This window comes from Mesorhizobium sp. AR07 (assembly GCF_024746815.1).
Classification (GTDB): domain Bacteria; phylum Pseudomonadota; class Alphaproteobacteria; order Rhizobiales; family Rhizobiaceae; genus Mesorhizobium.
Map to the genome: position 1 here is coordinate 4,013,309 of NZ_CP080525.1, position 55,864 is coordinate 4,069,172.

The window sequence follows — 55,864 nt, forward strand, 5'->3', positions numbered from 1 at the left end:
CGGTGCGCTTTTCCGGCCTGGTCAACGGCGTGCTGCGCACGCTGGCGCGGGCCAAGGAAACGGAATTGCCTGCCGCCCTTGCCGCCACCGACGAGGCGCCAAAATGGTTTTCCGACCGCCTGAAGGCCGCCTATGGCAACGAGAAGGCCGGGCGGATTCTCGCCGCGCATCGGCACGAAGCGCCGGTCGATTTCTCGGTCAAGGCCGATCCCGAACTGTGGGCCGAAAAGCTCGGCGGCATTGTCCTGCCGACCGGTACGGTGCGGATCGAGAAGCTTGCCAATGCCGTCACCGAATTGCCCGGCTTCACCGAGGGTGCCTGGTGGGTTCAGGACGCCGCGGCCAGCCTGCCGGCGCGGCTGTTCGGCGATGTCAGGGGCTTGCGCGTCGCCGATCTCTGCGCCGCCCCCGGTGGCAAGACGGCGCAGCTGATCCTTGCTGGCGCCGTGGTCACCGCCGTCGACACGTCGAAGAACCGGCTGGCGCGGCTGGCGCAGAATCTCGACCGTCTCGGCCTGGCGGCCGACATCGTCCAGGCCGACCTCACCCAATACGAGCCGAAGGAATTGTTCGACGCCGTGCTCCTCGACGCGCCCTGCTCGTCGACCGGCACGGTGCGGCGGCATCCCGACGTGCCATGGACCAAGACGGCGGCCGATGTCGAAAAGCTCGCCGACCTGCAGCGCAGGCTGCTCGCCCGCGCCGTCACGCTGGTAAAACCCGGCGGCAGGATCGTCTTTTCCAACTGCTCGCTCGACCCGCTCGAGGGCGAGGACCTGCATCGTGCTTTTCTCAAGGGGGCGGCGGTCGTTGACGATCCCCTGCAGCAAGGTGAGATCGCCGGAATCGATCCTTTCCTGACACCGCAGGGCACGCTGCGCACCACGCCCGCTGACCTCAACCTTGGCACGCCGGAACGCTCCGGCCTGGATGGCTTCTTCGCCGCCCGCATGCGTCGAGCCTAAGGTGTGTTGAGATTCAGGTCAGGCCGAGCCGAAAACGATGGCTTTCGAGAACCGGAGCGGAGCGGACATTCGAGTCCGTGAGCACCGGAAGCGCAGAAAGCCATCGTTTGCAGGCCGGCATCACCTGGATATCGACACACCTTAGAGCATGTCGTCCAAGCTCCAGTGATTGCTCCAACGGGCATCGATTTCGTCGTCGACATTCTGGTAGCGGATGTCGGTCGACAACCGGATTCGCCCGCTCGTGCTCTGGTTGGTCGTCGAGGCATGGATCATGTAGGGCGAGTGAAGAACGACGTCGCCCGCCTCGAAATCCGCGATCAGCCAGCGCGTGTCGAACCGTTCCGCCATATCAGGCAAATCCTTCGACACCCAGCCACCTTCGGTCATGTTGCGGTTGTAGGCACTGATGCGCTCCTCGGCATCCAGGCCAGCATTGTCCCTGTTGAACCGGGCTTCCATATCGACGCCGATCGCGTGCGATCCTTCGAGATAGACGAGACCGCCCATATCAACCGGCGTGTCGCCAAGCGGTATCCACGCCGTCACGACGCGGCTGGTGCCGCCGCGCAGATAGACAAGATCGTAATGCGCCGGCGTCGCCGCGGTTGTTCCGGGCAAGGTGAACCGCATGATCTTGCGCTTGTGCAGATAGGATAACCCACGCACGAACTTGTCCATGAGATGGGACAGGCGCGGTTGCGCGCAAAAACCTTCGAAGGCGGTTGACCGGACCAGCGACATCAGCCGGCGATCGGCGAGCTGGCGATCGAATCCACCTTCGGAAGCAATGCCCAGCGACGGATCGCTGCCGGGCTTCAGAAGTCCGCTATCCACCAGCCGCGAAAGCACCCAGCTCCGAAAGTCGATCACGTCGTCGGGCGGCAGCAGGCCTTTGAGCCAGACATAGCCTTGCATCCCGTAGAGACGGCGAATGGTCTCGATGCCGACGGAGGGATCGGTCGGGGTGAGATATCCCAACCGGTTCGGTGCCGTCGACAGCACTTTGCCGTTGGTCTTCTGCGATACTAGCTTTGCGGGCGAAATAGACATTTCAATCATCCATGGCTTCCGGCCTGGGCGGACAATGCCTTATTGTCGTGGCCAGTGCCCATGAACAGAAGAAGCAACCTGGACTTTTCGCTCATGCCTGATCAGCAACTGGCATTGTACCAATCGCCGCCCGCAGCCATGGGCGGCCTGTCGGTGACAGGGGCCGGCCGCCAGCGTGTCAAGCAGGCCATTGTAGGGCGAAGACTGCCGGACTTCGCGGTGGTGCTGGTGGAGGGAGGGCAGGGCTGGCTGGAAACAAGGGCCGCGGGCAAGCAGGCAATCGTAGCGCCCAGCCTGTTCTGGCTATTCCCGGGCAAGGTGCATTCTTATGGACCGGACCAGTCGGGATGGACCGAGCGCTGGGCACTCTTCGAAGGTGCCTTGACGCGCGATTTCACGCGCATGCGGCTGATCGTCGAAGAAGCGCCGATCGTTCGTTTATCGAACCTCGGCGACATGCAACGACTGTTTGATCGACTGTATGCTGAGCTGTCCCTGGATACAGCGCTAAGTCAGGCGGAAGCCGCCGCCACATTGCATCGATTGGTGGTGCGGGCCACCCGGCAAGCGGTTGGCTGGGGCAGCGGCAAAGCCTATCCCGATTTTCAGCACGCCATCGATGACCTGCGCCATCGCGCGGTCGAACCGCTCGACTTCAAAGCTTTCGCCGAGAAATTCAGCATGTCGCCGGCGACCCTGCGCCGCAAGTTTGCATTGCACACCGGACTTTCGCCCAAGGCATTCCAACTGCGTATCCGGCTCGACCTCGCCAAGCAATTGCTGGTGGCCACCGATTCACCCGTTGAAACGGTGGCCGCGGCGGTTGGCATACACGATGCCTTCTACTTTTCCCGGCTCTTTCGGGATCGCGAGAAGTGTTCGCCCAGCGAGTTCCGACGCCGCCACACGAGGAAATGAGCGGCAAGGCAACCGGCGATATGATCCCGGAAGGCTTGACTTTTTTGGGGTCGATGATGCCACGCCGGGGTGAACGCCTTCACTTCGGCGGAATCCGCCTTCGCATAAGTTCTTGAATCATATACAGTTGCGCCGGGGTTAGAGGACGATCAGGAGGGTATTTGGCACTCGTTGCCAGCAGCACGACGCGTCTATGGACGCTTGTCGCGAAGGAGTTCTGGCGCAAGACGCGCCGGCGCCTCCGTGCCGGGCCAGTCTATCGCTGGCGCTATTCCGGCCGCACGCCGGAACGTGTGCTGATCGCACCGCCGGACCTGCGCCTGGCCGACCCGCAGATTGCGCTCGAGATCTACTACGGCCGCTATCCCCTGTCGGGGCATCTGGTCGAGACCTGCGGCAAGTCGCCTTTCCAGATCAATGTGCCCAACCATGGCTGGCAAAAGACGCTGCACGGCTTTCGCTGGCTGCGTCACATGCGCGCCGCCGGCACCGAGCTCGCCGCCGCCAACGCCCGCGCCCTGGTCTCCGACTGGATCGCCATCCATGGCAGCCATATTTCCGGCATCGCCTGGGAGCCCGGCACGACAGCCAAGCGCATCATCGCCTGGCTGCAGCACTCCTCCGTCGTGCTGCAGGGCGCGGAGTTCCCCTTCTACCGCGCCTTCCTGAAATCGCTTGCGATGCAGATCCGCTATCTCAGGTCGATGGCGCGCGAAATGCCGGATGGCAAGGACAGGCTGCGCGCCCGCATCGCGCTGGCCTTCGCCGCTCTTTCACTGCCGGCGCCGGCATCGGCTCTGCGCGGTGCGACCCGCAACCTCGCCGAGGAACTCGACCGCCAGATCCTTGCCGACGGCGGCCATATTTCGCGCAATCCGATGGCCGTCCTGGAGATCCTCGCTGATCTCCTGCCGCTGCGCCAGACCTATGCCAACCAGGCCGAAACGCCGCCGCAGGCCCTGATCGGCGCCATCGACCGCATGCTGCCGGCGCTGCGATTCTTCCGCCATCAGGATGGCAGCCTCGCCCGCTTCAACGGCATGGGCGCCACCATCCACGACCGCATCGCCACCATCCTGCGTCACGACGATACCGCCGGCGCGCCGCTGCTGCATGCGCCGCATTCCGGCTATGAGCGCCTGTCGATGGGCGGCGCGACGGTCATCGCCGATACCGGCCTGCCGCCGCCGCTCGACGTGTCCAACGCCGCGCACGCCGGCTGCCTCGCCTTCGAACTGTCGTCCGGCCGCCAGCACTACATCGTCAATGCCGGCATCGACACCTATGGCGCCGCCGAGTTCCGGCCGCTGGCGCGCGCCACCGCCGCGCACTCGACAGCCACCATCAACGACACCTCGTCGGCACGCTTCAGCCATTCGCTGCGCGTCAACGACCTGCTCGGCTCGCCGCTGATCGGCGGCCCGCAGCAGGTGCAGTGCAAGCGCATCGACCAGAAGGGTGTGCAGGGTTTCATGGCCCGCCATGACGGCTATGTCCCGCGCTTCGGTTTCCTGCACGAGCGCGAGCTGAAACTGTCGTCGAACGGCAATGTGCTGGCCGGCAGGGACCGCTTCCAACGGCCCGGCAATGCCGCGATCCGCAACAACGGCCGCGACTTCGTCACCATCCGCTTCCACGTCCACCCCGATGTCAACCTGCTGCAGGACGAGCACGACCGCCTGGTCCTGGCCGGCGATCAGGCCGACACCTGGGTGTTCACATCAAGCGAAGTGGTGCCTGAGGTCGAGGAATCGATCTATTTCGCCGGTCTCGGCGGCCCGCGCCGCAGCCGGCAGATCGTGCTTGCCTTCAAGGCCTCGGAAGTCGCCGAAGTCCACTGGCAGCTGACGCGCACCAGCGTCGCCGGTTATCCCGAGAACAACTGAGCTGACGCGCGATAACAGTCGGCTTGCTCAAGCCTGTTGCGAAATGCCGAAGGCGTCGTAGGTGCTCAGCGATGGCGGGCCGGCGAAGGCGAAGCGGATTTTGTCGACCATCGCCGCCGCCTGGCCGCTGCGGTCATAGCGCTCCGCGTCCTCGGCCCTGCTCCAGACGGTGATTGCCATGAATGTGTCGGGGGCTTGATGCTGCTGCAACAGCACGGCGCTGATGTTGCCGTTTGCAGCGCGGATGGCGGGGATCGCCTCGGTTTCGTAGATCGCCCGCAATTGCTCCGTCGTATCCGGCAACGCTTTGAACTGGCCAATACGGACAAATGCCATCGGTTTTCCTCCATCACCAGCAGATGAGCCTATATCCAAGGCTGGCAAATTGCGTATGAAACCGTTGAATGACGCGCGACGCTTGATTTCCGGGCCTCATGTGCTACGGCGCGGGCATCCATCACACCAGAGCGGAATGCGTTCAAGTTGAAACGCGAAATTCCGCTCTGGCTTTTTGTTTTGTCGCATGATGTTTATCCGAAAAGTCTGCAACTTTTCGGCATCATGCTTAGCCGTGAAAGGCCGCCAGCCCATGGCCGTCGCCGCCAAGAATATTCCCGCACCTGACCTCGTTCCCGTGCGCCGCGCCCTGCTCTCCGTTTTCGACAAGACCGGCCTGATCGATTTTGCCAGGGCGCTGGCGGCGGCGGGCGTCGAGCTGGTCTCGACCGGCGGCACGGCAAAGGCGATCGCCGAGGCAGGCCTAGCGGTGCGCGACGTCTCCGAGCTCACCGGTTTTCCCGAAATCATGGACGGCCGCGTCAAGACCTTGCACCCGTCGGTGCATGGCGCGCTGCTCGGCGTGCGCGACGACCCGGAGCATGCGGCTGCGATGCGCAAATACGGCATCGAGCCGATCGATCTCGTCGTCTCCAATCTCTATCCGTTCGAGGAGGTCCGCCGCTCCGGCGCCGACTATGCCGCGATTGTCGAGAACATCGACATTGGCGGCCCGGCGATGATCCGCGCCTCGGCCAAGAACCACGCCTATGTCGCCATCGTCACCGATCCCGGCGACTACGCCTCGGTGCTGAACGCACTGGAGATGAACATCGGCTCGCTGTCGCTGGATTTCCGCAAGAAGCTGGCGGCCAAGGCGTTTGCCCGGACCGCCACCTATGACGCGGCGATCTCCGGCTGGTTCGCCGAGGCGCTCGAGATCGAGCATCCGACATGGCGCGCCTTTGGCGGCAGGCTGGTCGAGGTGATGCGCTATGGCGAGAATCCGCACCAGAGCGCCGGCTTCTATGTCAACGGCGACAAGCGGCCGGGCGTCGCCACGGCGCGCCAGCTGCAGGGCAAGCAGCTGTCCTACAACAACATCAACGACACCGACGCCGCCTTCGAACTGGCCGGCGAATTCGATCCGGCGCGCTCCGCCGCCGTCGCCATCATCAAGCACGCCAACCCGTGCGGCGTCGCTGAAGGCGCCTCGCTGAAGGCCGCCTACGTCAAGGCGCTCGCCTGCGATCCGGTCTCGGCCTTCGGCGGCATCGTCGCTGTGAACCGCACCCTCGACGCCGAGGCGGCGGAAGAGATCGTGAAAACCTTCACCGAAGTGATCATCGCGCCCGATGCGACCGAGGAGGCTGCGGCGATCGTCGCGGCCAAGAAGAACCTGCGCCTGCTGGTCACCGGCGGCTTGCCGGACCCGCGCACGCCTGGCACGACGGTCAAATCCGTCGCCGGCGGCATGCTCGTCCAGGGCAGGGACAATGCCGTGGTCGACGACCTCGAGCTGAAGGTGGTGACCAGGCGCGCGCCGACGCCGGCCGAAATGGCCGACCTGAAATTCGCCTTCCGCGTCGCCAAGCACGTCAAGTCCAATGCCATCGTCTACGTCAGGGATGGCGCTACCGTCGGCATCGGCGCAGGTCAGATGAGCCGGGTCGATTCCTCGCGCATCGCCGCAAGGAAGGCGCTCGACGCGGCCGAGGCCGCGGGCCTTGCCGAACCGCTGACCAAGGGCTCGGTCGTCGCTTCCGACGCCTTCTTCCCCTTCGCCGACGGATTGCTGTCAGCCATCGAAGCCGGCGCCACCGCCGTCATCCAGCCGGGCGGCTCGATGCGCGACGACGACGTCATCGCCGCCGCCGACGAACACGGCATCGCCATGGTGTTTACCGGCGTGAGGCATTTCAGACATTGAGCTGATTTTCTGAAGGTCGGCGCTGCCCCTCATCCGCCTGCCGGCACCTTCTCCCCGTATAGCGAAGGGGAGAAGGGAAACGCTCCAACGCTGGCGACCCCCTCTCCCCGTTCTTCACGGGGAGAGGGTAAGGGTGAGGGGCAGCGCCGACGCCGGACTATTCCGCCGGCCGGTCCGCCGGATAGGGCGTCTTGATCAGGATCGCCATGCCGATGGCCAGGAACAGGATGATCACCGCCATGCCGAGCCGAGCCGAGCCGCTGACGGCGGTGATCGTCGCCACCAGGAACGGCGCCAGGAAGCTGGTTGCACGCCCGGCCAGAGCATAGATGCCGAAATAGCGGCCGGATTCTGCCGCCGTGACGCTGCGTGCCATGTAGGAGCGCGACGACGCCTGCACCGGCCCGAAGGCCAGGCCGATCAGCAGGCCGTAGGCGATGTAGGCCTTTTCGGCCGCCGTGCTGAACAGGCCGCCCGAATCGGCAGTCGAGAACTGTATCAGGCCGAGCAGCGTGAAGCCCGGACCAGTCGAGACGACGCCGATCGTGGCGATCGACAGCATGACCAGCGCAATCACCACCACCGCCTTGGAGCCGAGTGCGGTATCAAGGCGCGCCGCGACCCAGCAGCCGAGGATGGCGACGACATTGAGGATGATGCCGAACAGGCCGATCTCGGTGATCGACCAGTGGAACATCGCCGCCGCGAAGGTGCCGCCCAACGCCAGCAGCGCATTGACGCCGTCCTGGTAGATCATGCGGGCGACGAGGAAGCGGAAGATGCCGCCGCGCTGGCGCACCTCGGCCAGCGTCGACTTCAGCTCCGACAAGCCTTCGCGCACCGCCGGTCCGATCGGTATGCCCTTGATGGCGTCCGGCGTGAAGAAGAACATCGGCAGGATGAACAGGAAGTACCAGCCGGCTGACAACGGCCCGGTAGCCCGCGCATCCTCGCCGAGCTTCGGATCAAGCCCGAACAGCGGGTCGATGCCAATGATCGTCTTGCCGGTCTCGAGCGAGCCGGCCAGGCAGGTGACGACGAAGATCAGCGCGATCATGCCGCCGAGATAACCGAGACCCCAGGCGATGTTGGAGATGCGGCCGATTTCGCTCTTCGGCACCAGGCGCGGCATCATCGAATCGTTGAACACGGTCGAGAATTCAGCCGCCACCGAAGCCAGCGAGAACAGCGCCACGATCAGGAACAGGTTGGAGCCGGGGGCAGCAAACCAGAGCAGGCAAAGGCTGGTGATCTTGATCGCGGCGAAGAAGGCGATCCACGGCTTGCGCGGTCCGGTCTGGTCGGCGATCGAGCCGAGGATCGGCGACAGCACGGCGATGACCAGTCCGGCCGCGGCGATGCCGTAGCCCCAGACCGCCTGGCCGGTGGTCGGATCGCTCGCCATGCGCGAAACGAAATAGGGGCCGAAGATGAAGGTGGTGACGACGGTGAAGAACGGTTGCGCCGCCCAGTCGAAGAACATCCACCCCCAGATGCCGCGCCCGGACGCGCGCTGCACTGCTACTTCGGCCATATCCCCTCCTCAGCATCCGCTCCGCGCATCACGCGCCATGTCTGCATGTTTTTTCATGATGGTGCAAACGAACAAGCATAGCGCCGCCCTCATTGCCCTTGGGTTCCTCGCCCGCTCTGGCGGGGCGGTCGCCTATAGGGTTGCGAAGAAGGACCCCCACCCTAACCCTCCCCACAAGGGGGAGGGAACGCTGCCGCGCGCCTTTATCCATCATGCCTGGCGTCGAACTTGGCCAATTTGCCGAGATCGGCGTCTACGAAAGTCTCCCTCCCCCTTGTGGGGAGGGGTTAGGGGTGGGGGTATTCGTAGGGCGAAAACCTCGGCTTCCGATATGCGATTGCCCTGCCAGCTCTGGCGGGGGCGAGGAACCCACGCTTGCGGAGCCTCACATCCCCGTCAGATCGCTCATCAATCCGGACGCAACCGACAGCCGCGACACGGTGATGTCGCCGCCTTCGGTCAGTGCCTGCAGCCGCTCGCGGATGCGCGCCACCCGCTCGCCGCCGGCTTCCAGCCAGGCCGCCACCGGATCCGGTGCCGTCGCGTGGCCGGTGAGTGCGGCAACGGCAATGCCGCGCCGTGCCGCGCCGATCGTGTCGGTGGCACGCGAAAGCGCCAGCTGATCGTAGTAGTCCGAGGGCGTGATCGAGCGCGCCGCGTCCTCGACGCGCGGAATGCGGAAGGCATCGCTGACCGCGAAGAACGCCTTGGCCGCAGCGACGATGTCGGCACCGGCGGTGCGGGCCGTGAGAGCAATGTCGGGGATGAGTTCCGCCACCTCGCTCAGCGCCAGTTGCTCGGCCAGCCTTTCCGGCGCGCCGCTCTTGAACAGTCCGTGCCGCTTCTCCTCGATCCGCTCGCGCGAAAAGGCCGGCAGCAGCGAAACGAGCTTGGGTTCCAGTGCCTTGCGTGCTTCCTGCAGTTCGGCGATGCGCAGGCCGAGCGGTGCCGTGCCGGCGTCGTTCTTCAGATACCAACCGCTGGTGACATAGATCAGTCGGCTGACCATCTGGTAGAGATCGAGCTGCACCTGGCCGTCGACAAGATTGTCGAGCGCGTCGATCTCGCGATAGAGCGCCGGCAGCGCAAAACCGTCGCGTACGACGGCGAAGGTGCGCACCACGTCGCCGGCGGTGCGCCCCGTGGCTTCCTGCAGCCGGTTGACGAAGGACGGGCCGCCGCGATTGACCAGGTCGTTGGCGACGACGCGGGCAATGATCTCGCGGCGCAGCCGGTGGCCGTGGATTTCGGCGGCGTATTTCTTCGCCATCCGGTCCGGGAAATAGCCCATCAAGTCGCGGTCGAAATGCGCGTCGTCAGGCACGTCGCTGGCGACGATGTCGGAAAACAGCACGATCTTGGCATAGGCGAGCAGCACGCCGAGCTCGGCCCTGGTCAGCGGTTCGCCGCGCGCTTCGCGCTCGGCAAGCGCTGCCGGCGACGGCAGTGTTTCGACCACGCGATCGAGCAGGCCGCGTGCCTCCAGTGCCGTCATGAAGCGGCTTTGATGCGCGATGTCGGCAAGGCCACGCTTGCGGGCGATCGAAAGCGCCAGCGTCTGCTGGTAGTTGTTGGACAGCACGAGCGAGCCGACCTCGTCGGTCATTTCGGCCAGCAGCTTGTTGCGCGCCGCACGCGTCAGCGATCCCTTGCGCATGGCCGACGCCAGCGCGATCTTGATGTTGACCTCGACGTCGGAGCAGTTGACGCCGCCCGAATTGTCGATGGCGTCGGAATTGCAGCGGCCGCCATTCATGCCGAACTCGATGCGCGCCCGCTGCGTGACGCCGAGATTGGCGCCCTCGCCAATCACCTTGGCGCGCACGTCGAGCGCGGTGATGCGGATGGCATCATTGGCGCGGTCGCCGACCTCGGCGTTGGTTTCGCTGGATGCCCTCAGATATGTACCGATGCCGCCGAACCACAGAAGATCGACCGGCGCCTTGAGGATCGCGGTCATGATCTCGACCGGCGTGGCGGTCGTCTTGGCCAGGCCGATCGCCGCTGCGGCTGCCGCCGGCAAGGTGATCGACTTCTGGTTGCGCGACACGATGATGCCGCCTTCCGACAGTTTCGTCTTGTCGTAGTCCTGCCAGCTCGAACGCGGCAGGGCAAACATGCGCTCGCGCTCGGCCATCGACGCCGCCATGTCCGGATCGGGATCGATGAAGATGTCGCGATGGTCGAAGGCGGCGATCAGGCGGGTCTTCGGCGACAACAGCATGCCGTTGCCGAACACGTCGCCCGACATGTCGCCGACACCAGCGACGGTGAAGGGCGAGGTCTGGATGTCGCGGTTGATCTCGCGGAAATGCCGCTTGACCGCTTCCCAGGCGCCCTTGGCGGTGATGCCCATCTTCTTGTGGTCGTAGCCGGCGGAACCGCCGCTGGCGAAGGCATCGTCGAGCCAGAAGCCATGCTTCTCGCTGATGGCATTGGCCGTGTCGGAGAAGGTCGCCGTACCCTTGTCGGCGGCAACGACGAAATACGGATCGTCCGGGTCGCGGCGCACGACTCCGACCGGCGGGATGACCCCGTCGAGGCCGATATTGTCGGTGATCGACAGCAGGCTGGAGACGAAGTTCTTGTAGGCCGAGGTGCCGGCCTCGAAGATCGCGTCACGGCTGCCGCCCACCGGCAGACGCTTGGGGAAGAAGCCGCCCTTGGCGCCAACCGGCACGATGACGGCGTTCTTGACCTGCTGCGCCTTGACTAGGCCGAGCACCTCGGTGCGGTAGTCCTGGGCGCGGTCCGACCAGCGCAGGCCGCCACGCGCCACCGGGCCGAAGCGCAGATGCAGCCCCTCGACCTCGGAGCCGTAGACGAAGATCTCCCGCCACGGCCGCGGCGCCGGCAATCCCTCGACCGCATGCGAATCGAGCTTGATCGCCAGTGACTGGCCTTTCTCTTTCGTATCGGCAACGAAATGATTGGTGCGCAGCGAGGCTTCGATCAGATTGAGGTAGCGGCGGATGATGGTGTCGTCGTCGATGTTCGGCACATCTTCCAGCGCATCCCTGATCTTGGCCTTGAGGTGCTTTGCCGCCACCACGCCTTCGGTCTCGGCTGTCGGGCCGAGCCGGGCGATGAACAGCGCGTGCAGGCCACGCGCGATATCGGGATAGCGGTTGAGCGCGGCGGCGATGAAATCCTGGCTTTGCGGAATGCCGACCTGCTGCAGATAGCGGCCATAGGCGCGCAGGATGGTGATCTCGCCCGACCACAGGCCGGCGGTCTGGGCAAGGCCGTTATAGCCGTCATTGTCGACGTCGCCGCGCCAGACGGACAGGAACGCGTCCTCGAACAGCGCACCGCCATCGCCAAGGTCGATCGGCTTGCCGTAGCTGTTCTCCAGCTCCATGTCGTGGATGAAGACCAGGCCGGACTGGTCGCCGCCGACCTCGAAAGTGCGCTCGCTGATGACGCGGAAGCCGATGTTCTCCAGCACCGGCACGCGCCGCGACAGTGCCACCGGGCTGCCGTGGTGATAGATCTTCAACGCCGCCTGGTGTGGCTTCTGCTCGGCATGGCGATAATAGTCGATAGCGATCGGATTGCTGGCGCTGATCTTGGCGATGCGCCCGGCATCGGCCAGCGCCACCGCCGCGCTGAACGAATCGCGGTAGCTTTCCGGGAGCCGGCCGGCGATGGCCTTCAATGCCTGGTCGCCGCCATTGGCGTCCGCCGCATCGGAAAGGGCATCCTCCCAGGTGCGCACGATGTCGCGGATCGCCGCCTCGATCGTCGCTTGCTCGACCTTCGGCGTCTTGCCACCGGAACGGCCGATGATGAAGTGCACGCGCGCCAGCCCGCCTTCGGGGAAGGCCGGGTAATAGGCCGACAGCCGGCCTTCGAACACCGTCTTGAGATAGCTGCCGATCTTCTCGCGCACCACGCTGTCGTAGCGGTCGCGCGGCACGAAGACGAGGATCGAGACGAAGCGGTCGAACTGGTCGGCGCGCACCAGCGCCCGAACGCGCGGCCGCTCGACCAGGCCGAGAATGGCGGCGGCGTGCTTCCTCAGGATCGGCACCGGCACCTGGAACAATTCGTCGCGCGGATAGCTCTCCAGCACGTTGATCAGCGCCTTGCCGGAGTGGTCGTGCCGGTCGAAGCCGGACTTGGCGATGATGGTTTCGGCCTTTGACCTGAGATACGGGATCTTCATCACCGAGCGGGTGTAGGCGGTCGAGGTGAACAGGCCGACGATGCGCAGTTCGCCTGCCAGCGTGCCCTTGGACGTGTAGGTCTTGACGCCGATGTAATCGAGATAGATGCGACGATGCACCGAAGACTTGGCATTGGCCTTGGTGACGATCAGCGGTTCCGGCCCATGCAGGAAGGCGCGGATTTCCGGCGTTGTCGTCACCGCTTCGGTGCCGCGCCTGAGCACCAGCACGTCGGGATCGGACAGGATGCCGAGGCCGGGCTTGTCGGCGCGCTCCAGCGTGCCGCTTTCCTCGCCGCCGGTGTATTTGAACTCGCGCATGCCGAGGAAGGTGAAATTGTCGTCGCGCAGCCACTCCAGGAAGGCGATCGCCTCGGCAACGCTCTTCTTGTCGAGCGGCACCGCCGAATAGCGGAACTCCGAGATCGCCTGGTCGAGCCGAGCCAGCATCGGCCTCCAGTCGTGCACGGCGGCATGAACCTGGCCGAGCATCTTGCGCAGCCGCTCTGCCAACGCGTTCGCCTGCTCGGCGGTCAGCCGCGGGATGTGGACATGGATGACGCTCAGCCGGTCGTGATTGCCGTCGTCCTTGGCGAAATTGCCGTCGCCGAGGATTTCTTCCACACCGCCTTTGCCGTGGCGAACCGTAATGACCGGGTGAGTGACCAGGGTCGGTTCGCCGGCAGTCTCGGTGACCTCGCCGAGGATGGAATCGAACAGGAACGGCATGTTGTCGTTGACGACCGTGATCACCGTCACCGGACGGCCCTCGCGGGCAACGCCCGAACCGGCATCGACGGCGACGACGCACTCGCCCTTTTTGTGGCCGGCGACCGCCTGGCCGGCGAGATCGGCGGCGCGTTCGAGGTCGGCCGCTTCATAGGTGGCGATGTCTTCCGCCGGCGCGCGGGCGAGCAGATAGTCGGCAAGCCTGGCTGGCCTTTCCTCCGCCTTCGCCGCTGCCGTGGCTTTTTTCTTCGGCTTGCTCGCGGATTTCACGCTGGCCATGACGCTATTTCCTCCCGTCGAATGCTTTTACGACTATCGTAGCAGATGACCGCTGTTTGGCGACAAAGGTTTGACGGCTTGCCAAGAATTATCGGAGCTCTGCGGCAATCCGTCGCCCACCGAGGAGGAATGACCCATGACCGGCAAAATCACCGCGCTTGACCTTGGCTTAGAAGAGCCGAGCGAGGCGACAAAAGCCTATTTCGCCAAATGCGAGGAGAAGCTCGGCCTCGTTCCCAACGTGCTGCGCGCCTATGCCTTCGACGACAAGAAGCTGCGCGCCTTCACCGACATGTACACCGACCTGATGCTGGGTGAATCAGGCCTGTCGAAGCTGGAGCGCGAGATGATCGCGGTCGCCGTCTCCTCGATCAACCAATGCTATTATTGCCTGACCGCGCATGGCGCGGCGGTGCGCCAGTTGTCCGGCGATCCGGCGCTCGGCGAGATGATGGTGATGAACTTCCGCGCCGCCGACCTTTCGCCAAAGCAGGCCGCAATGCTCGAATTCGCCGTCAAGCTCACCGAAGGGCCGGCAAAGATCGTCGAGGCCGACCGGGCCGCGCTGCGCCAGGCCGGCTTCACCGACCGCGACATCTGGGACATCGCCTCGACCGCCGCCTTCTTCAACATGTCGAACCGGGTGGCGGCGGCAATCGACATGCGGCCGAACGACGAATACCACGCGATGGCGCGGTGAGGCGCGGCGGCTGGAATCCAAACCGCCCATTATATTAGCTGTTTCGCATTCTCGTTGCTTGTTTGCCGGTTTGGTCCGATGATCGGCAGGCGGCATGACCGCATGCCGGTTCGATGCCGCTGACCAAGGGAGGAGAACATGGCGAAATTTCTCTACGTCTATCACGGCTCCGGCAAGATGCCGACGACCGAGGCCGACCGCAAAGCAATGGTCGACGCCTGGGCAGGCTGGTTTGGAAAGCTGGGCGCGGCCGTTGTCGACCGCGGCAATCCGGTCGGCATGTCGAAGACCGTCCTGCCCAGTGGCAAGATCGAGAACAATGGCGGCAGCAACCCGACCGGCGGCTATTCGATCATCGAAGCCAAAGACATCGACGACGCCGCCAGCAAAGCCAAGGGCTGTCCAATCCTGATGGAGCCCAACTGCAACGTCGAGATCGCGCCGGTCATCAATATGATGGGCTGACGCGTCGGCTCAGGATCGCGCCGCGATCGCCGCCGCGGCACCTGCCATCGTCGTGGCGCTGACACGGTTGGCGATCTTCATGGCGCGCTTGCTCTTCAGGAGCTTGCGCGCCTGCGAGGCGGCGAGCACCCAGGCGAGATCGATGGCGACCAGAACCACCGCCATGGTCGCCGTCAGTTCGACCCAGCCGACAATGCTGACCGAGGCGAGATCGATGATGGTCGGCAACAGCGCCAGGTAGAACATCATGATCTTGGGGTTGCCGAGCGTCACCGCCATGCCGGCAAAGAACAGTTTTGCGGGCGAATCCTCGCGCGGCATCTCGCCCTCTTTCGCGTCGACCGGCGCGGTCCACATCTTGAAAGCAAGATAAGCAAGATAGGCGACGCCGGCCCATTTCACGACCACGAAGGCGAAGTGAAAACTCTGCGCCACGACAGCCAGCCCGAACACCGCCAGCGACAGCCAGATGGCCTCGCCGATCCACATGGCGAGCAGGAACGGGAACACGTCGCGAAAGCCTTTCGAGATGACGCGGGCGACGAGTGCGGCGATCGACGGCCCGGGCGAGCCGGCGGCAACGAACAACGCGGCGGCGAAGATCAGCAGCGAGGTGATGTGCATCTGAGGGTGTCCCTGCTTAGGGTTCGATCGGCCACATTAACCGAACTGATTCCACAGTGATAGCGGAGGCCAGGGCCGGATAAATTTTTGAGGTCAGCGCCGCCCCTCACCTGTCTGCCGGCATCCTCTCCCCGTGAACGGGGCGAGAGACGCTCTCATATTGATTTCGCCAATCACCCACGTTGCAAGAAGGGAGCCGGCATTACGGCCAGCGTCTTTCGCCCCGTTTACGGGGAGAAATGCCCGGCAGGGCAATGAGGGGCAGCGCGACGCCCCCAGTAGGCCCATGTCGTCTCGTATCGAGCATGCATTGCCAGCCGAAGGGGAGGCTTGCCTGTCTGGCATCTCGCGGCTAGAAGAGCCGCCGCGAAACAATTGTGAGCTTCACTTTGCCTCAGTAACCGCCGGTCTCGTCAACTCCCCCGACACACTGCATGGCGCGGCATTCGCGGTGCCTGGTTTTATTTTCATGTGTTCCTCTGGGCGGCGGTTCGAGACCGGTTTGGCACTGCTGAACCGCTGTCGCGCGCTTTGCCCGTGACGCCTGATTTTTCCATTGCCGCAGTTTCTCGCCACGCCGTGCCCGCATGGGCATCTCAACATCGCCGGCCTGATGAACTTCCCGACGGGAAGGACGTATCGCCATGTCTGGCTCCTTGCGTATCCGCTGGGCGATCGCGCCCAGGACCGCACCTCGACCGCTCATCAACTGCAACCGCTGCGGCACCGTGAAGGCCTATTGCAGCAGCGGAAAATTCCGCGTCAACGCCAACGGCAAGCGCATCGACGTCTGGCTGATCTACCGCTGCATCGACTGCGACAATTCCTGGAATTTCGACATATTGGAGCGCTGCAACCGCCGCGACATCGAACCGGCACGGCTGGCAGCGCTCGAAAGCAACGATCCGGCGCTGGCCCGGCGCCATGCTTTCGATGTCGTTGCGTTGCGCAGCCGCGTGGGACGTATCGAGGAATTTCCCGATGTCGCCGTCCACAAGCAGAGGCTTGGCGGCAACAGGGAAAGCGCAACCGGGTTGGAGCTCCAGCTTGGGTTGGAAATGCCGACATCCTTGCGGCTCGACCGGCTGCTCGCCAACGAGCTCGGCATCTCGCGATCGAGGCTTCAGGCGCTGGAAGAGCGGCAGCTGCTTATCGTGGACCCAGACGGGGCCAAAGCCTTGCGCAAACCGGCCCGCGAGGGAGTGACGATCCGCGTCGATCTGGCTGACGAACCCGATCGGCAGGCCATCATCTCGGCTGCCGGCGGATAAATGAAGAGAGGGGCGAAGCCCATATGTGCTCCGCCCCTCTCAACTGTCGGAAAATAGAGAAGATTACGCCGCGCCGACCGCCTTGGCCGACTTCTCGAAACGCTTGCGCTCGTTCGGGTCGAGATAGAGCTTGCGCAGGCGGATCGTCTTCGGCGTCACCTCGACCAGTTCGTCGTCCTGGATCCAGGCCAGAGCCTTCTCCAGCGTCATGCGGATCGGCGGGGTGAGCTTCACCGCCTCATCCTTGCCGGCGGCGCGGATGTTGGTCAGCTTCTTGCCCTTCAGCACGTTGACTTCGAGGTCGTTGTCCCTGCTGTGGATGCCGATGATCATGCCCTGATAGACCTTGACGCCGGGATCGATGACCATTGGGCCGCGGTCTTCCAGGTTCCACATGGCGTAGGCCACCGCCTCGCCCTGCTCGTTGGAGATCAGCACGCCATTGGTACGGCCCGGCAATTCGCCCTTGTAGGGCTCATAGGCATGGAACAGCCGGTTCATCACGGCGGTGCCGCGCGTGTCGGTCAACAGTTCCGACTGATAGCCGATCAGGCCGCGCGTCGGCGCGTGGAAGACGATGCGCTGGCGGTTGCCGCCCGACGGGCGCAGCTCGACCATCTCGGCCTTGCGCTCCGACATCTTCTGCACGACGATGCCGGCGTGCTCCTCGTCGACGTCGATAACGACTTCCTCGACCGGCTCCAGCAATTCGCCGTTTTCGCCCTTCTGCATGACGACGCGCGGACGCGACACGGCGATCTCGAAACCCTCGCGGCGCATCGTCTCGATCAGCACGGCCAGCTGCAATTCGCCGCGGCCGGAGACGAAGAACGAATCCTTGTCGGGCGATTCCTCGATCTTCAGCGCGACATTGCCTTCGGCTTCGCGCAGCAAACGGTCGCGGATGACGCGGCTGGTCACCTTGTCGCCTTCGGTGCCGGCCAGCGGTGAATCGTTGACGAGGAAGGACATGGTCACGGTCGGCGGATCGATCGGCTGCGCATGCAGCGGCTCGGTCACGGACGGGTCGCAGAACGTGTCGGCGACGGTGCCCTTCGACAGGCCGGCAATGGCGACGATATCACCCGCCTGGGCTTCCTCGATCGGCTGGCGCTCGAGCCCGCGGAAGGCGAGAATCTTGGAAATACGGCCGGTTTCGACCAGCGTACCATCATGGTGCAGCACCTTGACCGGCTGGTTGGACTTCAGCGTGCCGGACTCGATGCGGCCGGTGATGATGCGGCCGAGGAAGGGATTGGCTTCCAGGATGGTGCCGATCATGCGGAACGGGCCGGGATGCACGGTCGGCGCCGGCACATGCTTGATGACCAGGTCGAACAGCGGCGCCAGGCCCTGGTCCTTGGGGCCTTCCGGATTTTCCGAGACCCAGCCATCGCGACCCGAGCCGTAGAGGATCGGGAAGTCGAGCTGCTCGTCGGTGGCGTCGAGTGCCGCGAACAGGTCGAACACCTCATTGACCACCTCGACATGGCGCGCGTCCGGACGGTCGATCTTGTTGATGACGACGATCGGCTTCAGGCCGACCTTGAGGGCCTTGCCGACGACGAACTTGGTCTGCGGCATCGGCCCCTCGGCGGCATCGACCAGCACGATGGCCGAATCCACCATCGACAGGATGCGCTCGACCTCGCCGCCGAAATCGGCGTGGCCGGGCGTGTCGACGATGTTGATGCGGGTGTCCTTCCAGTCGACCGAGGTCGCCTTGGCCAGGATGGTGATGCCGCGTTCCTTTTCGAGGTCGTTGGAATCCATGGCGCGCTCGGCGACGCGCTGATTGTCGCGGAAGGAGCCGGATTGCCGCAGCAATTGATCGACAAGGGTGGTTTTTCCATGGTCGACGTGCGCGATGATCGCGATATTACGGATTTTCATGTTCTGGTCTCGGAAGCGTTGCAGGCAGCAGGCCAAAAGGCGCTGCCTCTTTCGGTTGCGCGGCTCATACAGGGTTTTTCGCAGTTGCGAAAGAGGAGGCGCGACACCAAATACTCATCAAATCTTAAGCATCTGCGTGTGAGATGATTTTGTTAACCAAGGCGGGAACCTTTCGGGGCCCGGGCAGTTCGAACGTCATGACCGATAAACTCAACCGATTCTGGCCGCTCATCGCGTCCGTTGCCTTTGCCGTCCTGCTGGCGGCCAACGCCGCGCAGTCGGCTGCGACGCAGAAGGAGGCACGGCCTGCCTTGTCGTCCGATGCGCCATCGGCTGAACAGGTCTTCGCCGACGCGCCCGACGGCGTCGACCCGATGGTGACCGGCCCGGTCAGCACCGCCTTCAAGCAAAGGCAGGACGCCGCCAACTGCGACACCGCCGTCTGGCCGAATATCCCGATGGTCTGCTACCCGGACTGATCGCGCTTACCCTCCCCCTTGTGGGGAGGGTCGATCCGCGAAGCGGAGCGGGGTGGGGGTCTCCCCACGCCGGCGCCTCACCCCCACCCCGTCTCGCCAGCTTCGCTTTGCGAAGCCGCCTCGCCGACCCTCCCCACAAGGGGGAGGGTGAACGGGCCTCAGCCCCTTACGCCGGCCGCACCGGGTCGAGCGTGACCTTGTAGAGTTCATTGTCGTCGCGATCCATCAGCCGCACCGTCATTTGCTCGCTGGCGCCGCTGATATCGACCAAACCGAAGAATTGCAGGCCGGCCGACGGCGGCAGGTTCTGGCCTTGCTCGGCGGTCGGCGCCTTGATGAATTTCAGCTCCGGACCGAAGGTCATGTCGAAATCGTTCGGGCCGAACGTACCGGCATGGATCGGACCCGAGACGAATTCCCAGAACGGATTGAAATCCTGGAACTGCGCCTTGTCGGGATTGTAGTGGTGCGCGGCGGTGTAATGCACGTCGGCGGTCAGCCAGACGGTGTTGCTGACGCCGGCATTCTTGATGAAGCGCAGCAGATCGGCGATCTCGAGCTCGCGCCCCTTGGCCGGGCCGTTGTCGCCGTTGCTGACCGCTTCCGCGCCCGCCTTCTTGGCCGCGTCGTCCCAGACGACGAGGCCGAGCGGCATATCGGCGGCGATGATCTTCCAGGTCGCCTTGGAGTTGGCCAGCTCCCGCTTCAGCCATTTCGTCTGCTGTTCGCCGAGCATGCGCGATTGCGGCGTCATCTCGTCCTGCATGTCCGGACCATTGGGGCCGCGATAGGACCGCATGTCGAGGAAGAACACGTCGAGCAGCGGCCCGTAGGCGATTTTCCGATAGACGCGGCCGGGCTCGGACGGTTCGTAACGGATCGTCGTCATCTCATGGAAGGCGCGCGCCGCGCGGGCCGCCAGCACATGGATGGATTTTTCCGTGTAGCGGTTGTCGGCGCTCAGATCCTTCGAATCCGACCAGTTGTTCAGCACCTCGTGGTCGTCCCACTGGTAGAAGGTCGGGCAGATGGCGCTCAAGCCGAGCACGTGTCTGTCCATCATGTTGTATTTCCACTGGTCGCGGTATTCGTCCAGCGTTTCGGCGACCTTGCGCTTGCCGTCGATCAGCACGACGTTCTTCCACTTGCCGCCACCGGGCAGGTCGACCTCGTCCTTCATGGCGCCGTCGGCATAGATGGTGTCGCCCGAATGCAGGAAGAAATCGGGCGTGTGCTTGCCGATCGTGGCGTAGGTCTTCATGCCGGTCTCGTCGATGCCCCAGCCCTGGCCGGCGGTGTCACCCGACCAGGCGAACTTGATGTCGCGCCTGGAAGCGGGCGCGGTGCGGAAGCGGCCGGTGATCGGCTCGGAAACGGCGTTGATGTCGGCCAGATCGGCTGCCGTCATGCGATAGAAGATATCCTGGTCGGAGGCGAGATCGGTGAGCAGCCGCTTGACCGTATAGTCGCTGGCCGGCGAGGTATCGAGCGGCGCCAGACGGACAGCGTTGGCGAAATTCTCCGTCGACGACACTTCGAACATGACGCGCGACGGACGGTCGGTACGCGTCCACACCATGCCGCTGGTGGCGTCGACATCGCCTGACTGGACGCCATGGGTGAAGGCCGGCCGCTGACTGGCGCGGGAGTAATAGGGCAGCGCCAAGCCTGAGGCGCCGAGGAGACCGGCTGCACTGGCGGAGGTGACGAAGGCGCGGCGGGTCACGGAAAGCTTGTTCATGGCTGTCTCCTGGGTGGCTTGAACGGTGCCACCAAGGTCCAGCGTCAATGTTTCAGGCGCATCTCGAAACCATGAAGTTTTGATAACAACCACCCTCTTCCTTCTCCCCTTGAGGGAGAAGGAAGATCGGCGCGATAGCGCCGAGACGGTTGAGGGGTGCTGGACGGAATGAGGCGTTTGCGTTCCCTGGAACACCCCTCATCCGACCGAGCTTCGCTCGGTCACCTTCTCCCGCAAGAGGAGAAGGAGAGCAGCGCCTCTTCTTACGCCGCCTGAGGCTCCGGATCGAACGCCGGCCGGCTGGTGTTGATCAGCAGCGAGATGCAGGCAGCGGCGATTGCCGTCATGCCGGCGATCAGGAAGGCCAGCTCATAATTGCCCTGCAGCTCGCGCATGGTGCCGCCGAAGGCCGCGGCGGTGGCTGCGCCGATCTGATGGCCGGCGACGATCCAGCCGAACACTATCGGGCCGCTGCGGTCGCCGAATGCCTCGTTGGCGAGCCGCAGCGTCGGCGGCACGGTGGCGATCCAGTCGAGACCGTAGAGCACGGCGAAGATGATCAGGCTGGTCGCCGAGAAGCCTGAATAGGGCAGATAGATCAGCGACAGGCCGCGGATGCCGTAGTAGACGCCGAGCAGCTTGCGCGGGTCGTAGCGGTCGGTGAGCCAGCCCGACAGCGTCGTGCCGATCAGGTCGAAGATGCCCATCATCGACAGCAGGCCGGCGGCCTGCACCTCGCCGATGCCCATGTCGCCGCAAAACGCGATCAGATGCGTGCCGACCAGCCCGTTGGTGGTGAAGCCGCAGACGAAGAAGGTGGCGAACAGGTACCAGAACACCCGCGTGCGGGCGGCACGGCGCAGCGTCGAGAACGTATGCGCGAGAAAATTGCCCTGTGATGCGGGCGGAGCCGGCGGCACGTCGTCGGCCTCGGCGCCATAGCGCACCATCCCGATCGAAGCTGGCCGCTCCGGCACCAGCAGCCAGACCAGCGGTATCAGGGCCGCGGTGGCGATCGCGACAGCGATGACAACCGGCTTCCAGCCACCCGACTGCGCCAACGCAGCGATCAGCGGCAGAAACACCAGCATGCCGGAAGCGCTGGACGCCGACATTAGCCCCATGACAAGGCCGCGATTGGTCTTGAACCAGCGGTTGACGATGGTGGCGCCGAGCACGCTGGCGACGGCGCCGGACCCAATGCCCGAGAACACGCCCCAAGTGATGAACAGATGCCAGGGCTTGGTCATCAGCAGGCTGAGGGCTGTCGAGCCCGACATCACCACCAGCGAGGCAAGCAGCGTGCGACGAAGCCCGATCCGCTCCATCAAGGCCGCGGCAAAAGGACCAGTCAGGCCATAGAGCAAGATGCCGATGCCGGCAGCCAGCGAGATGACGTCGCGCCGCCAGCCGAAACTGTTCTCGAGCGGCAGCATCATGACGGCCGGCGCGGAACGCAGGCCGGCCGCAACGAGCAGGCAGAGAAAGATGACGCCGACCACGACGAAAGCGTAGCGCTGGCCAAACGGACGGGATTGAGCTATCATGTTACTGACCGGTACGTTGCAGATGCGGCAGGTATACGTACCGATCGGTAACATTGTCAATCGAGTTACACATGCCAACGGACAAAAATATTGAACTGACCATCAGCGACGGTCATGCTTCGGCGCCGCCGAAGGCCGCGAAGAAAATCCTCGATGTGGCATACGACCTGTTCTACCGGCGCGGCATCCGGGCGATCGGCGTCGACGAAATCGTCAAACGCGCCGGTGTCACCAAGCCCAGCCTCTATCGCAGCTTTCCGTCTAAGGACGAGTTGGCAGCTTCCTATCTCAGGCAATACGACCTGGAATACTGGGAGCGTTTCGACGAGGCGGTCGCCGCCCATCCCGGCGATCCGCGCGCGCAGATCAAGGCGTTCCTGACCCGCATCGGCAAGCGCACGCAAGTGGCGGACTATCGCGGCTGCGGCATGACCAATGCGGCGGTGGAATATCCCGAACACAGTCACCCGGCGCGCGTGGTCAGCGAGGCCAACAAGCAGGAGCTGCGCCGCCGGCTGCGCGCCATGGCGGTTGCCATGGGCGCGCACGATGCCGATACGTTGGGCGACGGCCTGCTGCTCCTGATCGAGGGCGCCTATATCAGCGGCCAGCTGTTCGGGCTCGGCGGCCCGGCGCAGTCGGTCGCCCGCAACGCCGACCTGCTGATCGAAGCGAGCTTGAAGAAATAGCGTTTGGCGCTACGCTGCGATGGCCTGCAACGGAGCTGATCGCCATGCGTGCCATTCTGATCCCGCTTGCCCTTGCCGGCCTGTGTCAAGCGGCCCATGCCGACGGCATCTCAAGCGCCTATAGCGATCTCGACTGGAAGAAGGACTGCGTGACCTACGCGCAGGCTGAGGAAGGCGACGGCGACTGGGCCGATCTCACATGTTCGGGCTATCGCGGCTATCCCGTGCTGGTCGCCTATGACGACGCCCGTGAATCGCTGTTCTATGGCTTTCCGCCCGGCGGCGACATGACTTCGGCCTGGGAGAGTTTTTCAAGCTTCAATTCGTCCGGAGCCAAGATCGAATGGCGCATCGAAACCAAGGGCGACAGGGCCGTGCCCTTTGCCGTCATCCACCGCCGCTCGATCAGCAATCCCGACGACCAGAACAAGCCGACAGAGGTGCTGCTCGTCGCCAAGGTCGGCCAGATGGACGGCCGCGACGGCTGCACGATCGGCCTGGTGCTGGCCACCGGCAATCCCACCGCCAACGATCAGGCGCGAAAACTCGCCGACGAGAAAGCACGGACGTTCGCCTGCGGGAAGGACAAGCACACCGTCATCGGCAACGTGCCGGCTTTCGGCCGGGTTGATAACTGAGGGCGAATCGTTGGCTAACGATCGTCGGCCCGCGCTGCCCCTCATTGCCCTGCCGGGCATTTCTCCCCGTATAGTGACGGGGAGAAAGATGCCGTCATCGCGGCTTTCGCCAATTACATACGCTACAGGAAGGGGAGCCAAGGCTGAGGCTACTCCCTTCTCCCCGTCACTATACGGGGAGAAGGTGCCGGCAGGCGGATGAGGGGCGGCGCTACGTGGGAGTTCGCTCGCAAACTCCGTATGGCGGCTTACTTGCTCTTCTTCGCCCGCTCGATCGCGTCGACGATCATCTTCTTGGCATATTTGGAATCGTGCCAGCCCTCGATCTTGACCCATTTGCCGGGCTCGAGATCCTTGTAGTGCTCGAAGAAGTGCTGCACCTGCTGGCGCGTGATGTCGGGCAGATGCGTGTATTCGGTGACGTTCTCGTAGCGCAGCGTCAGCTTCGGTGACGGCACGGCGATCACCTTCTCGTCCTGGCCGGCATTGTCTTCCATCACCAGCACGCCGATCGGCCGCACATTGATGACGCAGCCCGGCACCAAGGCACGGGTGTTGCAGACCAGCACGTCGATCGGATCGCCGTCGCCCGACAGCGTGTGCGGCACGAAGCCGTAATTGCCGGGATAGCGCATCGAAGTGTGCAGGAAGCGGTCGACGAACAGCGTGCCGGCTTCCTTGTCCATCTCGTACTTGATCGGCTCGCCGCCGATCGGCACCTCGATGATGACGTTGATGTCCTCAGGCGGATTCTTTCCGATGGCTATGGCTTCAATGCGCATGGCTTTGTCCCTCTTTCGATAGAAGATCGATAGCGGGCGCTGCGGCGCGGCGCAATGCGGCGAATGGCGCTGGGCACGATCGGAAGATGCAATGACAGAAATGCCGGGCTGTCACTCCCAGACGAAGGCAACCTTTTTCAGCGCCTTCTGCTCGAAGATCTCGACGCCCTCGGCGACGTCGCGGCCACCGGCGCCGGCATAGAAGGCGAGCGCGTTCTGGTTGTCCTCCAGCGCCCACACCACCATGCCCTTCAGCCCGTGATCGGCCAGCCGCGCCCTGGCTGCCGCGAACAGGCGGCTGCCGAGCCCGATGCCCTGATATTCCGGGCGCAGGTACAATTCGTAGATTTCGCCTTGCTGCCGCAACTCGCGGGCGCGGTTCTTGCCGATCGTCGCATAGCCGGCGATCTTGCCGCCGATCTCGACGACCAGCACGGTGGCGGCCCGGCGAATGGCATTCGCCCACCAGTCGGCGCCCCGGCGGTTGATCATCGATGTCAGCGTGCGATGCGGAATGATGCCGGAATAGGCGCCGCGCCAGGCCTGCAGATGCACCTCGGCGATGGCACCAGCGTCGCGTGGTTCGGCCTTGCGGATGTCGATCGTCAGCGTATTCATGATTTGTTAACCATAAACCCGCATCGGACGATTGCAAGAGTCGGCGCGGCCCGCCGTCCGCTTTCTCACAGACGATCATGGCACCGGTGATGTGCCTTCGAATTCTCCGGAAGCTCAGATCTCGACGAGATGGTCGTCCAGCTCGTTGGTGTCGCCCGGCGTGACCGGGAAATGCTCGGCCAGCACCGCCCCCGCCGCCTCGATCGCCTTGACGAAGCCGTCGGCCAGACGATCGTCGCCGGCATGCGCGGTCAAGTCGCGCACGACGCCATCCCAGACATGCTGGCCGACCTTGGCGTCGATGCCTGAGTCGGCGACCACCTCGGCGTAACGCTCGGCGATCGAGACGAAGACCAGCACGCCGGTGCGCGCCGTGGTGCGATGGACATTGCGGGCGAGGAACTGCTTGACCGCATTGGCGTGCGCCGCCTGATAGCGCATCCGCCTCGGCACCAGATGGATGCGCAGGCCGGGCAGCGCCCACAACAAGGCCAGCACACAGGCCAGCGCCAGCAGCTGGGCGATGACGAAATGCGGCAGCCGGATCGACAGCCACCAGGCCTCCAGCCCATAGCCGACGGCGAGGCTGACGATCAGCATGCCTGCCGTCGCCATGAAGGCGGCCGGGAAGAAATAGCCGGCGCTGGCATGCGCCACGACGCAGTAGATCTCGCCATCGGTTTTTGATTCGGCGGTTCGGATCGCGGCGGCGATGCGCTCATGATCTTGCGGGCTGATCGGTCGTGTTGCCATGATCTTCTCTCACCAGCTTCCTGAAGAACCGCCGCCACCGGACGAACCGCCGCCGCCGGAAAACCCGCCGCCGCTGCTCGAACCGGACGACCAGCCGCTGCCCGACGACGAACCCGTTGTCCAGCCTCTGCCCGAGGATCCGCTCGGCCCTTGGCCATAGCGAAACGTCATGCCCAGCCATTTGTACACGCCCGGCGACAGCTTTGTGCCGACCATCGGCGGCAGGAACGCCATCGCCATCCCGCCGAAGAATATCGTCGCCCACAGGATCAGGAACACCGCGACGATTGGGTCGATGGCAGCGGCATGGGGCTGGTTGCGCTCGCTCCGCGCCACCAGCTCCTGCGGATTGCCTTCCAGCACCATGACCATGTCGTCGACGGCCTTGGCTATGCCGCCAGAGAAATCGCCGGCGCGGAACGCCGGCACCATGTCGTTTTCGATGATCAGCTTGGTGTGCAGGTCGGTCAGCGTGCCTTCCAGCCCGTAGCCGACCTCGATGCGCATCTTGTGGTCGTTCCTGGCCACCAGCAAAAGCACGCCATTGTCCTCGCCGGCATGGCCGAGCTTCCAGAAGCGGAACAGCCGGTTGGCGTAAGGCTCGATCTCCTCGCCATCGAGGCTATCGATGGTGGCGACGACGATCTGATCTGAGCCCTTTGTCTCGAAATCAGCGAGTTTTTGCGTCAGCGCCGCCTTGGTGGCGGGGTCGATGATGCCGGCATTGTCGACGACACGGCCGGTCAGGGCGGGCAGGTCGGCGGCGAAGGCGGTGAAACAGGAGAGAAGTGCCGCCAGAGCGATCAGGGCAAGCCGGGTCGCTGGGGCGATGCGGCCCGGTCTCACCAGGCTGATGGTGCGTCTCGTCATGTCGTCACCAGCCTCCCGAAGAGCCGCCGCCGCCGGACGAACCGCCGCCGCCGGAAAAGCCGCCACCGCCGCCACCCGAAGACCAGCCGCCGCCAGAACTTCCCGATGACCAGCCGCCGCCGGAGGACCGCCGACTTGGCTCGAAGGTCATGCCAAGCCAGCGATAGCGGCCGGGACCGAGCTTCTGGCCGAAGATCGGCGGCAGGACGGACACTGCGATGCTGCCGAAGAAGATGATCGCCCAGATGCCGATGAAGACGGCGAAGAACAGATTGTCGGTGTTGACAGGCGGCTGCTGGTTGCGCTCGCCCCGCGCCACCAGCTCCTCCGGATTGCCTTCCAGCACCATGACCATGTCGTCGACGGCCTTGGCTATGCCGCCGGAGAAATCGCCGGCACGGAACGCCGGCACCATGTCGTTTTCGATGATCAGCCTGGTGTGCAGGTCGGTCAGCGTGCCTTCCAGCCCATAGCCGACCTCGATGCGCATCTTGTGGTCGTTCTTGGCCACCAGCAGCAGGACGCCGTTGTTTTCCTTCGCCTGGCCGAGTTTCCAGAAGCGGAACAGCCGGTTGGCATAGGGCTCGATCTCCTCGCCATCGAGGCTGGGAATCGTGGCGACGACGATCTGGTCGGAACCTTTTGTCTCGAAGTCGGCGAGTTTTTGCGTCAGCGCTGCCTTGGCGGCGGGGTCGATGATGCCGGCATTGTCGACGACACGGCCCGTCAGGGCGGGCAGGTCGGCGGCGAAGGCGGTGAGAGGGAGGAAGAGAAAGCTTAGGATGGCATACAGTAAGGCCAGGCTGGCGATCTTTCGCGCCCCCCTCTGTCCTGCCGGACATCTCCCCCTCAAGTGGGGAGATTGGCAGTTTCGTTGACCGCGCCATCTATCCAACAGGGATTGGCGAGGCCGTTGCCGACAGCCGATCTCCCCCCTTGAGGGGGAGATGTCCGGTAGGACAGAGGGGGGTGGGGACACGCCTGCGGTCCGTCTTGTCGCAAAGAACAGCTTAGCCGAATTTCGCCGCTCACCCGCCCTGCTTGGCGCCGAAATCGACCTTCGGCGTCTGCAGCTTGTCGTCGTCGATGGTGAAGTTTGCGAAGGGCTGATTGCCGCGGAACCAGAAGGTCGCCCACAGCACCGACGGGAAGGTCTTCAGCGTCAGATTGTAGTCCCGCACCGCCTGGATGTAGTCGCGCCGCGCCACCGCGATGCGGTTTTCGGTGCCTTCGAGCTGCGCCTGCAGCGCCAGAAAATTCTGGTTGGCCTTGAGGTCCGGGTAATTCTCGACCACGGCCAGGAGCCGCGACAATGCGCTGGTCAGGCCGGCCTGGCTGTCCTGGAACTTCTTGAAGGCCTCGGGGTCGTTCAGCGTTTCCGGCGTCACGGTTATCTGCGTTGCCTTGGCGCGCGCCTCGACCACCGCGTCGAGCGTGTCCTTCTCGTGCGAGGCATAGCCCTTGACCGTCGCGACCAGGTTGGGGATCAGGTCGGCGCGGCGCTGATACTGGTTCAGCACCTCGCTCCATGCCGCCTTGGCGTTTTCCTCCGCCGTCGGGATGGTGTTGTAGCCGCAGCCGGCAAGCAGCGGCAGCACGATCGCCATCATCAGGAAGGCAGGCAGCGTGCGGAACATGGACGGTGGAGCAAGGCGCTGGGCAAACATGATGGGATCCCTCGGTAGAAGTTGCATGCGAAGCATTACCACAATCAGCGCGCAAGAAAATGATCCCACCGGTGGGACTTGCCTGGCACGCTCGGTGCCGTTGCAAGGCCCTGTGATTGGCTGCGCGAACGCGATAAGATCCGATCGAAACGGGACATCATCATGGCGGAACGCCACGACAGCGACAGCGAATCGCGCCGCATCCTCGAACGCATCGCGCGCGAGACGGACCCTGCGGGCAATTCGTTCGTGGCGCGGAGCGCCAAAGGCGTGCGCGACCACGTCACCGCGGCCGATGCCGATCGTGCGGACCCGATCGAAATCTGGGGCACCCGCATCGGCCGCACACTCGGCCTGCTGCTGACGCTGGGCCTGATGGTCTGGCTCGTGCTTTACATCATCCGGGGCAGTTAGGAATCAAGGAACAATGAGCGCCGAACAAACTGACGCGCCGCGTGCGGTCATCGTCATTTCCAGCCATGTCGCGCGCGGTTCGGTCGGCAACCGTGCCGCTGTCTTCGCGCTGGAGACGCTGGGCTTTCCGGTGTGGGCGGTGCCCACGGTCATCCTGCCCTGGCATCCAGGCCATGGGCGAGCGACGCGCATCGTGCCGCCGCTCGACCAGTTCAAGGCGCTGATGGCCGATCTCGAGCGCGCGCCATGGCTGGGTGAGGTCGGCGCCGTGCTGTCGGGCTATCTCGGCGAGGCCGGCCAGGCCGAGGCCGTCGCCTCGCTGGTCGCTGCGGTGAAAGTCAGGACGCCTGATGCTGTCTATATCTGCGATCCGGTGATGGGTGATTCGGGTGGCCTCTATGTGCCCGAGCCGACCGCCGCCGCCATGCGCGACCGGCTGATGCCGATCGCCGACATCGCCACTCCCAACCGCTACGAACTGGAATGGATGGCCGGCGCGCCGTTGCCCGACCTCAAATCGGTGATCGCGGCGGCTCTCCATGCCGGCCCATCGACCATGCTGGTGACCTCGGCGCCCTCGATGATGACCGGCGGCACCGGCAATCTGCTGCTCGACGGCAACCAGGTGCTGCTGGCCGAGCACCGCCTGATCGACAAGCCGCCGAATGGTCTGGGCGACCTGACGGCAGCCATCTACCTGGCGCGCATCCTGTCCGGCCAGCCGGCGATCAAGGCGCTGCAATCGACCACGGCGGCGGTCTACGAGATCCTGGCGCGCACGGCCAAGCGCGGCGGCGACGAGTTACAGCTCGAAACCGATGCGCAAAGCCTGTCGCACCCAATGGCGATGGTGCAGCTTCGCCACCTCACGCATCCGGGGCGGGACCGCCGGGCGTGACCTCGGCCAACTTGGTGCTTGTCGGCGCCGATGGCTGCAAGGCCGGCTGGGTCGCCGTTCGGCGCGCTCACTGCTCGGCGCCTTCGGTTGATGTCTTCGCCAGCTTCGGCGCATTGCTTGCGGCCAATCCCGATGATGCGGTCATCGCCGTCGACATGCCGATCGGCCTGCCCGAGTTTTCGCAAAAGGGCGGGCGCGGACCGGAGGCGTTGGTGCGGCCACTGCTCGGAGCACGCCAATCCAGCGTCTTTTCGATCCCTTCCCGCGCCGCGCTCTATGCCGATACGGGTGACTTCACCACCATCGAGGCCTGGTACGCCGCGCATCGCCGGGCAAGCGAGGTGGCCAAGACCACATCCGACCCGCCGCGCGGCGTTTCGATCCAGGCATTTGGCATTTTTTCGAAGATCCGCGAGATCGACGCGCTGCTGATCGCGCATCCCGAATTGCGCGGCGGCGTCTTCGAATCGCATCCGGAAGTCGCTTTCTGCCGGCTGAATGGCGACCAGGCCATGCAACTGCCGAAGAAGATCAAGGGCGGCATCAATCCGGCCGGCATGGCGGAACGCAAGGCGCTGCTCTGCCGGCATGGCTATGAAATGGACTTTCTCGATCGGGCACCGCCGCGCGGTGCCGCCGCCGATGATTTTCTCGACGCAGCAGCGATGATGCTGATCGCCGGTCGCATCGCCGGCGGTGAGGCGCGGCCCTTTCCCGACCCGCCGGGCCGTGACGGTTTTGGCATCCCCGTCGCCATCTGGGCATAATCTGAAAGCTCGAGCCATGCATCTTGCATGGCGATTGCCGGGCAGCCATCTGCAATTCGTCATTGCCCGCGACCGGCTTTTGCCGTTAGAGGCTCTTTAGACCGCAACGAGCTGCCGCATCCAACCCGGAAAGGCTCCAGATGCCGCCCATGCCCCATCTCCCCGAACACCTTCTCGCCGGCTACCGCAATTTCATGAACGGCCGCTATCTCACCGAGAGCGGGCGCTATCGCGAACTCGCCCGCGAAGGCCAGGCGCCGGAGACGATGATCGTCGCCTGCTGCGACTCCCGCGCGGCACCCGAAGCGATCTTCGACGCCGGACCGGGCGAGCTCTTCGTGCTGCGCAATGTCGGCAATCTGGTGCCGCCCTACGCGCCGGACGGCGAATTCCATTCGACCTCGGCCGCACTCGAATTCGCCGTGCAAAGCCTCAAGGTCAAGAACATCGTCGTCATGGGCCATGGCCGCTGCGGCGGCATCCGCGCCGCACTCGACCCGGCGGCCGTACCGCTGTCGCCCGGCGACTTCATCGGCAAATGGATGAGCCTGATCGCTCCCGCCGCCGAAACCGTGTCCTCCAGCACCTTCATGACCGCGACGGAGCGCCAGACCGCGCTGGAGCGCATCTCGATCCGCTATTCCATCGCCAATCTGAGAACCTTTCCGTGCGTCTCGATCCTCGAGGGCAAGGGGCGGCTGTCGCTGCACGGCGCCTGGTTCGACATCTCCACCGGCGAACTCTGGGTGATGAACAAGGAGACCGGCGATTTCGAACGGCCGGAGATCGCGTAGAGCATGACCCGGAGAGAACGGTTTCCGAGCAGGATCATGGTCAGGCAACAGGATGGAGGCAGCACTTGGTGGGAGATTGCCGTTCGGTCGCTTTCATTGCGGCAGCATTGCTGTTTTCGATCATTCCTGTCCGTGCCGACGACAGCGCCATCATCAGCCGCTGGTATTCGGCGCTGCTGGTGGCTGACCGCACCGAACTGTCCGACCTTCTCGCCGACGACGTCCGCATAAAACTGGAGGACCTCGGCATCGTGCAGAGCAAGCAGGAATTCATCGCCTCGATCGATGAATGGCAAGGCGCCGTCGCCGGTGCTGCGATCCGGCACCGGATCGAGAAGAGCGAAGGCGGCGTCATCACCGTGACCGCCTGCTATGATTTTCCCGACAATGACATGCTGATGCAGGAAACCTTCGCGGTGACCGACAATCGCATCACCGCCAGCTCGCAAGCGGCAATCGCCGAAAACTGCGACGGCTACTGACGAAAACCTGACCGGAGCCGCTGTTGCGTGCGGCAAACCAGCGCCCTACATCGGTACCAACCCACTCTGCCTGCCTTCACCTGCGCCCTGCCTGCCTTCGCTAGAGAAAGACTGTCCATGCCTTCCACAACAACCGTCGACCTCGCCACCCATCCGCTGACCGCGTGGCAAGGGCCGCTCAGCCTGCCCGATTTTGCCCATATCGGCGACGACGACTTCTCTGCGGTCTTCGACGCGGCATTGAAGGCGCATGACGCCGAAATCGAAGCGATCGCCGGCAACAAGGATGCGCCGACCATCGAAAACACGCTTCAGGCGCTGGAGCTCGCCGGCGAAGCGCTCGACCGTGTCTCCTCGATCTTCTGGTGCCGCGCCGGCGCCCACACCAACGAGGCGATCCAGGCTCTGGAGCGCGACATCTCGCCGAAGATGTCCAGGCATTTCTCGGCGATCTCGATGAACGAAAAACTGTTTGCCCGCATCGATGACCTCTACCAGCGCCGCGAGAGCCTGGGGCTCGACGCCGAAACCCTGCGGGTGCTGGAGAAGACCTGGAAGGGCTTCGTCCGTTCCGGCGCCAAGCTCGATGCCGACGGCAAGAAGCGGCTGGCAAAGATCAGCGAGGACCTCTCCTCGCTCGGCACCAGCTTCGGCCAGAACGTGCTTGCCGACGAGCGCGACTGGGCGCTTTTCCTAGACGAGGCCGACCTTGCCGGCCTGCCGGATTTTTTGAAGAGCTCGATGGCCGAGGCCGCCGAAATGCGCGGCCAGAAGGGGCGCTATGCGGTGACGCTGTCGCGTTCGATCTATGAGCCGTTCTCGACCTTCTCCGAACGCCGCGACCTGCGCGAGATCGCCTTCCGCGCCTTTACCATGCGCGGCCAGAATGGCGGCGCCACCGACAACACATCCGTGGTGCGCGACATGCTGAAGCTGCGCGCCGAAAAGGCAAGGCTGCTCGGCTACGGCTCCTTCGCCGCGCTGAAGCTCGACGACACCATGGCCAAGACGCCGAAGGCGGTGCATGCACTGCTCGATCCGGTCTGGGAAAAGGCGCTGGAGAAGGCAGCAAGCGACCAGAGCGAGCTGCAGCGGCTGGCGACGGAATCCGGCAGCAACGAAAAATTCGCCGCCTGGGACTGGCGCTTCTACCAGGAGAAGCTGCGCGCGGAAAAATTCGCCTTCGACGAGGCCGAGCTGAAGCCTTACCTGCAACTGGACCGGATCATCGAAGCCTGCTTCGACGTGGCAACCAAACTGTTCGGCATCACCTTCGAAGAGAAAAACGGCATTGCCGCCTGGCACCCCGACGCGCGCGTATTCGCCGTGAAAAATGCCGACGGCAGCGAGCGCGGCCTGTTCCTCGCCGATTACTTCGCGCGACCGTCAAAGCGCTCCGGCGCCTGGATGAGTGCGCTGCAATCCGGCTATCATCTCGGCCACGGCTCGAAACCGGTGATCTACAACGTCATGAACTTCGCCAAGCCGCCGGCGGGCGAGCCGGCGCTGCTGTCCGTCGACGAGGCGAAAACGCTGTTCCACGAGTTCGGCCATGCCTTGCACGGCATGCTGACCGACGTCACCTGGCCGTCCGTCGCCGGCACCTCGGTCAGCCGCGATTTCGTCGAATTGCCCTCGCAGCTCTACGAACACTGGCTGACCGTGCCGGCGGTGCTGGAAAAGCACGCGCTGCATGTCAAGACCGGCAAGCCGATGCCGAAGGCGCTGCTCGACAAAATGCTGGCCGCGCGGACTTTTGGCGCAGGCTTTGCAACGGTCGAATTCACTGCCTCTGCCCTGATCGACATGGCCTATCACGCGCGGCCAGACGCGCCTGAAGCGCCGCTTCGTTTCGAAGCCGAAACGCTTGAGAAACTGCATATGCCGGACACCATCGCTATGCGCCATCGCACCCCGCATTTCGGCCATGTGTTCTCCGGCGACGGCTATTCGGCCGGCTATTACTCCTACATGTGGTCGGAAGTGCTCGACGCCGACGCCTTCGCCGCCTTCGAGGAGACCGGCGACCCCTTCAACCCGGCGCTGGCCGAGCGGCTGCGCAAGAACATCTACGCCGCCGGCGGCTCGAAGGATCCCGAAGAGCTCTACACGGCGTTTCGCGGCAAGATGCCGTCGCCCGAAGCGATGATGGTGAAGCGCGGCCTGGTATGATTCAGCCGATCTCCCCCCTCGTGGGCAGGGCTATCGCATATGAGTAAAGAGCTGGAAGAAGAAGTCTTTGTTCCATCTGGCTCTGCGCATTTTGCTTGCGATGGGTTTGTCGAGAGGATGGGCTTGCAAGATGTTTTGCGCGAGGCGTCTGATGACGGCGAGGTTTTGCGGGGCGTTGTCCTTGCGGGAGCGAGCGTCGTCCTCATGGAAGACGACGTCGAGGCTCCAATGCAACTGGTTCTCGATTGTCCAATGTGCTCTGAGCGTCTCGGCCAGTCTTTTGGGGGTAAGCACTTTGGAGAGCGCGACATAGCGCACGGAGGTACTGGATTTGCCGCCTGCCACGCTGCGAGAGGCCTCAATGCGTCCGATCGCCTTGAGGCCGGGAAAGCCCGGCAGGTCGAGCAGCCGCTTGAGCGGCAGGACCGAAGCCCTTCGCGTCTCGGTGCGGCCATGCGCGCTGTCGCTGGTCTCAAAGAACGCGATCTCGCCGGCTTGGGCGAAGCTTCGTTCGGCCGCGGCAAACAGCTTGGGACGATTGGGCTTCAGCCCCAGCGCATAATGCGCCTTCTTGCCGATCAGCGCCTTGGCGGTGTCGGGGCGGCAGTGCAGCGCATCGGCCGTCACTGTACAGCCCTTCAAATCCAAGCTCTTCAGAAGATCCAGCGTGGCTTTGACCTCGTCGCCCTCAGGCGCGCGGGCAGCGGCAATCGACAGCCTCGTCTCGGCGTCCCACACGCTCACCATCAAAGGTGGCATGAAAGCCCGCCCCTTCGCATAGCCGCGCCGCAACGCCTTGCCGTCGACGGCCACCACGCCGCGTGGCGGCGAAAGTCCGAGCGTTTGGCGCAGCGCCGCCATGAAGCTGGCAAAGCTGCGCGCAAGCTCATCGGCATCGAGAAGTCGAAACACCCGGCTGAACGTGTCGTGGCTCGGACAGCCATGCTCCAGCACCACGATCTCTTTCAGCTCTTCTTCCTGACCCTCGACGAAATCGGCAATATCCACGCAGCTTTTGGCGCCGCACAACGTCGCAGCCAAGGCCAAAAACAGAAGCTCCGCCAGATCATGACGCGCGTTGACGTCACGCGGGTCTTGTACTTCCCGCAAAATCGAAAGCAGCAATGGCATTGGGCCTCTCCTTCAAAGACAAAGCCCCTAAAGAATCAACCTTTCCACAGTCCGCAAGACCTACTTTTACTCAAATGCGATTCCCCTGCCCTCGTGGGGGAGATTGGCAGCGTCGCCGTCCGCAGTCTTCCACGGATCAGCCACCCGCGGCCAGATTGGCCGCGTCAGCTTGATGTAATTGGTCACCGCCGGATTGCTGGGATACGAACTCGGCGCCGAGACATAGATGATCTCGGCAGCGATCGGCTCGAAGCCGGCATAGAAATGATTGGTCGACTTGATCAGCAGGATGTCCTTGGCCAGCGGATCGACGCCGAGATTGACGAAGATATCCGGTTCGAAGGTCTGGGTGCGATTGGTGTTGAGGATGATGTCGACCTCGGTGCCTTCGATACGGACCAGCGCTGTCGGCCCGAGCGTCACCCGGCTTGGCCCGAAACTTTGCCAGCCCTCTGGAACCGCTTTCAGCACCCGCACCCGCGCGTCGATCGGCTCGCCGGCCTGCGGCCCGGCCTTGCCGCCGAAGCGCAGGTCGATGACGGCGCCTTCCCCTGCCGCCAGGCAGAAGGTCACCGCGATCGGATCCCAGATCGTCGCCACGCCGATAGAGTTCAAGCCGCGCGCCAGCATCTGGCGCAGCACGATGGTGCCGTCGCCGGGCACACCACCGCCCGGATTGTCCCAGATATCGGCAATGACCACCGGCTTGCCCGGATTTTCAGCGCGCACCGCAAGCGCCCGATCGATGCCGTCGGCGGCGCTCAGCATCGTCATCGCCGTCTTTTCGCGCAGCGCGTAGAGTTCGCGTCCCAGCCGCTCCGCCAGTGCGTCGCCCCTGGCCTTGTCATTGTCGGTGACGACCAGGATGCGCGTGCCCATTTCGGCCACGTCGGCGGCCATGAAGCCGTGGATGACGGAGACCGACAGCACGCCGTCCTTGCCGTGCAGCGCCTTGATGCGGTCGACGAAGGAGCGCATCGGCTCGCGGCTGGTCGGCAGCACCTGGATCATGCGGCAGTCGAAAGTCGAGATGACCGGCTTGATCTCGCCGCGCGCGGCGGCAAGGCCAAGCTCGACGACATGTTCGCCGCGCTCGTAGAAATCGGTGTGCGGGAATTCGAGGAAGAAAGCGAGAATGTCGGACGCCGCGACGCGCTTCGGTGTCAAATGGCTGTGCGGGTCGAGCTCCACCGCGATCACCACTTCCGGTCCCACCATGTTGCGGACGCGTTCGAGCAGATCGCCTTCGCAATCGTCATAGCCTTGCGCCACCATGGCGCCATGCAGGCCGAGAATGACGGCATCGACCGGCAGCGCCTCTTTGAGCTGGCCCAGAATCTCGTCGCGCAGCGCCTCGTAGGTCTGCCGCTGCACCAGGCCGCCCGGCTCGGCCCAGGTGGCCGTGCCCTCGATGACGGTCAGCCCTTCGGCGGCCGCGCGCCGGCGCAGGGCGACCATCGGCGATGAGCACAGCGTCGGCGTCTCCGGATGCTTACCCGGCCCGGCATAGAAGGCCATCTCGAATGAGGCCCGGTCGGTCGGCACCGGCGAGAAGGTGTTGGTTTCCGTCGCCAGCGAGGCGGTGAAGATACGCATTTGAGGAGTTCCGCTTCGCTCTGATCAGATCCAGACCATTTGGGTCGGGCGTTTAGACGAATTCGCCGGGCCTGACGACTGCGGCACAAGCGACAGGCCGGACACATGTTTGTGCGACATCAAAAACTCCGTCTGGCCTCAGCTCGGCCAGCTATTTGACCGCCCCGAGCGCCAGCCCTCTGACGAGGTAGCGCTGCAGCCAGATGAACAGGATGGCCACCGGCAAGGTCGCCAGCAGCGTGGCGGCCATGACGTGGTGCCATTCGATAGTGTAGCGGCCGGCGACCAGCGAAAACACCTGGATCGGCAAGGTGTAGCTCTCCTGGCTGCGCAGCATGGTCAGCGCCACGACGAATTCGTTCCAGGCATTGATGAAGGTGAAGATCGCCGTCACTGCGATCGCCGGCAGGCAGAGCGGCAGGAACACCTTGCGCAAGGTCAGCCAGCGGCCGGCACCTTCCATCCAGGCCGCCTCCTCGAGGTCGCGCGGAATGGTGTCGAAATAGCTTTGCAGCATCCACACGGTGAAGGCGACATTGAAGGCCATGTAGATGAAGCCGAGCGCTGTCGTGCTCTCGACCAGGCCCCAGGCCGCCATCAGCCGGAACAGGCCGAGCACCAGCACGATTGGCGAGATCATCTGCGAGATCAGCAGGAACTGCCGCAAGGCGCCGTAGCCGGCAAAGCGGAAGCGCGACATCGCATAGGCCGCCGGAACCGAGATCAGGATGGCGCCGACGGTGGCGATAACAGACACGTAGAGCGAATTGAGCAGCGCCTGGCCGAAGCCGGTCGCCACCCACATATCGGAAAAATTCGACCAGCGGAACTCGCTCGGCCACCAAGTTGGCGACAGCACCTCCTGCCGTGGCTTGACGGCGGTCAGGAACATCACGGCGAAGGGAAAGATCGTCACCACGATCAGCGGCGCCAGCAGCAGCCAGGCAATGATCGAACGCTTCAGCTTGCCCGTCATGAGCCTATTTGTCATGCGCGCTGCTCCCGCATCGCCAGCCGCACATAGATCATGGTGAAGACCAGCAATATGGCGAACATCACCAGCGACACCGCCGATGCCTCGCCCAGTTTGCCGATGCGGAAGGCCAGCTTGTAGAGATGGGTGACCAGGATGTCGGTCGAGTTGGCCGGCCCGCCCTGCGTCATCACCCAGATGATCGGGAAGGAATTGAAGACGTAGATGGTGTTGAGCACGATGGCGATGTTGATGAACGGCTTCAGCAGCGGAAAGGTGATCTCGCGGAACTGCTGCAGCGGTGTCGCTCCTTCGAGCGCCGCCGCCTCGTAGAGGTCGTCCGGGATCGACGACAGGCCGCCAAGGAAGATCGTCGTCGTGAACGGCACTGTCACCAGGATGCCGATCAGCACCTGCATCGGAAAGGCGGTCTCGGCGCTCGCCAGCCACTGGATGTTGTGGTCGATGAGGCCGAGGCCGATCAGCGCCGAGTTCAGCATGCCGCTTTCGCCGCTCAATGCCCAGCGCCAGACCACCGCGGTCATGGTCAGCGACACCGCCCAGGGCAGCATGATGATGACACGGGCGATGCCGCGGCCGTAGAAATCGGTGTTGAGGATCATCGCCACCGGGATTGACAGCAGCAGCGCGCCGCCGACGACCAGCACCGTCCACTGGCCGGTGCGCCAGAGTGCGGCCGTGAAATCGGGATCAGCAAGAAGTGCCGCGAAATTGGCGAAGTCGTTGAATTCGCGAAGCTGGCCGAAGCGGTTCACCTCATGCGTCGAAATCTGGATCAGGTCCCAGACCGGCCAGAAGATGACGACAGCCGCCAGGAACAGGCTGGGCAAGGTCAGGAGATAGGGCAAGAAGCGATTTTGCATCGGCTAGGCTGTACCGTGTTTGCGGTGGACATCAGTGGTGCTGGCTTGCCAGCTTAGCTCTCGCCTCGTTCTTTCCCAGGACATAGCTTCAGGATTTGAACTTCCTGCGGCGTTTGCGTTGCCCCTCACCTGCCTGCCGGCATCCTCTCCCCGTATAGTGACGGGGAGAGGGCTCGCTCTCATTGACGCTTTCGCAAGTCTCCAAAGTGGCAAGAAATGTGCGAGGTTGCGGCCAGCCCCTTTCTCCCCGTCGCTATACGGGGAGAAATGCCCGGCAGGGCAATGAGGGGCGGCGCTGACATCGACGATCTGTCCTTTGTCTGAGGTGATGTCCTGTGGTTCTTCCGCAACTTCGGACGGAAAACCACTACGCACTTTCTGGAACTTACGAAGACCGGGAAAAGTGTGGCGCGCCCCGCCTGAGTGGGGCGCGCCACGGGCGCAGGGAGATACGCCCTATTTCTTCAGCACTGCATTGGCCTTGGCCGCCGCATCCTTCAACCCTGCCTCGGGGTCGCCGCCGAGGTAGATCTTCTGCATCGCGTCGGAGGTGATCTGGGCGACCTCCTCCCAACCCGGAATGACCGGCGCGAAGCGGGCGTCGGGCAGCAGCGCGGTGAACGCTGCCAGGTCGGCATTGTTGACGTAGTAGTCCATCTTGGCTTCTTCCTTGTTCACCGGCAGGAAACCTTCGCCCTGCGTGAACTTGGCGCGCTGCTCCTTGGTGAACAGGAAATCGAGCAGCTTCCAGGCCTCGTCCTTGTTCTTGGAATTCTTGAACATGATCATGGAATCGGTCACGCCATAGGTGCCGCGCGCGCCGGTCGGTCCGGCCGGAATGGCCGCCACGCCATATTTCAGCTTCGGCGCCTCGTCCTTGATCTGGTTGGACAGGAAGGGTGCGGTGATCATCATGCCGACCTTGCCCTGCTTGAACAGGTTCTGCACGTCCTCGCGGTTGTTGGAAGTGACGCCCGGCTCGGTCAGGCCTTCGTCGATCATCGACTTGTAGAGCTTGGCCGCTTCAAGTGCGCCCGGCGTGCCAAGGCCGGAGGTGCCGTCCTTGTTGAGGATCTCGGTGCCTTGGGACCACATCGCATAATAGTAATAAACGTCGGTCTCGATCTCCTTGCCCTGCAAGCCGAAACCGAAAGTGCCGGAACCGAGTGCCTTGATCTTGCGCGCGTCTTCCTGCAGCTCGGTCCAGGTTGCCGGAGGCTTGGCGATACCGGCTTTCTCGAACAGCTCCTTGTTGTAATACATGGCGCGCGCCGAGGCGGCGATCGGCAGGCCGTAGGTCTTGCCGTTCATGATCGACGGCGACAGGAAGGTGTCGATGAAGCGGCCCTTGAAGTCAGGCGTGATGTAGCTGTCGAGCGGCTGGGCGACATCCTGCTGGACGAAGTCGATCAACCAGCGCGTGCCGATGATCGACAGGTCGGCATTGGTGCCGGCGGTGATGTCGGTGGTCAGCTTCTGCAACAGCACATCCCATGGCACTACCTCGAACTTGACGGTGATGCCGGGATTGGCCGCCTCGAATTCCTTCTTGACGTCGGCGAAATAGGGGGCAGTCTTGGCGCTGTACTCGGCAACGGTGACGCGCACCTCGCCCGCATTCGCCTGTGCCGCAAATGCCAGCATGCTCATTCCGGCCATCAGGCCGACTGTCCATTTTCCAAGGCTCATTTGATTGTCTCCCATTTTGATTTTGCGCCAGCGCGCCTCTTCGCTGCTGGAGCAGAAGATTTATGTGACTTTCCTACATTATCGATCATTTGAAGGCTTGCAAGCAGATTATTCTGTTGCTTAATTACATTTCGTGGACTAGGCCTGACACGACCCGTCCAAGCTTCCGGAGGATGACGCACGGTGGTTTCGCAAGCCAAGTTCGAAGGCAGGGCCAAGTTCGAAGGCAGGCCCGAGTTCGAAGGCAAGACTGTCGTGGTGACGGGTGCTGGCGGCGGCCTCGGCACAGCCATCGTGGCGCTGATGGCGCAAAGGGGCGCCAGGGTCGTGGGCTGCGACCAGTCCAGCGAGGCGCTGAACAGCCCGCACCTTGCCTCCCGCCATGTCTTCGATCTTGTCGACCGCGCTGCGATCGAAGCGGCGATCGCCGCGATCCTCGACAGGGACGGCGTGCCCGACATTCTCATCAACAATGCCGGCTGGACGCGCGCCGAGACGCTTTCCGCGCTCAACCCCGACAGGATAGAGCAGGAACTCGACCTCAACCTGACCGGCGTGATGATGTTCGCCGATCCGCTGGTCAAGGCGATGGCCGACCGCGGCTCCGGCAGCATGGTTTTCATCTCCTCGGTCAATGCCATCGCCCATTTCGGCAACCCAGCCTATGCGGCTGCCAAGGCCGGCATCAACGCCTATGCCAAGGCGATCGCCGTCGAACTCGGCCGCAGCGGCTTGCGCGCCAATGTCGTCTGCCCCGGATCGATCCGGACCGCCGCCTGGGACCATCGCCTTGCCAAGGATCCCGAAATCCTCGGCAAGCTGCAGCGGCTCTATCCGCTCGGCCGCATCGTCAACGCCTCGGAGGTCGCGGAAGCGGTGGCCTTCCTTGCCTCCGATCGCGCATCGGGCATAACAGGCGTGGTGATGCCGGTGGACGCGGGGCTGACGGCCGGCTGCCTGCCATTCATCGACGACATATTGGGAGCCTGACCATGACCGACGTCGAGTTTCGCGACCTGTCGAAATCGTTCGGGCAGCACAAGATCCTCGAGAACATCAGCCTCGACATCAAGAGCGGCGAGTTCGTCGTGCTGGTCGGGCCGTCCGGCTGCGGCAAGTCGACCTTGCTGCGCATGCTGGCCGGGCTGGAGACGATCACCGCAGGCGACCTGTTGATCGGCGGCGTGCGCGCCAATGAATTGCCGCCGCAGCAGCGCAACATCGCCATGGTGTTCCAGTCCTATGCGCTGTTCCCCCATCTGAAGGCGTCGGACAATATCGGCTTTGGCCCGAAGATCCGCGGCGAGGCGCGCGCCACGGTCGACGCGAAGGTCAAGAAAGCGTCAGGCGTCCTCAACCTCTTCTCCTATCTCGACCGCTACCCCCGCCAGTTGTCGGGCGGCCAGCGCCAGCGCGTCGCCATGGGCCGCGCCATCGTGCGCGAGCCGTCGGTGTTCCTGTTCGACGAGCCCTTGTCCAACCTCGACGCGCAATTGCGCGTGCAGATGCGCGTCGAGATCAAGGCGCTGCACCAGCGGCTGAAATCGACGATCGTCTATGTCACCCACGACCAGATCGAGGCCATGACCATGGCCGACCGCATCGTGGTGATGAACCTGGGCAAGATCCAGCAGGTCGGCGCGCCGCTGGAGCTCTATGACCGGCCGGCCAACAAGTTCGTCGCCAGCTTCCTCGGCTCCCCGTCGATGAGTTTTGTTTCCGGTTCCCTCAAGACATCGCCTGAGAAAACCTGGTTCGAGTCTGCCGGCGGCGGGCGGCTTGCGCTTGCCGGCAGGACGGCGCCGGCTGGCAGTGCGGTGGAAGCCGGCATCCGGCCCGAACATTTTGTCATCGGCGAAGCAGCCGACGCAATGGCGATCAAGGTGGATGTCGTCGAGCCGACCGGCTCCGAAACCCATGTCTATGGCGCCATCGGCACCGATATTGTGCGCGCCGTGTTCCGCGACAGGGTGCCGGTCAGGCCGGGCGACGTGCTGCCGGTGAGCGTCGATCCCGGCAACATCCACCTGTTCGACAAGGCGACGGGCCTGCCCGTATGAAGACACGGACATGAAGACCCCGGCCGACATCATCACGCGCCTGCAACTGATGTCGCAGGACGGCACCAAGTCGGATCGCAAGCTGGCCGGCTTCGTGCTTGCCGACCTCGATTTCGTCTCCAAGGCGGCGATCTCGGAAATTGCCGCGCGCGTCGGCGTCAGCGAGCCGACGGTGACGCGGTTCTGCCGCAACCTCGGTTGCGAGGGCCTGCGCGACTTCAAATTCTATCTGGCGCAGGCCATCGCCATCGGTGGCCAATATCTATCGCCCGAGCCGTTGAGTCGCGACGCCCGCGAGCAGCGCATCGCGTCCGCCATCACCGAAGCGGCGATATCAGCCATCCAGCGCGCCAGCGAAAACCTCGACATGACGACGCTGGTCGCCGTCGCCGCAAGGATCGCCGTTTCCGGCAACGTGCTGTGCATCGGCTCGGGCGGCATTTCGTCGATGATGGCGACCGAAATGCAGAACCGGCTGTTCAGGCTGGGCGTGTCGGTGCTGGCACAGATCGACGGACAGCTGCAGCGCATGTACGCCGCCGTCGCCACCACAGACACCACGCTGATCGCCTTTTCAGTGTCCGGCTATGCGCGATCGGTCATCGATGCGGTGCAAGTCGCCCAGCAATATGGCGCCACCACCATCGCCATCACCCCGCCGGACTCGGCGCTCGCCAAGGTCGCCGACACGGTCATCCATTTCCAGTCGCTGGAAGACGGCAACATCTACAAGCCGACCTCGTCGCGCTATGCGCTGCTGTCGATCGTCGACATGATCGTCACATCGGTCGCCGAGACGCGCGGACCAAGGGTTCTGGAAAACCTGCGCCGCATCAAGCAGAGCGTCAACACGTTGAAAGTCGACGATCCGCGTTTGCCGCTGGGGGATTGAAAGCCCGAGTTGGCTTGCGCCGCTCCAATGGTGCCGTCCGCGGCTGGGGTGGCGATCCTTCGCGCCCCCCTCTGCCCTACCGGGCATCTCCCCCACGAGGGGCAGAGCAATCGCATATGGGAAGCCAAGGCTTTCGTTCTACGATTACCCCCACCCCTAACCCTCCCCACAAGGGGGAGGGAGACTTCCGTAGGCGCTGATCTCGGCAAACTACCCAAGTTCGACGCTGAGTATGATGGACAAAGGCGCGCGGCAGCATTCCCTCCCCCTTGTGGCAGGGGAATCGCATTTGAGTAAAAGTAGGTCTTGCGGACTGTGGAAAGGTTGATTCTTTAGGGGCTTTGTCTTTGAAGGAGAGGCCCAATGCCATTGCTGCTTTCGATTTTGCGGGAAGTACAAGACCCGCGTGACGTCAACGCGCGTCATGATCTGGCGGAGCTTCTGTTTTTGGCCTTGGCTGCGACGTTGTGCGGCGCCAAAAGCTGCGTGGATATTGCCGATTTCGTCGAGGGTCAGGAAGAAGAGCTGAAAGAGATCGTGGTGCTGGAGCATGGCTGTCCGAGCCACGACACGTTCAGCCGGGTGTTTCGACTTCTCGATGCCGATGAGCTTGCGCGCAGCTTTGCCGGCTTCATGGCGGCGCTGCGCCAAACGCTCGGACTTTCGCCGCCACGCGGCGTGGTGGCAGTCGACGGCAAGGCGTTGCGGCGCGGCTATGCGAAGGGGCGGGCTTTCATGCCACCTTTGGTGGTGAGCGTGTGGGACGCCGAGACGAGGCTGTCGATTGCCGCTGCCCGCGCGCCTGAGGGCGACGAGGTCAAAGCCACGCTGGATCTTCTGAAGAGCTTGGATTTGAAGGGCTGTACAGTGACGGCCGATGCGCTGCACTGCCGCCCCGACACCGCCAAGGCGCTGATCGGCAAGAAGGCGCATTATGCGCTGGGGCTGAAGCCCAATCGTCCCAAGCTGTTTGCCGCGGCCGAACGAAGCTTCGCCCAAGCCGGCGAGATCGCGTTCTTTGAGACCAGCGACAGCGCGCATGGCCGCACCGAGACGCGAAGGGCTTCGGTCCTGCCGCTCAAGCGGCTGCTCGACCTGCCGGGCTTTCCCGGCCTCAAGGCGATCGGACGCATTGAGGCCTCTCGCAGCGTGGCAGGCGGCAAATCCAGTACCTCCGTGCGCTATGTCGCGCTCTCCAAAGTGCTTACCCCTAAAAGACTGGCCGAGACGCTCAGAGCACATTGGACAATCGAGAACCAGTTGCATTGGAGCCTCGACGTCGTCTTCCATGAGGACGACGCTCGCTCCCGCAAGGACAACGCCCCGCAAAACCTCGCCGTCATCAGACGCCTCGCGCAAAACATCTTGCAAGCCCATCCTCTCGACAAACCCATCGCAAGCAAAATGCGCAGAGCCAGATGGAACAAAGACTTCTTCTTCCAGCTCTTTACTCATATGCGATAGCCCTGCCCCTTGTGGGGAGGGTTAGGGTGGGGGTCCTTCTTCGCAAGAACCCATATGCGATAGCCCTGCCCTCGTGGGGGAGATGTCCGGCAGCACAGAGGGGGGCGCTGTCCCGCCAACATCTCGAGATTCTATACGACCGCAGCGCGCCAGATTCTCGACTTAGCCGTAGAGCGCCTCAATGCTTTTGACCAAAATCGCCGGATCGCCTGAAATGCGCACAGTCTTCAGCCGGGCGGTGCCGCCGGCGACGATCGAAACGGCGGACGCTGGCACGCCCAGCGCCTTGGCCAGCAAACGTTCGAGCGCCTGATTGGCGGCGCCGTTTTCCGGCACGGCCCGGACGCGGGCCTTCAGGTGGCTTCGCCCGTCTGCCGAGGATTCGACGCCTTCGAGCCTGTCCAACGCAGCCTTTGGCGTCAGCCGCACGAACAAATCAATGCCGTTTTCGCGCAGGCGAAACGGCGTGCTCACGGAGATTACCGGCTCAGACGACCAGCGACAGCACGGTGGTAAGCAGGAACTGCCGCAGGAAGAACAGGATCAAAAGCAGGATGATCGGCGAGATGTCGATGCCGCCAAGGTCCGGCATGAAGCGGCGGATCGGCCGCAACGCCGGCTCGGTCAGCCGATACAGCATGTTGCCGATGCTGCCGACGAACTGATTGCGCGAGTTGACGACGTTGAAGGCGTAGAGCCAGGAAAAGATCGCCGAGGCGATGATGACCCACCAATAGAGGTCAAGCGCCATGACGATTGTTTGAATGAGGGCGATCATGCCGGTCTCCAATTGTTGCCGACATGTAGCCATTGCACGCGAAACCGGCAAGGGCCGCCTTCCGCGATGCGCCGGATCGACGCCCGGCGGCTGCGGATTTCGGCAAGACGCCGCCTTGACAGGAAAGCGCGGCGCCCGATAAATGCGCCATCCGCTGGACGGGGCTGTAGCTCAGCTGGGAGAGCGCGTCGTTCGCAATGACGAGGTCAGGAGTTCGATCCTCCTCAGCTCCACCAGCGGAATAATCGATTTTTTTGCTCTCCCCGAGAAGAGCAATGCACCAGGCCGGCCTTGGTTCGCCGGCCGGCGATAATTGTTGTGCCAGCGCGCCTTCGAAGGCCGCGGCGCAATACTGCGCCGTCGCCTCGCGATATCCGATAAAACTGTTGTCAATTGGACTTATGGCCGAAGCCGTCCGTTAATTGTTATCGTTTTTTTTGGAAGCCGCCCCGTTAGATTGGCCTTACCAAATCAGTTTTTCTGTGCGTTGTGGCAAGGCGTTTCGGCGGGGGCGACCGAAGGCGCTATATGGATTTCGAGTCGAAATGAAGAATCCCCCCGCGGAAGCAAAGACGTGTCAATTCGCGAGAATATCGCTGCAAATCTTAGACGACTCTGCAAGGACCATGCCTCCGTAAGCGCGGTGTGCCGTGAGCTGGGCATCAACCGCACGCAGTTCGAACGCTACCTGCAAGGACAGACCGTTCCCAACAAGGCCACCGCCAAGCTGATATGCGACTACTTCCGGATCGATGAAGCCGAGCTGTACCGGGATCCCGGTGTGCCCGAACCCAGGGTCCCCGGCTTGCCGCCGGTTTCCGAGAGCCTGTTCAACCAGATGATCCGCCCTCCCAGCCCATCGATCGCGGGCGGCACCTATTTTACCTATTTTTCGATCCCGGCCCGCCCCGACCTGTTGATGCGGTCGGTGACCTTCGTACGACGCGAAGCCGAGCTGGTCACCTTCAGAAGGGTTACCGGATGGTCGGAACGCCGGGGATCGACATGGGCGCGGGCGCGCGGCAACCACTACGGGGTGGCGATCTCGCGTCTGAACTGGATCTATTTCAGCGGCATCAATCGCCGCCAGACCGGCGAACCGTCACTGATCTCCGTGCAGTGGGCTCCCATCTCCGAACCGGTGCTGACGGGCAAGGCCATGCTTCTGACGGAGGTCGGGCCGGCATTCGTGTCCGTCATCATGCGGCGCGACATCGCCAATATCCGCCCGAGGGATGCCATCAGCATGGCACATGTCATCAGGCTCGACGATCCGAGCGTCGACCAACTGGTCGTCAGCCTGACCCGGGACGGGGTGGGCTAACCCGCTCGCTCGCCGCGACTTACGCTAAATGAGAATAAGAATACACCGAAAAAGCGTATGCCGCCGATTGTCTACTCTGCATTTGAATAAAATCGATATTTTACACTTTGTCGACAAGAAAAGATAATTCGGCCGGCGAGCTTTGTAGCGGCGTTTTACTGCGATTTTAACAAACCATTAACCCTTTCGACCTTACCTTTCTTGCTGTGGATCCCGGTTTTTGGGGTCTTTCAACAGATCCCAGTGGGGGTCAAGAGAGGGATGAAAATGGCCAAGAAAGTGAATACCGCTCCGAAGCTGACGATTGCCGCTGGCACGCAGACCGTCTTCTTTTCGCAGGGCATGCACTACAACAAGCGCTGAAATCGTTCGGCGCCGGCGAGCGATTCTGCTTGCCGGCGCTTCAGCTCGGCAGGTGGCATTCAGCATCATGAAAATGCGCTCTTCGAAAACGCTGGTTTTCTATCCCGGACCGAACAAGGTCACGGCATGCAATTTCCTGACCAGAAGCGTGTTTGAATGCAGCCCCGAGATGATCGGTCTTCTTTCATCATGGGACCAGTGGGCATCGACGGCGGATATCGCCCGCGCTCACGGATGGTCGAAATCCGAGCTGATGGCCGTCGTGCCCCGGTTGCTCGATTTTTCCGCCCTGGTTACCGCCGGATCGCTGCTGGCCGAACAGGAGGAACGGTTCTCCGGGCAATGGAGCTGGGGCCTTCCGACCGCGCTGATGCATTTCTGTGTCCAGGACAGCGAGTTCATGACCATCGAGCAAGCGGAAGAGCGGCAGATCGAACGCGCCGGCCACACGCCGCAGCCTGACCTCATGCTCAAGAACTCTCCCGGCGCCATCCGGTTGCCGAACCCACTGGACGGCAATCAACTTCTCGCCCTGATGGCACGGCGCCGCACCAACCGCACGACGGCCACGCCCACCATCACGGCCAAGCAGCTTTTCGACTGCCTGTTCGCGGGCATGGGCATTACCGGCGAGACCAGCAACTGCGTCGGTGCCCTGCCGCTTGGCATGACCCCTTCCGGCGGTGCGAGAAATCCCTACGAGGCCTATGTGGTCGCGCTTGGCGTCGATGGCCTCGAGCCCGGCGTCTATCACTATTCCGCCGCCGATCACGACCTTGGCCGGATTTCCGCAAACCACCTGCCGAAGATCTCCGAACTGGTCGGCGGGCAGGAGTGGGCGGACGCCATGCCGTGCCTGGTCCTGCTTTGTGCGAAGCTTGATCGCACGATGTGGAAGTATGAGGACGCCAACGCCTATCGTGTGGTGCTGATCGAAGCCGGCCATATCGGCCAGAACATCATGCTGGCGGCGACCAATCATGGCCTGTCGGCATGCCCCACCGCCGCGCTCAGCCATTCGGCGATCAAGTGCCTGTTCGGTCTCGATCGCCTCACCGACGCACCCATCTATGCCTTGACCCTCTCTACCCGCAGACATGCCCGCCTGCAACGGGCCAAACGATCAATTAGCCGACCAAGCATGTTCTCAATGGCCAGTAACGCGTTCTTTGAGTTCTACCAGATGACAGGAGCAGCACGTGTCAAATCAGTCCTTACGCCAGTCTGAGATCGATAGCCTTCAATACATCTCGTCGATGACCAACGAGCTGGTGCAGATGGCCGAAGCAAGCCGTTTTCCCATGATCTCCTATCTGCTGGGCATGGCCTATGCCGAAGCCTTCGACGTTCTTCGCGGCGCACGGCCGGCCAGGCATGCGCAGATCAGCCGCAATCCGCTGCACCCCAAGGCGCAGGCAAGAGACAGTCGTGCCCAGCCAAGGAGAGCGTAGCGACATGCAATCGTCAGCCGCATGCGCGACGGCAGGCTCGACTTCCCTGCCGAACCGGTGGGAAACGCTGTGCGCGCTGCAAAGCCTGCTGCCGCTGCTGAAGAAAGCCGCCACGGATCTTGGCCGTGACGACATGGTCTACTGGTTCGAGCAGACCGATGCCGAGGTCGCCAACGTCATCAGGGGCCGGCCACCCGATGCCGCCGTGATCCCGGCCTTGCTCGCATCCAGCCCGCGGAACCGGCATCCGGCGGCGTGGACCTAGGCGGATCAGAACCCCTGAACTCGCTCTAACCATTTGTTTTTTGCGCAAAATGCTAGCGGAAAGCCACTGCCGCCATTCCAAGAATTGCTCCTGGGGGACCTCGCACCATGAACATGATTGCCAATATCAAGAGCGTCGACACCAGGGACAGCATTTTCAGCCGGCTTGACACCTTGATCGGCAGGCGCCCGCCATCGCCAGATGCCGCGCGGGTCGAAGCGCGACAGCTCGTCGCAATGGCAATTGCGACGAGCTGCCAGGCCGACAGCCTCTGGGGGGCGGTGGACGCCTTTCACGCCCACTTTGACTTCATGATGCAGACCATCGAGATCAACGGCGCCGACGACCCCAACCTCGGCATCCTGCGCTCGAAATGCCGCTTCTATCTCGAACAGGTCGAGGCCCTCTGCATGTCGCTGAGCTACTGAGGAACCGGGTCTGCTCCAAGGTCAGTTGAGATTCAGGTCAGGCTGAGCCGAAAATGGTGATTTCCGAGAACCGGAACGGAGCGTACTTTTGGGTACGTGAGTACCGGAAGCGCAGGAAACCGCCATTTGCAGGCCGGCCTCACCTGAATATCGGCAGAGCTTAGTTGCGCAGGCTGAACACGAACGGCGCCGTGCGGCTTTGGCGCGCGCCGAGTTCCGGCGGCGGTGCCGGCACCGTGGCGCCTTGCAGCACGGCGAGTGCCGCTCGATCGAGATCGGCATCGCCTGAGGAGCGCGTGAGCCTGGCAGACAGGACCCGGCCGGACGAGTCGACCGTGAAGGCGACATAGGGCCTGCCTTCCACGCGTCGGGCCCTGGCCGAACTGGGATAGCGCGTGTGCCGCTTGATCCAGGCGCCGAGACGGGAGTCCCATTTGCTGGAATCGCCGGATCGCGACGCTTCCGAAGACTTCGGCGCGGCTGTCCTGGTCGCTGGCTTCGCATCGGCACTGGCGACGCTTGCCGTCTTGGGTGGCGCCGCCTTCTCCTTCATCAGTCGCGGCCTGGGCTTGTCGACAGGCTTCCTGGCCTTGACCTCGACCGGTTTCTTGTCCCTAGGCGTCTCCAGCGGTTTGGGTTGCGGCAATGGAATGACCGCGTCGGGTGCCACAGCCTCTGCAATATCCGGGACGACCTCATCCGGCGGCGGCTGGTTGACCTGTTCAGCCGCCTCGGTCCGGGTGGGTTCGATCTCGTCGGGCGGGACCGCTTCCGGCTGCTCGACGACCAGCTCCGCCTTCTCGACCGGTTCTTCGGGCGTTGGCCCGGTCGTCGGCGTCGGCTCGGCCTGATCTGATGTCACCGCGTCCAGCGCGGCAATTTGTTCCTCGACGGCCGGCATAGCCACCATCGGCGCCATCTCGATCATCTGGGCCGGTGGCGGGCCGCCGTCTGCTTCGTCGATCATGCTGAAGTTCTGCACGGCATAGGCGACCGCGACATGGGCTCCAAGGACCAGCGCGGCCGCACCCGCCCACAAGCCGAGGTCGCGCCAGCGCAAGCGCGCCAACTCGACCGAGGGCAAGGCCGCCGCTTGCATCATGGCGCCGACTCTCCGCTGGCGGCTGGCGCTGGTGCCTCTGCCGCCGGAGCCGTCTCCAGCCCGACCAGCGCGATCTTCAGATAGCCGGCACCGCGCAGCAGGTTCATCGCCTCCATCAGGTCGCCATAGGCGACCGCCCTGTCGGCGCGCAGGAAGATGCGCGTCTGCTTGTCGCCCTTTGTCCTGCTGTCCAGCATGGCGGCGAAAGCCGGGCGTGGCACGCCGTCATTGCCGATCGTCAGCGTCAGATCGTCCTTCAGTGTCAGGAACAGCGGCGTTTCCGGCCGCGGCGCGGGCGTTGCGGTCGAGCCGGGCAGATCGACATTGACATCCACCGTCGCCAGCGGCGCCGCGACCATGAAGATGATCAGCAGCACCAGGATGACATCGATGAACGGGGTGACGTTGATCTCGTGGCTTTCCTCGAGATCGTCGTCCATGGTCTGCCGGATTCTGCTTGCCATGGCCTTGCTCCGCTAGTCCGCCATCATTCCGCCGCCAGCGCCTTTGCCGGCGCGACGGTGCGAAAGTCGAGGTCGCGGCTGACCAGCCGTTCGACGCCCGCCGAGGCATCGGCAAGGATCTGCCGGTAGCCGGCTATCGAGCGCGCGAAGACGTTGTAGATGACGACGGCCGGTATCGCGGCGACGAGGCCCATCGCCGTGGCCAGCAGGGCTTCGGCGATGCCCGGTGCGACGACGGCGAGATTGGTGGTCTGCGCCTGCGAGATGCCGATGAAGGCGTTCATGATACCCCAAACGGTGCCGAACAGGCCGACGAAGGGCGCGGTCGAGCCGATCGTCGCCAGCACGCCGGTGCCGCGCGAGATGCGCCGCGACGCCGCCGCCTCGATGCGCGACAGCCGCGAGGTGACCCGTTCCTTCAGCCCGTCCCCGCAGACATGATCGAGCGCACCGGCCGAAAGTGTCGTCTCCTCCTCGGCCGCCCGCACCAGAAGCGCGCCGGGGCCGCCGCCGCGGTCGAGCGCGCGGCTAGCCTGCTTCAATGTGGCGGCATCGCCGATCGCCCGCACGGCGCGGCGGATGCGCAGCTTGCCGCCAAAAATCTCCAGCGATTTGGCCAGCCATATCGTCCAGGTGACGAGGGAGGCAAAGGCCAGTCCGATCATCACCGCCTTGACGATGACATCGGCCGCCATGAACATGCCCCATGGCGACAGATCATGCGGCAAGGTCAGCTCCATCGCCGTTGAAGGTCCGGCCTGTGTGTTCGGCTGGGCGCGTACCGGTGCGGCCGGCGTTGGCGCGGTGGGAGCAGCGGGCGCCTCGATCGCGGGCGCGGTACCGGCCGGTTGCTCCTGGGCCGTCGCACTGCCGGCCGACAGGATCACGGATGCGACCAACGCCGCCAACAAACCATTTCTCGACAACAGCCCCTTCCTACAGCGGAAGGCCGTCTGGGCATCAACTCCAGCCACGGTCATGGCTCTTCTCCAGTGCGGCCGCCCGCATTTCCAGATTCCGGCTTTGGGCAAGCCGATGCCCGGTTGACTATGAAACATGACATTACTAGTCAACATTGAAGACGACTGCAACGCTCAACAAATCGTCGCGGCCGTCAACAGGCGCGAAATTCGAAACAGATGGTGCACCGGATGATCGCTGGACATGGACCATTGCGGCAGGATGGGCCGCTGGAGATCATGTTCAAACACTGAGCCACCCGGTTCCACCGGGACGGAACAGACTCTAATGTCTGTTGTCTGTGCAAGGCAGGGAGCCAGGGATGATCACGGCAACACCTTTCGACTTCCCCTATGACGGCAGGCTGATCGCTGAAAACACCGCGCTCGTCGTCATCGACCTGCAGCAGGATTTCCTGTCGACGACAGGCTATTTTGCAAGACAGGGATATGACCCTTCCCCGCTAAGGGCGATCCTGCCGACCGTAAGCCGGCTGATCACGGCCGCCCGCAAGGCGGGCATCAGGATCGTCCATACGAGGCAGGGCTATCGGGCTGACATGGCCGACATGACGCCTTACGAGAAATGGCGCCGCAAGCGCGCCGGTCTCGAAGGCACCGAAATCCTGCTTCGCTCAGGCCCGGGTTTCCAGATCGTTCCGGAGATCGATGTCGCGCCGCAGGACATCATCGTCGACAAGACCTGCAACAGCGCCTTCACCTATACGGATTTCGAGCTTGTCCTGCGCGCTCAAGGCATCACGCATCTGCTGTTTTCCGGATGCACGACGGATGTCTGCGTCCACACCACGCTGCGCGAGGCCTGCGACCGCAACTTTCAGTGCCTGACGATCTCCGATGCCTGTGCCAGCGGCGACCAAAAGGCCCACGAGGCGGCGCTTCACATGGTGACGGTCGAGGACGGCGTTTTCGGCGCGTTGGCGGAGTCGAGCGCCGTTATCGCGGCGCTGTCACGGCTGAGTGGCGCGAAAGGTTGATTCCAGGACACCTTTTCAGCCCGCGGCGCGCGTCTCCGGGCGAGACGCATACGCCCCAGGCTGAAATGCGTCGGTTTCCCGACGCGCCAGGGAGTTGCGCAGCAGGGCGATCGTTTCACGGCCGACGGTCGCGATCTCGCGCGGCGTGTCGACGCCGACAATCATGAATTCATCGATCCCGAGAGCAGCATAGGCAAGCAGCGACAAAGCGGCCTGGGCCGGCGGCCCGGCAACGTCAACCGCCTTGTGACCGGTAGCGGTAACACCGTGGTGAATCCTGACCGGAAGAGCAAAGCGCAGCTTGCCGGCGCGGCCGTGTTCGGCGGCGGCGCCGCGCACCCGTTCCATCAGCTGCCGGACCTCGTCGATCGAACCCGGCGCCAATTCGAAGACATCGGCATGCCGGCCGGCCACCTTGAGCAGCCGTTCCGGACTGCCCGCCCATGCGGATGGCTAGGTCGGCGCCGTGCGGACCCTTGCGCGGCACATAGCCGCCCTTGATGCTGTAGAACGCGCCTTCATGATCAAACGGCCGGTCGTTCGACCACAGCCGCTTCAGCAGCACCAGATACTCGTCGATGCGCTGCCAGATGACCGTGTGCCCGACTGGCCGCGTTTCGGCATCGTCATCGTTCAGCGGTTCGCTGATCATCCTGAGCGCCAGCCGTCCACCGCTTTTCCTGTCGATCGACGCCAGCTGGCGGGCCGCCACCGTCGGCTCGACCACGCCCGCCCAGTGGGTGAGCACCACTTCCAGCGACGAGGTGCGGTCCAGCACCTGGGCGGCGAGATCCATGTTGGTCAGCAGCCCGGCCGTATCGTCGACGACGATCTTCCGGAAGCCGCCGTCCTCGATCAGTCCAAGCTTGGTCGCGGTCTCGGCAAAATCGTAGAAGAAGGGAACAGCGGCACCGGCGGGATGGGTCTTTCCGGGAACATGCGTGAACTCGATCGGCATTGCCATCTCCTCCATCACTGGAATCATTGATGCGGCGAACCACCAGCCGCGCGCAAGCGCACCGGGGATCCGGTTCATTCAACTCCGATTGCCTGAAAGGGCAGCTAACCCCGGTCGATCCGGCGACTCAGGGAATAAGACCCAGGACAACTGCCCCGGTGAACACAAACGCAAGGGCAAAGACGAGATAGGCGAAGGCACCGGCATAGGCCGGGCGAAAGGCTTGGGCATTGGCCAGCCTCTGGCCATCGCGATCCGTCTGAGCGTTCTGGATATAGGACATATCGACCTCCGTCTCGCCGGTTAATCTATAAAACTTGTAGACTTTGTCGATTGCTATTTTTGGGCGATAGGCAGAACAATTTTCTCATGACTGACCGAAAATTGGCAACAACTTGCTGAGACGGCGTGTTTTGGCCGCCGAGTGACATGGCCTGCTTGCACCGCTCCAGACCTTGAATGGACCTATGGCCTTGTCCTTGCTGCACCCACTTCATGCATTGGCCGCCTGAAGCGCGCAGGATAGCATCGCCCGACCAGCACAAGCGAAATCGTCCAACAGGGAGCGGAAAAATGGGCACGAGACTGGCCGGCAAGGTCGCCATCATTTCGGGTGGCGCGACGGGAATGGGCGGTGCGGCCTCGGAGCTGTTCGCCGCGGAAGGCGCCAAGGTGGCGATCATCGACCGCAATGGCGAGGCGGCCGCCGCCACCGCGGCGACGATCCGCGCGCGGGGGCATATAGCCGAACATTGGGTGGCCGACGTTTCCGACGAAGCGCAGGTCGAGGCCGCCGTGAAGGGCGCGACTGAAAAATTCGGTCCCGTCACCGTCCTGTTCAACCATGCCGGCACCATCGTGATAAAGCCGTTCCTGGAGACGACGGTGCAGGAATGGGACTGGCTGCATGCCGTCAATGTGCGCTCGATGTTCCTGATGACGCGCGCCGTGCTGCCCAGCATGATATCAGCCGGCGGCGGCTCGATCGTCTGCACCTCGTCGATCTCGGCGGTGGCGGCGACGCCGATGGAGGTGCTCTACGACACCACGAAGGGCGCCTGCCACATGTTCGCGCGCGCCATCGCCGTCGAGTTCCGCGACCGCAACATCCGTTGCAACGCGGTCTGCCCCGGGTTCATCCGCACGCCGCACGGCCTGCGCGAGGTTGCCGACCTCGGCCGGCTCGGCGTCGATGTCTCCGACGCGGCATTGGCGGCGCAGCAGGGCCGGATCGGCGAGCCGGAAGAGGTGGCCAAGGCGGCACTCTACCTGGCCAGCGACGAGGCCAGCTTCGTCAACGGCACGCATCTGTTCGTCGACAACGGCTTTACCGCGATGTGAGGCTTTCCGGCGAAGCCGGCGACGCATTGGACCGCAGGCCCGGGTGGCATACTGGCGCCTGCCTTGAAGGATGCGGGTTCCTCGCCCCCACGGAAGTGGGGGAGAGGTGGCTCGGCGAAGCCGAGACGGAGAGGGGGAAAGGCTCGGCCTTCCGTTCGGAGGGAACTCACCAGCGTGGCGGCCCCCTCTCCGACCGCTTCGCGGCCACCTCTCCCCCGTTTCACGGGGGCGAGGAACTCAAGCCGAGCCGCGCCTATCGCTCTTCCCGGCGGAACGGCTTGAGCAGCGCCGATGGCGCCACCGCGTTGCGCGACATCACCGCCATCGCAACGATGGTGAAGATGAAGGGCAGCATCAGGAACGCCTCGTAGGGGATGTGCCCGAGCCCGCTCGCCTGCATGCGCAATTGCAAGGCATCGACAAAGGCGAACAGCAGCGCCGCGCCCGCCGAGCGCCATGGATCCCAACGGCCGAAGACGACCAGCGCGATCGCCACCCAGCCGCGGCCGGACACCACGCCGAAGGTGAAGGCGTTGAACTGCGCCATCGACAGGAAGGCGCCGGCCAGCCCCATCAGCGCACCGCCGAGAATGACCGCCTGGAAGCGCGTCGCGATGACGCTGACGCCGGCCGAGTCGGCGGCGCGCGGGTTTTCGCCGACCATGCGCACCGACAGGCCCCAGGGCGTGCGGTAGAGCACGAAGGCGGCCAGCGGAATGGCAAGGATCGCCATGTAGACCAG

General features: G+C 63.7%; 53 protein-coding genes, 1 tRNA gene and 1 pseudogene (2 of these 55 cut by a window edge). 28 read left to right on the forward strand and 27 right to left on the reverse strand.

Annotated features, from left to right (window positions below):
- Positions 1-965: the 3' portion of an RsmB/NOP family class I SAM-dependent RNA methyltransferase gene (locus BPNPMPFG_RS20460; RefSeq protein ID WP_258590493.1), read on the forward strand. 418 nt of this gene lie to the left of the window's left edge; the window shows 965 of its 1,383 coding nt (coding positions 419-1,383); the start codon falls outside the window, past its left edge; its stop codon occupies positions 963-965.
- Positions 966-1,106: 141 nt separating this feature from the next.
- Here the strand turns inward: BPNPMPFG_RS20460 and BPNPMPFG_RS20465 are convergent, their stop codons facing one another.
- Entirely contained in the window at positions 1,107-2,018 is a 912-nt protein-coding gene (locus BPNPMPFG_RS20465) for a phytanoyl-CoA dioxygenase family protein (RefSeq protein ID WP_258590494.1), read from the reverse strand.
- Positions 2,019-2,078: 60 nt separating this feature from the next.
- Between BPNPMPFG_RS20465 and BPNPMPFG_RS20470 the strand changes: the two genes are divergently transcribed.
- Positions 2,079-2,936, forward strand: coding sequence for a helix-turn-helix transcriptional regulator (locus BPNPMPFG_RS20470; RefSeq protein WP_413776791.1), 858 nt, complete (start codon positions 2,079-2,081; stop codon positions 2,934-2,936).
- 161 nt (positions 2,937-3,097) lie between these two features.
- Positions 3,098-4,822 (forward strand): heparinase II/III family protein, encoded by a 1,725-nt coding sequence (locus tag BPNPMPFG_RS20475; RefSeq protein ID WP_258590495.1) that lies wholly within the window; start codon positions 3,098-3,100, stop codon positions 4,820-4,822.
- Positions 4,823-4,849: 27 nt separating this feature from the next.
- Here the strand turns inward: BPNPMPFG_RS20475 and BPNPMPFG_RS20480 are convergent, their stop codons facing one another.
- Entirely contained in the window at positions 4,850-5,158 is a 309-nt protein-coding gene (locus BPNPMPFG_RS20480) for a putative quinol monooxygenase (RefSeq protein WP_258590496.1), read from the reverse strand.
- A 253-nt stretch (positions 5,159-5,411) separates the two neighbouring features.
- On the opposite strand from BPNPMPFG_RS20480, the gene purH reads away from it, so the two are divergent.
- On the forward strand, positions 5,412-7,028 hold the full coding sequence (gene purH / locus BPNPMPFG_RS20485) for a bifunctional phosphoribosylaminoimidazolecarboxamide formyltransferase/IMP cyclohydrolase (RefSeq protein ID WP_258590497.1): 1,617 nt from the start codon (positions 5,412-5,414) through the stop codon (positions 7,026-7,028).
- 157 nt (positions 7,029-7,185) lie between these two features.
- On the opposite strand, the gene BPNPMPFG_RS20490 is transcribed toward purH, so the two are convergent.
- Positions 7,186-8,562, reverse strand: coding sequence for an MFS transporter (locus BPNPMPFG_RS20490; RefSeq protein WP_258590498.1), 1,377 nt, complete (start codon positions 8,560-8,562; stop codon positions 7,186-7,188).
- 385 nt (positions 8,563-8,947) lie between these two features.
- The gene (locus BPNPMPFG_RS20495; RefSeq protein ID WP_258590499.1) at positions 8,948-13,738 is read right to left on the reverse strand and encodes an NAD-glutamate dehydrogenase; all 4,791 of its coding nucleotides are present in this window, start codon (positions 13,736-13,738) and stop codon (positions 8,948-8,950) included.
- Positions 13,739-13,874: 136 nt separating this feature from the next.
- On the opposite strand from BPNPMPFG_RS20495, the gene BPNPMPFG_RS20500 reads away from it, so the two are divergent.
- A complete protein-coding gene (locus BPNPMPFG_RS20500) occupies positions 13,875-14,438 on the forward strand; it encodes a peroxidase-related enzyme (protein WP_258590500.1) in 564 nt (187 codons plus the stop codon).
- Positions 14,439-14,576: 138 nt separating this feature from the next.
- A complete protein-coding gene (locus tag BPNPMPFG_RS20505; RefSeq protein ID WP_258590501.1) occupies positions 14,577-14,903 on the forward strand; it encodes a YciI family protein in 327 nt (108 codons plus the stop codon).
- A 9-nt stretch (positions 14,904-14,912) separates the two neighbouring features.
- On the opposite strand, the gene BPNPMPFG_RS20510 is transcribed toward BPNPMPFG_RS20505, so the two are convergent.
- Positions 14,913-15,527 (reverse strand): LysE family translocator, encoded by a 615-nt coding sequence (locus tag BPNPMPFG_RS20510; RefSeq protein WP_258590502.1) that lies wholly within the window; start codon positions 15,525-15,527, stop codon positions 14,913-14,915.
- 644 nt (positions 15,528-16,171) lie between these two features.
- On the opposite strand from BPNPMPFG_RS20510, the gene BPNPMPFG_RS20515 reads away from it, so the two are divergent.
- A complete protein-coding gene (locus tag BPNPMPFG_RS20515) occupies positions 16,172-16,798 on the forward strand; it encodes a DUF1062 domain-containing protein (protein WP_258590503.1) in 627 nt (208 codons plus the stop codon).
- Positions 16,799-16,861: 63 nt separating this feature from the next.
- On the opposite strand, the gene typA is transcribed toward BPNPMPFG_RS20515, so the two are convergent.
- Positions 16,862-18,691 carry a translational GTPase TypA gene (gene typA, locus BPNPMPFG_RS20520; protein WP_258590504.1) on the reverse strand — a complete coding sequence of 610 codons (1,830 nt, stop codon included), beginning with the start codon at positions 18,689-18,691 and terminating at the stop codon, positions 16,862-16,864.
- Positions 18,692-18,888: 197 nt separating this feature from the next.
- Between typA and BPNPMPFG_RS20525 the strand changes: the two genes are divergently transcribed.
- Complete coding sequence (locus tag BPNPMPFG_RS20525; protein ID WP_258590505.1) at positions 18,889-19,170, forward strand: hypothetical protein; 282 nt, start codon at positions 18,889-18,891, stop codon at positions 19,168-19,170.
- A 166-nt stretch (positions 19,171-19,336) separates the two neighbouring features.
- Here the strand turns inward: BPNPMPFG_RS20525 and BPNPMPFG_RS20530 are convergent, their stop codons facing one another.
- Positions 19,337-20,911, reverse strand: a complete 1,575-nt coding sequence (locus tag BPNPMPFG_RS20530; RefSeq protein WP_258590506.1) for an alkaline phosphatase D family protein — start codon at positions 20,909-20,911, stop codon at positions 19,337-19,339.
- Positions 20,912-21,174: 263 nt separating this feature from the next.
- Positions 21,175-22,458, reverse strand: a complete 1,284-nt coding sequence (locus BPNPMPFG_RS20535; RefSeq protein WP_258590507.1) for an MFS transporter — start codon at positions 22,456-22,458, stop codon at positions 21,175-21,177.
- A 71-nt stretch (positions 22,459-22,529) separates the two neighbouring features.
- Here BPNPMPFG_RS20535 and BPNPMPFG_RS20540 point away from each other — a divergent pair, with 71 nt between their 5' ends.
- A complete protein-coding gene (locus BPNPMPFG_RS20540) occupies positions 22,530-23,147 on the forward strand; it encodes a TetR/AcrR family transcriptional regulator (RefSeq protein WP_258590508.1) in 618 nt (205 codons plus the stop codon).
- Between the two features lie 44 nt (positions 23,148-23,191).
- Positions 23,192-23,785 (forward strand): hypothetical protein, encoded by a 594-nt coding sequence (locus BPNPMPFG_RS20545; RefSeq protein WP_258590509.1) that lies wholly within the window; start codon positions 23,192-23,194, stop codon positions 23,783-23,785.
- Positions 23,786-24,033: 248 nt separating this feature from the next.
- Here BPNPMPFG_RS20545 and ppa read toward each other — a convergent pair whose 3' ends face one another.
- The 6 genes from ppa to BPNPMPFG_RS20575 all read right to left on the reverse strand — a co-directional run bounded on the left by ppa (position 24,034) and on the right by BPNPMPFG_RS20575 (position 28,475).
- A complete protein-coding gene (gene ppa / locus BPNPMPFG_RS20550) occupies positions 24,034-24,567 on the reverse strand; it encodes an inorganic diphosphatase (RefSeq protein WP_258590510.1) in 534 nt (177 codons plus the stop codon).
- 111 nt (positions 24,568-24,678) lie between these two features.
- Complete coding sequence (locus tag BPNPMPFG_RS20555; protein ID WP_258590511.1) at positions 24,679-25,185, reverse strand: GNAT family N-acetyltransferase; 507 nt, start codon at positions 25,183-25,185, stop codon at positions 24,679-24,681.
- A gap of 114 nt (positions 25,186-25,299) precedes the next feature.
- Positions 25,300-25,938 (reverse strand): TPM domain-containing protein, encoded by a 639-nt coding sequence (locus BPNPMPFG_RS20560; protein WP_258590512.1) that lies wholly within the window; start codon positions 25,936-25,938, stop codon positions 25,300-25,302.
- 9 nt (positions 25,939-25,947) lie between these two features.
- A complete protein-coding gene (locus BPNPMPFG_RS20565; RefSeq protein ID WP_258590513.1) occupies positions 25,948-26,808 on the reverse strand; it encodes a TPM domain-containing protein in 861 nt (286 codons plus the stop codon).
- A gap of 4 nt (positions 26,809-26,812) precedes the next feature.
- Positions 26,813-27,661, reverse strand: coding sequence for a TPM domain-containing protein (locus tag BPNPMPFG_RS20570; RefSeq protein ID WP_258590514.1), 849 nt, complete (start codon positions 27,659-27,661; stop codon positions 26,813-26,815).
- A 175-nt stretch (positions 27,662-27,836) separates the two neighbouring features.
- Entirely contained in the window at positions 27,837-28,475 is a 639-nt protein-coding gene (locus BPNPMPFG_RS20575) for a LemA family protein (protein ID WP_258590515.1), read from the reverse strand.
- Positions 28,476-28,637: 162 nt separating this feature from the next.
- On the opposite strand from BPNPMPFG_RS20575, the gene BPNPMPFG_RS20580 reads away from it, so the two are divergent.
- The 6 genes from BPNPMPFG_RS20580 (at position 28,638) to BPNPMPFG_RS20605 (ending at position 34,002) form a co-directional block, all read left to right on the forward strand.
- Complete coding sequence (locus BPNPMPFG_RS20580; RefSeq protein WP_258590516.1) at positions 28,638-28,889, forward strand: hypothetical protein; 252 nt, start codon at positions 28,638-28,640, stop codon at positions 28,887-28,889.
- A 13-nt stretch (positions 28,890-28,902) separates the two neighbouring features.
- Entirely contained in the window at positions 28,903-29,787 is an 885-nt protein-coding gene (pdxY, locus tag BPNPMPFG_RS20585) for a pyridoxal kinase PdxY (protein ID WP_258590517.1), read from the forward strand.
- Complete coding sequence (locus tag BPNPMPFG_RS20590; protein WP_258590518.1) at positions 29,784-30,554, forward strand: DUF429 domain-containing protein; 771 nt, start codon at positions 29,784-29,786, stop codon at positions 30,552-30,554. The genes pdxY and BPNPMPFG_RS20590 overlap by 4 nt, the downstream gene beginning before the upstream one ends.
- A 149-nt stretch (positions 30,555-30,703) precedes the next feature.
- Complete coding sequence (locus BPNPMPFG_RS20595; RefSeq protein ID WP_258596829.1) at positions 30,704-31,348, forward strand: carbonic anhydrase; 645 nt, start codon at positions 30,704-30,706, stop codon at positions 31,346-31,348.
- A gap of 65 nt (positions 31,349-31,413) precedes the next feature.
- Positions 31,414-31,830: a nuclear transport factor 2 family protein gene (locus BPNPMPFG_RS20600; RefSeq protein ID WP_258590519.1), complete on the forward strand. Its 417-nt coding sequence runs from the start codon at positions 31,414-31,416 to the stop codon at positions 31,828-31,830.
- A 117-nt stretch (positions 31,831-31,947) separates the two neighbouring features.
- Complete coding sequence (locus tag BPNPMPFG_RS20605) at positions 31,948-34,002, forward strand: M3 family metallopeptidase (RefSeq protein WP_258590520.1); 2,055 nt, start codon at positions 31,948-31,950, stop codon at positions 34,000-34,002.
- Positions 34,003-34,032: 30 nt separating this feature from the next.
- Here BPNPMPFG_RS20605 and BPNPMPFG_RS20610 read toward each other — a convergent pair whose 3' ends face one another.
- From BPNPMPFG_RS20610 to BPNPMPFG_RS20630, 5 genes are all read right to left on the reverse strand, one after another.
- Entirely contained in the window at positions 34,033-35,133 is a 1,101-nt protein-coding gene (locus tag BPNPMPFG_RS20610; protein ID WP_258590521.1) for an ISAs1 family transposase, read from the reverse strand.
- Positions 35,134-35,199: 66 nt separating this feature from the next.
- Positions 35,200-36,729: a M81 family metallopeptidase gene (locus BPNPMPFG_RS20615; RefSeq protein ID WP_258590522.1), complete on the reverse strand. Its 1,530-nt coding sequence runs from the start codon at positions 36,727-36,729 to the stop codon at positions 35,200-35,202.
- A 151-nt stretch (positions 36,730-36,880) separates the two neighbouring features.
- Positions 36,881-37,705: a carbohydrate ABC transporter permease gene (locus BPNPMPFG_RS20620; protein WP_056586028.1), complete on the reverse strand. Its 825-nt coding sequence runs from the start codon at positions 37,703-37,705 to the stop codon at positions 36,881-36,883.
- 11 nt (positions 37,706-37,716) lie between these two features.
- Positions 37,717-38,586 (reverse strand): carbohydrate ABC transporter permease, encoded by an 870-nt coding sequence (locus BPNPMPFG_RS20625; protein WP_258590523.1) that lies wholly within the window; start codon positions 38,584-38,586, stop codon positions 37,717-37,719.
- A gap of 456 nt (positions 38,587-39,042) precedes the next feature.
- On the reverse strand, positions 39,043-40,275 hold the full coding sequence (locus BPNPMPFG_RS20630; protein WP_258590524.1) for an ABC transporter substrate-binding protein: 1,233 nt from the start codon (positions 40,273-40,275) through the stop codon (positions 39,043-39,045).
- Positions 40,276-40,458: 183 nt separating this feature from the next.
- On the opposite strand from BPNPMPFG_RS20630, the gene BPNPMPFG_RS20635 reads away from it, so the two are divergent.
- The 4 genes from BPNPMPFG_RS20635 to BPNPMPFG_RS20650 all read left to right on the forward strand — a co-directional run bounded on the left by BPNPMPFG_RS20635 (position 40,459) and on the right by BPNPMPFG_RS20650 (position 44,691).
- Positions 40,459-41,265 carry an SDR family oxidoreductase gene (locus BPNPMPFG_RS20635; RefSeq protein WP_258590525.1) on the forward strand — a complete coding sequence of 269 codons (807 nt, stop codon included), beginning with the start codon at positions 40,459-40,461 and terminating at the stop codon, positions 41,263-41,265.
- A gap of 2 nt (positions 41,266-41,267) precedes the next feature.
- On the forward strand, positions 41,268-42,335 hold the full coding sequence (locus BPNPMPFG_RS20640) for an ABC transporter ATP-binding protein (RefSeq protein ID WP_258590526.1): 1,068 nt from the start codon (positions 41,268-41,270) through the stop codon (positions 42,333-42,335).
- Positions 42,336-42,345: 10 nt separating this feature from the next.
- On the forward strand, positions 42,346-43,227 hold the full coding sequence (locus tag BPNPMPFG_RS20645) for a MurR/RpiR family transcriptional regulator (protein ID WP_258590527.1): 882 nt from the start codon (positions 42,346-42,348) through the stop codon (positions 43,225-43,227).
- A 363-nt stretch (positions 43,228-43,590) separates the two neighbouring features.
- Complete coding sequence (locus BPNPMPFG_RS20650) at positions 43,591-44,691, forward strand: ISAs1 family transposase (RefSeq protein WP_258590528.1); 1,101 nt, start codon at positions 43,591-43,593, stop codon at positions 44,689-44,691.
- Positions 44,692-44,853: 162 nt separating this feature from the next.
- Here the strand turns inward: BPNPMPFG_RS20650 and BPNPMPFG_RS20655 are convergent, their stop codons facing one another.
- A complete protein-coding gene (locus BPNPMPFG_RS20655) occupies positions 44,854-45,165 on the reverse strand; it encodes a DUF167 domain-containing protein (RefSeq protein ID WP_258590529.1) in 312 nt (103 codons plus the stop codon).
- Positions 45,166-45,178: 13 nt separating this feature from the next.
- Positions 45,179-45,469: a YggT family protein gene (locus tag BPNPMPFG_RS20660; RefSeq protein ID WP_091576245.1), complete on the reverse strand. Its 291-nt coding sequence runs from the start codon at positions 45,467-45,469 to the stop codon at positions 45,179-45,181.
- Positions 45,470-45,629: 160 nt separating this feature from the next.
- On the opposite strand from BPNPMPFG_RS20660, the gene BPNPMPFG_RS20665 reads away from it, so the two are divergent.
- From BPNPMPFG_RS20665 to BPNPMPFG_RS20690, 6 genes are all read left to right on the forward strand, one after another.
- Positions 45,630-45,705, forward strand: a tRNA-Ala gene (locus BPNPMPFG_RS20665).
- 338 nt (positions 45,706-46,043) lie between these two features.
- Positions 46,044-46,793 carry a helix-turn-helix domain-containing protein gene (locus BPNPMPFG_RS20670; protein ID WP_258590530.1) on the forward strand — a complete coding sequence of 250 codons (750 nt, stop codon included), beginning with the start codon at positions 46,044-46,046 and terminating at the stop codon, positions 46,791-46,793.
- A gap of 436 nt (positions 46,794-47,229) precedes the next feature.
- The gene (locus BPNPMPFG_RS20675) at positions 47,230-48,384 is read left to right on the forward strand and encodes a SagB/ThcOx family dehydrogenase (protein WP_258590531.1); all 1,155 of its coding nucleotides are present in this window, start codon (positions 47,230-47,232) and stop codon (positions 48,382-48,384) included.
- The gene (locus BPNPMPFG_RS20680; RefSeq protein ID WP_258590532.1) at positions 48,356-48,607 is read left to right on the forward strand and encodes a hypothetical protein; all 252 of its coding nucleotides are present in this window, start codon (positions 48,356-48,358) and stop codon (positions 48,605-48,607) included. Before BPNPMPFG_RS20675 ends, BPNPMPFG_RS20680 begins: the two co-directional genes overlap by 29 nt.
- Positions 48,608-48,611: 4 nt before the next feature.
- The gene (locus BPNPMPFG_RS20685; protein ID WP_258590533.1) at positions 48,612-48,872 is read left to right on the forward strand and encodes a hypothetical protein; all 261 of its coding nucleotides are present in this window, start codon (positions 48,612-48,614) and stop codon (positions 48,870-48,872) included.
- Positions 48,873-48,979: 107 nt separating this feature from the next.
- Positions 48,980-49,300: a hypothetical protein gene (locus BPNPMPFG_RS20690; RefSeq protein ID WP_258590534.1), complete on the forward strand. Its 321-nt coding sequence runs from the start codon at positions 48,980-48,982 to the stop codon at positions 49,298-49,300.
- 160 nt (positions 49,301-49,460) lie between these two features.
- Here the strand turns inward: BPNPMPFG_RS20690 and BPNPMPFG_RS20695 are convergent, their stop codons facing one another.
- Genes BPNPMPFG_RS20695 through exbB form a run of 3 tightly spaced genes read right to left on the reverse strand, consistent with a single transcriptional unit; the run spans position 49,461 to position 51,792 of the window.
- Entirely contained in the window at positions 49,461-50,402 is a 942-nt protein-coding gene (locus BPNPMPFG_RS20695) for a TonB family protein (RefSeq protein WP_258590535.1), read from the reverse strand.
- Positions 50,399-50,866, reverse strand: a complete 468-nt coding sequence (exbD, locus tag BPNPMPFG_RS20700; protein WP_258590536.1) for a TonB system transport protein ExbD — start codon at positions 50,864-50,866, stop codon at positions 50,399-50,401. The genes BPNPMPFG_RS20695 and exbD overlap by 4 nt, the downstream gene beginning before the upstream one ends.
- A gap of 23 nt (positions 50,867-50,889) precedes the next feature.
- Complete coding sequence (exbB, locus tag BPNPMPFG_RS20705) at positions 50,890-51,792, reverse strand: tonB-system energizer ExbB (RefSeq protein WP_258596831.1); 903 nt, start codon at positions 51,790-51,792, stop codon at positions 50,890-50,892.
- A 356-nt stretch (positions 51,793-52,148) separates the two neighbouring features.
- Between exbB and BPNPMPFG_RS20710 the strand changes: the two genes are divergently transcribed.
- A complete protein-coding gene (locus BPNPMPFG_RS20710) occupies positions 52,149-52,823 on the forward strand; it encodes a cysteine hydrolase family protein (protein ID WP_258590537.1) in 675 nt (224 codons plus the stop codon).
- A gap of 15 nt (positions 52,824-52,838) precedes the next feature.
- On the opposite strand, the pseudogene BPNPMPFG_RS20715 reads toward BPNPMPFG_RS20710, so the two are convergent.
- Together BPNPMPFG_RS20715 and BPNPMPFG_RS20720 are read right to left on the reverse strand one after the other, a co-directional pair.
- Positions 52,839-53,781 (reverse strand): annotated as a pseudogene (locus tag BPNPMPFG_RS20715) (LLM class flavin-dependent oxidoreductase).
- Positions 53,782-53,908: 127 nt separating this feature from the next.
- Positions 53,909-54,064 (reverse strand): hypothetical protein, encoded by a 156-nt coding sequence (locus BPNPMPFG_RS20720; RefSeq protein WP_258590538.1) that lies wholly within the window; start codon positions 54,062-54,064, stop codon positions 53,909-53,911.
- A gap of 290 nt (positions 54,065-54,354) precedes the next feature.
- Between BPNPMPFG_RS20720 and BPNPMPFG_RS20725 the strand changes: the two genes are divergently transcribed.
- Positions 54,355-55,122, forward strand: a complete 768-nt coding sequence (locus BPNPMPFG_RS20725) for an SDR family NAD(P)-dependent oxidoreductase (RefSeq protein ID WP_258590539.1) — start codon at positions 54,355-54,357, stop codon at positions 55,120-55,122.
- Positions 55,123-55,375: 253 nt separating this feature from the next.
- Here BPNPMPFG_RS20725 and BPNPMPFG_RS20730 read toward each other — a convergent pair whose 3' ends face one another.
- Positions 55,376-55,864, reverse strand: the 3' portion of a protein-coding gene (locus BPNPMPFG_RS20730; protein WP_258590540.1) for an ABC transporter permease. The gene runs 456 nt beyond the window's last position; 489 of the gene's 945 nt are visible here — the last part of the coding sequence; its start codon lies off the right edge, out of view — the gene reads right to left on this strand; the stop codon is at positions 55,376-55,378.

Bases quoted from the DNA above. Each gene is read 5' to 3' on its own strand.
- BPNPMPFG_RS20565 (WP_258590513.1), bottom strand. From the start codon at position 26,808: ATGACGAGACGCACCATCAGCCTGGTGAGACCGGGCCGCATCGCCCCA.
- BPNPMPFG_RS20540 (WP_258590508.1), top strand. From the start codon at position 22,530: ATGCCAACGGACAAAAATATTGAACTGACCATCAGCGACGGTCATGCT.
- BPNPMPFG_RS20620 (WP_056586028.1), bottom strand. From the start codon at position 37,705: ATGACGGGCAAGCTGAAGCGTTCGATCATTGCCTGGCTGCTGCTGGCG.
- BPNPMPFG_RS20465 (WP_258590494.1), bottom strand. From the start codon at position 2,018: ATGTCTATTTCGCCCGCAAAGCTAGTATCGCAGAAGACCAACGGCAAA.
- BPNPMPFG_RS20505 (WP_258590501.1), top strand. From the start codon at position 14,577: ATGGCGAAATTTCTCTACGTCTATCACGGCTCCGGCAAGATGCCGACG.
- BPNPMPFG_RS20630 (WP_258590524.1), bottom strand. From the start codon at position 40,275: ATGAGCCTTGGAAAATGGACAGTCGGCCTGATGGCCGGAATGAGCATG.
- BPNPMPFG_RS20580 (WP_258590516.1), top strand. From the start codon at position 28,638: ATGGCGGAACGCCACGACAGCGACAGCGAATCGCGCCGCATCCTCGAA.
- BPNPMPFG_RS20625 (WP_258590523.1), bottom strand. From the start codon at position 38,586: ATGCAAAATCGCTTCTTGCCCTATCTCCTGACCTTGCCCAGCCTGTTC.
- BPNPMPFG_RS20615 (WP_258590522.1), bottom strand. From the start codon at position 36,729: ATGCGTATCTTCACCGCCTCGCTGGCGACGGAAACCAACACCTTCTCG.
- BPNPMPFG_RS20690 (WP_258590534.1), top strand. From the start codon at position 48,980: ATGAACATGATTGCCAATATCAAGAGCGTCGACACCAGGGACAGCATT.
- BPNPMPFG_RS20530 (WP_258590506.1), bottom strand. From the start codon at position 20,911: ATGAACAAGCTTTCCGTGACCCGCCGCGCCTTCGTCACCTCCGCCAGT.
- BPNPMPFG_RS20650 (WP_258590528.1), top strand. From the start codon at position 43,591: ATGCCATTGCTGCTTTCGATTTTGCGGGAAGTACAAGACCCGCGTGAC.
- BPNPMPFG_RS20555 (WP_258590511.1), bottom strand. From the start codon at position 25,185: ATGAATACGCTGACGATCGACATCCGCAAGGCCGAACCACGCGACGCT.
- BPNPMPFG_RS20725 (WP_258590539.1), top strand. From the start codon at position 54,355: ATGGGCACGAGACTGGCCGGCAAGGTCGCCATCATTTCGGGTGGCGCG.
- BPNPMPFG_RS20640 (WP_258590526.1), top strand. From the start codon at position 41,268: ATGACCGACGTCGAGTTTCGCGACCTGTCGAAATCGTTCGGGCAGCAC.
- typA (WP_258590504.1), bottom strand. From the start codon at position 18,691: ATGAAAATCCGTAATATCGCGATCATCGCGCACGTCGACCATGGAAAA.
- BPNPMPFG_RS20660 (WP_091576245.1), bottom strand. From the start codon at position 45,469: ATGATCGCCCTCATTCAAACAATCGTCATGGCGCTTGACCTCTATTGG.
- exbD (WP_258590536.1), bottom strand. From the start codon at position 50,866: ATGGCAAGCAGAATCCGGCAGACCATGGACGACGATCTCGAGGAAAGC.
- BPNPMPFG_RS20495 (WP_258590499.1), bottom strand. From the start codon at position 13,738: ATGGCCAGCGTGAAATCCGCGAGCAAGCCGAAGAAAAAAGCCACGGCA.
- BPNPMPFG_RS20685 (WP_258590533.1), top strand. From the start codon at position 48,612: ATGCAATCGTCAGCCGCATGCGCGACGGCAGGCTCGACTTCCCTGCCG.
- BPNPMPFG_RS20575 (WP_258590515.1), bottom strand. From the start codon at position 28,475: ATGTTTGCCCAGCGCCTTGCTCCACCGTCCATGTTCCGCACGCTGCCT.
- BPNPMPFG_RS20675 (WP_258590531.1), top strand. From the start codon at position 47,230: ATGCGCTCTTCGAAAACGCTGGTTTTCTATCCCGGACCGAACAAGGTC.
- ppa (WP_258590510.1), bottom strand. From the start codon at position 24,567: ATGCGCATTGAAGCCATAGCCATCGGAAAGAATCCGCCTGAGGACATC.
- BPNPMPFG_RS20720 (WP_258590538.1), bottom strand. From the start codon at position 54,064: ATGTCCTATATCCAGAACGCTCAGACGGATCGCGATGGCCAGAGGCTG.
- BPNPMPFG_RS20525 (WP_258590505.1), top strand. From the start codon at position 18,889: ATGACCGATAAACTCAACCGATTCTGGCCGCTCATCGCGTCCGTTGCC.
- BPNPMPFG_RS20480 (WP_258590496.1), bottom strand. From the start codon at position 5,158: ATGGCATTTGTCCGTATTGGCCAGTTCAAAGCGTTGCCGGATACGACG.
- purH (WP_258590497.1), top strand. From the start codon at position 5,412: ATGGCCGTCGCCGCCAAGAATATTCCCGCACCTGACCTCGTTCCCGTG.
- BPNPMPFG_RS20490 (WP_258590498.1), bottom strand. From the start codon at position 8,562: ATGGCCGAAGTAGCAGTGCAGCGCGCGTCCGGGCGCGGCATCTGGGGG.
- BPNPMPFG_RS20515 (WP_258590503.1), top strand. From the start codon at position 16,172: ATGTCTGGCTCCTTGCGTATCCGCTGGGCGATCGCGCCCAGGACCGCA.
- BPNPMPFG_RS20595 (WP_258596829.1), top strand. From the start codon at position 30,704: ATGCCCCATCTCCCCGAACACCTTCTCGCCGGCTACCGCAATTTCATG.
- BPNPMPFG_RS20695 (WP_258590535.1), bottom strand. From the start codon at position 50,402: ATGATGCAAGCGGCGGCCTTGCCCTCGGTCGAGTTGGCGCGCTTGCGC.
- BPNPMPFG_RS20610 (WP_258590521.1), bottom strand. From the start codon at position 35,133: ATGCCATTGCTGCTTTCGATTTTGCGGGAAGTACAAGACCCGCGTGAC.
- BPNPMPFG_RS20500 (WP_258590500.1), top strand. From the start codon at position 13,875: ATGACCGGCAAAATCACCGCGCTTGACCTTGGCTTAGAAGAGCCGAGC.
- BPNPMPFG_RS20560 (WP_258590512.1), bottom strand. From the start codon at position 25,938: ATGGCAACACGACCGATCAGCCCGCAAGATCATGAGCGCATCGCCGCC.
- BPNPMPFG_RS20510 (WP_258590502.1), bottom strand. From the start codon at position 15,527: ATGCACATCACCTCGCTGCTGATCTTCGCCGCCGCGTTGTTCGTTGCC.
- BPNPMPFG_RS20645 (WP_258590527.1), top strand. From the start codon at position 42,346: ATGAAGACCCCGGCCGACATCATCACGCGCCTGCAACTGATGTCGCAG.
- BPNPMPFG_RS20470 (WP_413776791.1), top strand. From the start codon at position 2,079: ATGAACAGAAGAAGCAACCTGGACTTTTCGCTCATGCCTGATCAGCAA.
- BPNPMPFG_RS20535 (WP_258590507.1), bottom strand. From the start codon at position 22,458: ATGATAGCTCAATCCCGTCCGTTTGGCCAGCGCTACGCTTTCGTCGTG.
- BPNPMPFG_RS20710 (WP_258590537.1), top strand. From the start codon at position 52,149: ATGATCACGGCAACACCTTTCGACTTCCCCTATGACGGCAGGCTGATC.
- pdxY (WP_258590517.1), top strand. From the start codon at position 28,903: ATGAGCGCCGAACAAACTGACGCGCCGCGTGCGGTCATCGTCATTTCC.
- BPNPMPFG_RS20605 (WP_258590520.1), top strand. From the start codon at position 31,948: ATGCCTTCCACAACAACCGTCGACCTCGCCACCCATCCGCTGACCGCG.
- BPNPMPFG_RS20545 (WP_258590509.1), top strand. From the start codon at position 23,192: ATGCGTGCCATTCTGATCCCGCTTGCCCTTGCCGGCCTGTGTCAAGCG.